Annotated in this window: 44 protein-coding genes (1 of these 44 running past the window's edge); 31 read left to right on the top strand and 13 right to left on the bottom strand. The window is 46.6% G+C overall.

Annotation, left to right across the window (positions count from 1 at the left end):
* Positions 1-399: 399 nt before the first annotated feature.
* A complete protein-coding gene (locus tag ACXAH6_RS12665; RefSeq protein WP_474877342.1) occupies positions 400-828 on the top strand; it encodes a hypothetical protein in 429 nt (142 codons plus the stop codon).
* Between the two features lie 4 nt (positions 829-832).
* Entirely contained in the window at positions 833-1,648 is an 816-nt protein-coding gene (locus ACXAH6_RS12670; RefSeq protein ID WP_474877344.1) for a hypothetical protein, read from the top strand.
* Between the two features lie 57 nt (positions 1,649-1,705).
* Here the strand turns inward: ACXAH6_RS12670 and ACXAH6_RS12675 are convergent, their stop codons facing one another.
* Positions 1,706-1,924 carry a hypothetical protein gene (locus tag ACXAH6_RS12675; RefSeq protein WP_474877345.1) on the bottom strand — a complete coding sequence of 73 codons (219 nt, stop codon included), beginning with the start codon at positions 1,922-1,924 and terminating at the stop codon, positions 1,706-1,708.
* A gap of 264 nt (positions 1,925-2,188) precedes the next feature.
* Between ACXAH6_RS12675 and ACXAH6_RS12680 the strand changes: the two genes are divergently transcribed.
* The 3 genes from ACXAH6_RS12680 (at position 2,189) to ACXAH6_RS12690 (ending at position 5,258) form a co-directional block, all read left to right on the top strand.
* A complete protein-coding gene (locus ACXAH6_RS12680) occupies positions 2,189-4,153 on the top strand; it encodes an alpha/beta hydrolase family protein (protein ID WP_474877347.1) in 1,965 nt (654 codons plus the stop codon).
* Positions 4,154-4,310: 157 nt separating this feature from the next.
* Positions 4,311-4,505, top strand: coding sequence for an Lrp/AsnC ligand binding domain-containing protein (locus ACXAH6_RS12685; RefSeq protein WP_474877504.1), 195 nt, complete (start codon positions 4,311-4,313; stop codon positions 4,503-4,505).
* Between the two features lie 9 nt (positions 4,506-4,514).
* The gene (locus tag ACXAH6_RS12690) at positions 4,515-5,258 is read left to right on the top strand and encodes a substrate-binding periplasmic protein (protein WP_474877349.1); all 744 of its coding nucleotides are present in this window, start codon (positions 4,515-4,517) and stop codon (positions 5,256-5,258) included.
* 21 nt (positions 5,259-5,279) lie between these two features.
* Here ACXAH6_RS12690 and ACXAH6_RS12695 read toward each other — a convergent pair whose 3' ends face one another.
* From ACXAH6_RS12695 to ACXAH6_RS12705, 3 genes are all read right to left on the bottom strand, one after another.
* A complete protein-coding gene (locus tag ACXAH6_RS12695) occupies positions 5,280-6,467 on the bottom strand; it encodes a PepSY-associated TM helix domain-containing protein (protein WP_474877350.1) in 1,188 nt (395 codons plus the stop codon).
* Between the two features lie 59 nt (positions 6,468-6,526).
* On the bottom strand, positions 6,527-8,644 hold the full coding sequence (locus ACXAH6_RS12700) for a TonB-dependent siderophore receptor (RefSeq protein ID WP_474877352.1): 2,118 nt from the start codon (positions 8,642-8,644) through the stop codon (positions 6,527-6,529).
* Between the two features lie 149 nt (positions 8,645-8,793).
* On the bottom strand, positions 8,794-10,857 hold the full coding sequence (locus ACXAH6_RS12705; RefSeq protein WP_474877353.1) for a TonB-dependent receptor: 2,064 nt from the start codon (positions 10,855-10,857) through the stop codon (positions 8,794-8,796).
* 100 nt (positions 10,858-10,957) lie between these two features.
* Here ACXAH6_RS12705 and ACXAH6_RS12710 point away from each other — a divergent pair, with 100 nt between their 5' ends.
* Both ACXAH6_RS12710 and ACXAH6_RS12715 read left to right on the top strand, forming a co-directional pair.
* Positions 10,958-11,386, top strand: a complete 429-nt coding sequence (locus ACXAH6_RS12710) for a BlaI/MecI/CopY family transcriptional regulator (protein WP_474877354.1) — start codon at positions 10,958-10,960, stop codon at positions 11,384-11,386.
* A complete protein-coding gene (locus tag ACXAH6_RS12715; protein WP_474877356.1) occupies positions 11,387-12,313 on the top strand; it encodes a M56 family metallopeptidase in 927 nt (308 codons plus the stop codon). It abuts the gene before it with no gap.
* Positions 12,314-12,423: 110 nt separating this feature from the next.
* Here ACXAH6_RS12715 and ACXAH6_RS12720 read toward each other — a convergent pair whose 3' ends face one another.
* The 4 genes from ACXAH6_RS12720 to ACXAH6_RS12735 form a co-directional block, all read right to left on the bottom strand.
* Positions 12,424-15,738, bottom strand: coding sequence for an ExeM/NucH family extracellular endonuclease (locus ACXAH6_RS12720; RefSeq protein WP_474877357.1), 3,315 nt, complete (start codon positions 15,736-15,738; stop codon positions 12,424-12,426).
* Between the two features lie 273 nt (positions 15,739-16,011).
* Positions 16,012-16,341 (bottom strand): DUF3718 domain-containing protein, encoded by a 330-nt coding sequence (locus tag ACXAH6_RS12725; protein ID WP_474877359.1) that lies wholly within the window; start codon positions 16,339-16,341, stop codon positions 16,012-16,014.
* 209 nt (positions 16,342-16,550) lie between these two features.
* Positions 16,551-16,988, bottom strand: coding sequence for a hypothetical protein (locus tag ACXAH6_RS12730; protein WP_474877361.1), 438 nt, complete (start codon positions 16,986-16,988; stop codon positions 16,551-16,553).
* The gene (locus ACXAH6_RS12735) at positions 16,951-17,763 is read right to left on the bottom strand and encodes an MFS transporter (RefSeq protein ID WP_474877363.1); all 813 of its coding nucleotides are present in this window, start codon (positions 17,761-17,763) and stop codon (positions 16,951-16,953) included. The genes ACXAH6_RS12730 and ACXAH6_RS12735 overlap by 38 nt, the downstream gene beginning before the upstream one ends.
* Positions 17,764-18,235: 472 nt before the next feature.
* Between ACXAH6_RS12735 and ACXAH6_RS12740 the strand changes: the two genes are divergently transcribed.
* Both ACXAH6_RS12740 and eutC read left to right on the top strand, forming a co-directional pair.
* On the top strand, positions 18,236-19,627 hold the full coding sequence (locus ACXAH6_RS12740; RefSeq protein ID WP_474877365.1) for an ethanolamine ammonia-lyase subunit EutB: 1,392 nt from the start codon (positions 18,236-18,238) through the stop codon (positions 19,625-19,627).
* 3 nt (positions 19,628-19,630) lie between these two features.
* On the top strand, positions 19,631-20,467 hold the full coding sequence (eutC, locus tag ACXAH6_RS12745; protein WP_474877366.1) for an ethanolamine ammonia-lyase subunit EutC: 837 nt from the start codon (positions 19,631-19,633) through the stop codon (positions 20,465-20,467).
* Between the two features lie 30 nt (positions 20,468-20,497).
* Here eutC and ACXAH6_RS12750 read toward each other — a convergent pair whose 3' ends face one another.
* On the bottom strand, positions 20,498-20,878 hold the full coding sequence (locus ACXAH6_RS12750) for a hypothetical protein (RefSeq protein ID WP_474877368.1): 381 nt from the start codon (positions 20,876-20,878) through the stop codon (positions 20,498-20,500).
* A 308-nt stretch (positions 20,879-21,186) separates the two neighbouring features.
* On the opposite strand from ACXAH6_RS12750, the gene ACXAH6_RS12755 reads away from it, so the two are divergent.
* Positions 21,187-22,674: a S10 family peptidase gene (locus tag ACXAH6_RS12755; RefSeq protein WP_474877505.1), complete on the top strand. Its 1,488-nt coding sequence runs from the start codon at positions 21,187-21,189 to the stop codon at positions 22,672-22,674.
* A 36-nt stretch (positions 22,675-22,710) separates the two neighbouring features.
* Here the strand turns inward: ACXAH6_RS12755 and ACXAH6_RS12760 are convergent, their stop codons facing one another.
* A complete protein-coding gene (locus ACXAH6_RS12760; protein WP_474877507.1) occupies positions 22,711-23,874 on the bottom strand; it encodes an aminotransferase class I/II-fold pyridoxal phosphate-dependent enzyme in 1,164 nt (387 codons plus the stop codon).
* Positions 23,875-24,346: 472 nt separating this feature from the next.
* Between ACXAH6_RS12760 and ACXAH6_RS12765 the strand changes: the two genes are divergently transcribed.
* The 15 genes from ACXAH6_RS12765 to ACXAH6_RS12835 all read left to right on the top strand — a co-directional run bounded on the left by ACXAH6_RS12765 (position 24,347) and on the right by ACXAH6_RS12835 (position 46,416).
* Positions 24,347-29,785, top strand: a complete 5,439-nt coding sequence (locus tag ACXAH6_RS12765) for a glutamate synthase-related protein (protein ID WP_474877369.1) — start codon at positions 24,347-24,349, stop codon at positions 29,783-29,785.
* 29 nt (positions 29,786-29,814) lie between these two features.
* Positions 29,815-31,605, top strand: a complete 1,791-nt coding sequence (locus tag ACXAH6_RS12770; protein ID WP_474877371.1) for a diflavin oxidoreductase — start codon at positions 29,815-29,817, stop codon at positions 31,603-31,605.
* A gap of 273 nt (positions 31,606-31,878) precedes the next feature.
* Positions 31,879-33,330, top strand: a complete 1,452-nt coding sequence (gene gnd / locus ACXAH6_RS12775; RefSeq protein WP_474877372.1) for a decarboxylating NADP(+)-dependent phosphogluconate dehydrogenase — start codon at positions 31,879-31,881, stop codon at positions 33,328-33,330.
* 243 nt (positions 33,331-33,573) lie between these two features.
* Positions 33,574-34,503, top strand: a complete 930-nt coding sequence (locus ACXAH6_RS12780; protein WP_474877374.1) for a cation diffusion facilitator family transporter — start codon at positions 33,574-33,576, stop codon at positions 34,501-34,503.
* Between the two features lie 241 nt (positions 34,504-34,744).
* Complete coding sequence (locus ACXAH6_RS12785) at positions 34,745-37,552, top strand: bifunctional aconitate hydratase 2/2-methylisocitrate dehydratase (protein ID WP_474877375.1); 2,808 nt, start codon at positions 34,745-34,747, stop codon at positions 37,550-37,552.
* A 247-nt stretch (positions 37,553-37,799) separates the two neighbouring features.
* A complete protein-coding gene (locus tag ACXAH6_RS12790) occupies positions 37,800-39,071 on the top strand; it encodes a ribonucleotide-diphosphate reductase subunit beta (protein ID WP_474877377.1) in 1,272 nt (423 codons plus the stop codon).
* Between the two features lie 13 nt (positions 39,072-39,084).
* Complete coding sequence (locus tag ACXAH6_RS12795; protein WP_474877379.1) at positions 39,085-40,755, top strand: ribonucleoside-diphosphate reductase subunit alpha; 1,671 nt, start codon at positions 39,085-39,087, stop codon at positions 40,753-40,755.
* A gap of 244 nt (positions 40,756-40,999) precedes the next feature.
* On the top strand, positions 41,000-41,473 hold the full coding sequence (locus ACXAH6_RS12800; protein WP_474877381.1) for a DUF2271 domain-containing protein: 474 nt from the start codon (positions 41,000-41,002) through the stop codon (positions 41,471-41,473).
* A 3-nt stretch (positions 41,474-41,476) separates the two neighbouring features.
* Positions 41,477-42,304, top strand: coding sequence for a DUF4198 domain-containing protein (locus tag ACXAH6_RS12805; protein ID WP_474877382.1), 828 nt, complete (start codon positions 41,477-41,479; stop codon positions 42,302-42,304).
* A complete protein-coding gene (locus ACXAH6_RS12810) occupies positions 42,297-42,623 on the top strand; it encodes a hypothetical protein (protein WP_474877384.1) in 327 nt (108 codons plus the stop codon). Before ACXAH6_RS12805 ends, ACXAH6_RS12810 begins: the two co-directional genes overlap by 8 nt.
* A gap of 21 nt (positions 42,624-42,644) precedes the next feature.
* On the top strand, positions 42,645-43,100 hold the full coding sequence (locus ACXAH6_RS12815) for a hypothetical protein (RefSeq protein WP_474877385.1): 456 nt from the start codon (positions 42,645-42,647) through the stop codon (positions 43,098-43,100).
* Positions 43,101-43,112: 12 nt separating this feature from the next.
* On the top strand, positions 43,113-44,012 hold the full coding sequence (locus ACXAH6_RS12820; RefSeq protein WP_474877387.1) for a metal ABC transporter solute-binding protein, Zn/Mn family: 900 nt from the start codon (positions 43,113-43,115) through the stop codon (positions 44,010-44,012).
* On the top strand, positions 44,009-44,734 hold the full coding sequence (locus ACXAH6_RS12825; protein ID WP_474877389.1) for a metal ABC transporter ATP-binding protein: 726 nt from the start codon (positions 44,009-44,011) through the stop codon (positions 44,732-44,734). Before ACXAH6_RS12820 ends, ACXAH6_RS12825 begins: the two co-directional genes overlap by 4 nt.
* Positions 44,735-44,743: 9 nt before the next feature.
* Positions 44,744-45,628, top strand: coding sequence for a metal ABC transporter permease (locus tag ACXAH6_RS12830; protein WP_474877391.1), 885 nt, complete (start codon positions 44,744-44,746; stop codon positions 45,626-45,628).
* 5 nt (positions 45,629-45,633) lie between these two features.
* Positions 45,634-46,416 (top strand): hypothetical protein, encoded by a 783-nt coding sequence (locus ACXAH6_RS12835; RefSeq protein ID WP_474877392.1) that lies wholly within the window; start codon positions 45,634-45,636, stop codon positions 46,414-46,416.
* Positions 46,417-46,434: 18 nt separating this feature from the next.
* On the opposite strand, the gene ACXAH6_RS12840 is transcribed toward ACXAH6_RS12835, so the two are convergent.
* Positions 46,435-46,794, bottom strand: a complete 360-nt coding sequence (locus ACXAH6_RS12840) for a hypothetical protein (protein ID WP_474877394.1) — start codon at positions 46,792-46,794, stop codon at positions 46,435-46,437.
* Between the two features lie 170 nt (positions 46,795-46,964).
* On the opposite strand from ACXAH6_RS12840, the gene sdhC reads away from it, so the two are divergent.
* From sdhC to ACXAH6_RS12860, 4 genes are all read left to right on the top strand, one after another.
* Positions 46,965-47,345, top strand: a complete 381-nt coding sequence (gene sdhC, locus ACXAH6_RS12845; protein WP_474877395.1) for a succinate dehydrogenase, cytochrome b556 subunit — start codon at positions 46,965-46,967, stop codon at positions 47,343-47,345.
* The gene (gene sdhD / locus ACXAH6_RS12850; protein ID WP_474877397.1) at positions 47,336-47,689 is read left to right on the top strand and encodes a succinate dehydrogenase, hydrophobic membrane anchor protein; all 354 of its coding nucleotides are present in this window, start codon (positions 47,336-47,338) and stop codon (positions 47,687-47,689) included. Before sdhC ends, sdhD begins: the two co-directional genes overlap by 10 nt.
* Before the next feature lie 364 nt (positions 47,690-48,053).
* The gene (locus ACXAH6_RS12855) at positions 48,054-49,832 is read left to right on the top strand and encodes a NirA family protein (RefSeq protein ID WP_474877399.1); all 1,779 of its coding nucleotides are present in this window, start codon (positions 48,054-48,056) and stop codon (positions 49,830-49,832) included.
* Positions 49,833-49,854: 22 nt separating this feature from the next.
* On the top strand, positions 49,855-51,612 hold the full coding sequence (locus ACXAH6_RS12860; RefSeq protein ID WP_474877400.1) for a diflavin oxidoreductase: 1,758 nt from the start codon (positions 49,855-49,857) through the stop codon (positions 51,610-51,612).
* Positions 51,613-51,680: 68 nt separating this feature from the next.
* Here the strand turns inward: ACXAH6_RS12860 and ACXAH6_RS12865 are convergent, their stop codons facing one another.
* Positions 51,681-52,094: a hypothetical protein gene (locus tag ACXAH6_RS12865; protein ID WP_474877401.1), complete on the bottom strand. Its 414-nt coding sequence runs from the start codon at positions 52,092-52,094 to the stop codon at positions 51,681-51,683.
* A gap of 193 nt (positions 52,095-52,287) precedes the next feature.
* Here ACXAH6_RS12865 and ACXAH6_RS12870 point away from each other — a divergent pair, with 193 nt between their 5' ends.
* A complete protein-coding gene (locus ACXAH6_RS12870; RefSeq protein WP_474877403.1) occupies positions 52,288-54,393 on the top strand; it encodes a TonB-dependent receptor in 2,106 nt (701 codons plus the stop codon).
* A gap of 73 nt (positions 54,394-54,466) precedes the next feature.
* Here ACXAH6_RS12870 and ACXAH6_RS12875 read toward each other — a convergent pair whose 3' ends face one another.
* Entirely contained in the window at positions 54,467-56,737 is a 2,271-nt protein-coding gene (locus tag ACXAH6_RS12875) for a TonB-dependent receptor (RefSeq protein WP_474877404.1), read from the bottom strand.
* A gap of 387 nt (positions 56,738-57,124) precedes the next feature.
* Between ACXAH6_RS12875 and ACXAH6_RS12880 the strand changes: the two genes are divergently transcribed.
* A protein-coding gene (locus tag ACXAH6_RS12880; protein ID WP_474877406.1) for a LacI family DNA-binding transcriptional regulator crosses the window boundary here: on the top strand, positions 57,125-57,671 show its 5' portion. It continues 470 nt past the right edge of the window; 547 of the gene's 1,017 nt are visible here — the first part of the coding sequence; it begins with the start codon at positions 57,125-57,127; its stop codon lies off the right edge, out of view.

A 57,671-nucleotide genomic window follows, 5' to 3' on the forward strand; every position in this document is an offset into this window, starting at 1 on the left:
AACTCGTATTGTTGTGGGGATTTTGGGGTTAGCATGGTGAACACTCCGAATTTCACTATGCCTATTAGATCAAAGCCCCAGACTTTCGTCTAGGGCTTTTTCAACAGTCTGCCACCTTCTTTAGAAGGTGGATTCTTTACTTTAACAGTCTAACTTCATTTTACTGTGAGTAAGTTTAAAGTTTCGGTAATTGTATATGTGCATAAAATCTTCAGAGAATTCGCACAAAGTAAGTTTGGGGTCTTTGATATTGTTATTAGAAGTTAGCTTTCCTCTTTTGACTACGATATGTCATGCAAACGAATCGCGCTCACTTCAGAAGCAAATGTTGAATAATTAAAGGGTTGTAAATCTCTGCCAAGATAGTTGGGTGACGTCAACATGTTGGAGATATACAAGATGAAAGCTAAGCTGCCTTATATTGGTATTTTTTGGGTCTACAAGTCGACTGTACTTGCTAAAGCAATGCCTTTGAATAGTGCAGAGCCTGATAGCCTTTCACTCTATGACAGTGACTTTAGCCATTTAGTAGAGTGGGAAGAGCATAGAATATACCTTCCGTGTTTTCCTGAGCTCATTGCTGTTGAATATCAAGAAGTCAGCAGGGGTAGAGTAATCTACTCTGGAAACTCAAAGTTCTTTAAAATATATGCAGACAGAAAAGTGGTACAGAGCGTTGAGCTTCAAACCTTGGTATGTGATAAATTTAATCTAATACCGAGTCAATGCACTTGGAAGCTAGACAAGCATTACCGTATATTTAGTTCACAAAAAGCTTACGAAAAAGTTAAAATGTCGCTCAGTAAAGAATACGCAAGCAAATCATAGGGACATGACGTTGAATATATTTGAAGTAATAAACAATAGTATTTCTGACTTTGTAGAAAACCAAGAAAATAAAGCGCTCAAGAGAGGTACAGGCTCTTATTCGATACCGTTTAGAGGCTCTATCTTCGGGGAAATCGAGACAGCAAAAGTATTAAGTAAGCTCAATGCCGAATCAGTTGATGTAATTTGGTTAGGCTCAAATCCTAATGTTCCTGAATCTCTCGACGCTATTTTGTCTCCTTCCTCCCCTTCTCACTACGAGGGTTTTGTGCAACAAGCCATGAACGACAATTTCAGCGAAGCGTACAAAAATAGCGAAGGTGCGAATGTCCCATTGTGGGATCCTATTAACAAGCCAAACAACAAGTGGCAATTCTACTCAGAGATATTCAATAAGCGGTTTGGTGAACACAAAACGCTCATGGCTAACATAGTGCTGTGGGGAAGTAAGGATTTTAAAAGCTTCACTTCTCAGTTGGCTAAATACGATAAAGCGCTTTTAGAGAGAGCTATTCAGTTTTCCTACGAGCTGAACAATCAGATAATCGAGTACTTCAAGCCAAAGGTTGTTCTTGTTCCCAAAAGCTTTAATAGCCCATCATCAAAGAATTGGCTACTACACTCTTCAAACTTAACAGACATACAGCATCACGAAGTGAGAGGTAAAGTAACGTTCAAGTTTTCAGTAGGTAGACTGCAAAAAGACGATTTTAAAACAACTGTAATATCAGCCCCCCACCCGTCATACACACCAAGAATTGGTCGTGAATTTAGAGAATCTGCGCAAAACGCTATCTTCACAGTATTACAAAATTGCTGATACACATTACTCAACACGTCTACAGTACAGTGTTGCTTGCGCCATCTGGCAACACTGTCAACTGTTCAAGAAAATATCTTTGTAGCGCTCAAGCATTTTAATACGTTTAGTCTCTAGAGTGTTAGGAGACAGAATAAGACCGCGAGTGTTGCACTTCTCTACACCAGATAACGTTCGCTTCCCCATTAGTTTGACTCTATCTTCGATGGGCATTTCAACTAACGAATCGGGAGCAATGATATCAAACTGACTCAAGAAACAAGGCACACGCTCCATCCCATTTCCCTAAAGTCTAGTGCGAGAACGGCCTTAATCAGCATGTGTCATTGATAAACAGTTAAGTCACATCGAAACACCTATAATATTCGGTATGTTAAAGGTAGGCGATTCGGCTTTTAGTCGCACTGCCTTACTTGATATTAGCACCATCTCAATTCCCCAATTGATAAGGCCTTGCGATAGAAAAGGGAATCTGGTTATATACCGCTTCTACAAAAATACTCATCGGGTTAATTAACCCGTAATAATGGATTGCCTAATATGAAAAAGGGAATTGCCCTGCTTTGGCAGTGCTTGCTAGCAGGTTGTATCTTGTCATTTTCTGCACTCGCTGCGGATTCTGAATCAGCCCCTTCAGCGGGTGAACTGGTTCCAGTCGAGGCTTTTAGCAGTTTGCCTGAGTATGACTCACCTCATCTATCGCCCAATGGAAAACGCATTGCGTATGAGACTAACTTGGCAAATCAAGGTCTCACGGTATTGATGACGCTAGATTTGGAAACCGGTAATACGTATTTCCTGCTTCGGGGAGACAACGAGAAAGTTAAAATTAACTGGTTTCATTGGGCCAATGATGAAGATTTGGTCATCAGCGCGCGATATGAGTCAAAGTACCGCCACCAACGATTCTATCAAACGCGAAGCTTCGTTATGGCCTATAACGACCAAGGAAAACAGCCCAAAGATTTGATCGATTGGCGAGCGCTTCGTCGATACGGGGACCAGTCACATACGCCGCAGTTCCAAGACGAAGTTATTGATTGGCTACCCGATGACCCGGAACATATTTTGATGGCCATTGATATTTCCAGTCCTAATCAGCCATCGGTGTTTAAAGTTAATGTGAAAACGCGGAAAGTGGAGCGCATTGAACGGGGTAAGCGAGGAATTCGCGATTGGTTAACAGACCAAAACGGAGAAATCCGCATCGGCAGTGCACTGAATTATGATAATGGAGACCGCAAAATATATCACCGCAGTCCTGACGACGAATACGAGCTTATTTTCGAATACAACGCAATGACAGATTCACCGACTTTCGCGGTGGGATTTGGCGCAGACCCAAATCTTCTGTACTACAAAAAATATGTGAATGATCATAAAGCGCTTTTCACGCTGAACCTTAAAACCAAGGAACATAATCTGGTATATGCCGACCCTGATTATGACGTGGATGGGGCGCTTATATACTCTCCAGTCACCCGTGACGCTATTGGTATTAGACACGTTAATGCGCCCGGAGGCCGTTACTATTGGGATGAGCGGTACAAGCGCTTGCAAACGTCACTAGACAAGATTTTTGAAGATAAACACAATATTCTGGTGAGCTTTAGTGCTGATGAGAAGCGCTATATCTTTTATACCGAGAACGATAAAACACCGGGCAAGTTTTATATCGGTGATCGTGATGACGGTTCGCTGATGAAGTTGTTTGATCAGTACTCGGCCATCCCTCCAGATATGTTCAACGGCCATGAGTTGCGAAAATACACGACGCGAGATGGTCTAGAGATTGAAGAGTACATAACCTTGCCAAAATTTGGCAAGGCACCTTACCCCACAATAGTGCATCCTCATGGTGGTCCGGGCGCCAGAAATTATAGTGGTTTTGATTACTGGACTGCGTATTTTGTGTCTCGTGGCTATGCGGTAATTCGTCCTAATTTTCGTGGCTCAAGCGGATATGGCTACAGTTTTAGTCAGGCGCAAATGAAAGGTTGGGGCGAGGCAATGCAGGATGACATCACTGATTCTACCTTATGGGGCATCAAAGAAGGGCTGATAGACCCAGAGCATGTTTGCATTGTTGGTGCTAGCTATGGTGGCTACGCAGCGCTGATGGCTGCGGTTAAAACGCCAGATTTGTTTAAGTGCGCGGTGAGTTTTGCCGGTGTCAGTGATCTAGAACAATTAGTGTCACGCAGTCGTTATTTTTTGAATTCTAAATTTGTTAAAAATCAAATTGGTGATGATGACGATGATCTCGAAAGACGCTCACCTGCGTCTTATGCGAAACAGGTTAAAATTCCCATTTTGCTTGTGCACGGAGACGAAGACCGTATCGTCCATGTTGAGCAAAGCCGCATCATGGCAGAAGAATTAGAAGATGAAGGTAAAAACTACCGTTACGTAGAGCTTGAAGCCGGTGACCACTATCTGTCAATTCAGCGGAATCGCCATCTTTTCTTCAAAGAACTTGATAGCTTCCTAAACGCAAACCTTTAGCATGTTTACCTCACTGGTGTATCGTAATGTGTTGAAACGTAATCACTCATTCTAGCTAGTCCAAGCCGGATAAGTTCTGTTGGCGCGCCAATCCCTATCCGGAAATAGCCCGCTGAAACTTTAGAAGACACGGTATTTTGCGCATAAACATAAGGATATTCAGCAACAAAAATGTATAGTGAGTGCTTATAACGTCACCGGTGAATACGCGTTTGTGATAGAGGTCTCGCTGGGTTCTACTAAAAGTCTCGATGCCTTACTGGAGTCGATGAGTCAATTCAGTCTCACAGACACGGCTGTTATATTATCAGCACTCAACTGTGAGCACTTTGACGTTGACACTGAAGAGTGAGAGTTATTCATGCACAAAATTATGAAATGTCATAGGTTTGCACTTTTATTAAAAATAGCGTTTGTTGTTATCAGCTTGTTGGGGCCTGTTAGTGTGTTTGCTTCTGAAAGCCCGATGTCGTTGACACTTGCGGTAGAAGACAGCTGGCCGCCTTATGCCAAAAAAGATGGTACAGGCATATCCCGAACGATCATCGAACAGGCTTTGGCGCCTTCTGGTATTAAACTTGAGTTTTTTGTTGTGCCCTACGCCAGAGCGTTAAAACTCACGGCAGACGGCGTTGTTGATGGGGCTTTTAATGTTACTCGTCAGCCGAGTACCACCAACACCTTTGTTTTTGGGCAAGAGCCTTTGTTGCAGGCCGCTGCCTCATATTTTTATCCACCTACTGAAACGTTTGATTATATCTCACCTAAAGATATTCCAAACGGCACGGCCATTGCTCTGATTATTGGGTACGAATATGGTGATGAATACGAAGCCCATCGCCATCGTTTTGATGAAGTGAGAGTGTCGAGTCAAAAACAAATTATTCGATTGCTCATAGAGCGGAAGGTCGACATGGCAATCATGTTTGATGATGTGGCCGACTACACATTAGGTGAAATGCGACTAGATGCGTACAAAATTAGAAAAGGGCGGCAGAACCACGTGAGTAATATCTATGTGGCTTTCAGTAAAAAACGGCCTGATATTGACAAAAAAATTGCCCTTCTGGATCGCGCTTTAAAAGCGTATCGTCAGAAAAACTAATGGGCCACGTAGCGCTAAGCGTTACCACAATGCAGCAGTGGTCAGTATTGTACAAATACCAATGAGCACAGCAGAGAGCACTGCACCCACTTTCATTTGCCTGATGCCTACACCCAATACGCGGGTCATTACGGGGTTTTGATCACGTCGCCATTTACTCACACGATGGGCATAAATAATTGTGCCGGTAATCGACAAGCTAGTGAGGATGAGGCCAAATATAAAATAGAGGGCTTTGCTCCAATATCCTCCCCATGTGCCAAAGTGAAGAGGGTCTGCTGCTTCAGAAATACGAACGTGTAGTGAGAGTTCGTCCCCCACGCGCTGAGACAACAATTTGCCGGTAACAGGATCAAAGATCAGATTGTTGGCCCTGTCTCGTACCAGTACTTCATCTTCCTGCCCATCAATACGGATGGGTTGCCCCGGTTTGACCGGAAAATAAATCGACTGAATATTAAGGCGTGGCCGCAGCACGGCTACTTGCTCAATAACCTTGTCAAAGGTATTGGGGTTTACGCGTACTGCTTGTTGTTGTGCAATGGCACTGGCCACTTTTCCATTGGCGGGATAAGACGCGCCTAACCCGTACTTTTCCACAAAGTACCATATGCCTGTGATCGCGATGATAAGTAATAACCAAGTACTCCACAGCCCAGTGATGCGATGTAAATCACCCCAGAATACCCGCGGGTTGTTTCGTCTCGGTAGTCGCCACAGTCCTTGCCACCAATGCGGGTGGAGTATCAATCCTGAAATTAAAGAAAAACAGAGTAGAAACGCGGTCGCGGAAACCAGCGTTAAGCCAATGTTGAGTGGCATCATAAGGTGGCGATGAATGCGCCTGAGTGCCGTTTGCCAGTTAAACCACACACCTTCACCAGTGGGAGAGTAGGTGTTGGGGTTGAAGAATAGTCGTAACCGCTGGTTGTTTTCATCATACACCAGAGTTTCTGCGGCAAAACCGTGATGCAGTGGCACAGACATTTGATAGATAGGTTTGCCGTCGGCTGCAGTGAGGGCAGCTCGATAGTACTTGGGCCATTGCATAGGTTGTTGAGGCGCTGACGCCCGCATTGCAGGGTTCGCAAGCCAGTCAATTTCATGCGACAGAACCGCCAAGGTACCGGTAAGCATAATAAAGCACAACAGCACAGCAACAGGAAAGCCTGCATAGCTATGCCATTGATACCACTGTTGCTTATTCATAGGCTGACCGGACTAAATGAGGGCCGGCCAGCATACCTAAGTGCAACAAAGATGTGAATTTAGAAATCGTAGCTAACCTGAACAACCACTTCGCGCGGCTCGCCTGGGAAGTGGCCATTGCGTTCGCTAAATCCACTTACTGCATATACTTTGTCGAACAAGTTTTTCACGTTCACGCTTAACAACACCTTATCCCATTGGGTTGTCCAGCTGGCATCAAATACCGTGAATGGCTTCACTCGTTGACCGTTCAAACTGATTTGCTCACTTACATAGTCAACGCCCATAGCAAAAGACGAGTCGATAGACGCAATGTTGTAGCGGGCCCAGAACCCTGCCTGATGACGCGGTGAGTTGGCAAAACGGCTACCATTGTAGGTGTTGCTGGTACTGCCGCTCTCAACGATAGTGTCGTTATAGGCGTAGTTCGCTGTAATACTGATATTATCTGTTACATCGCCCACCAAGGTAAACTCAGCACCGTTACTTTCTACTAAACCAAAGTTGATGAGGGCCGGCTCAACGTCGTCGTTTTCACCTTCACTGTAGTCAGGGTTGGCAATCACAAGGTTTTCTTTATCAATTTGATAAAGGGCGAAGGTAGTCATAATGCTGCCGTTCAACCAAGACTGTTTCAGCCCCAACTCCACTTGCTCACCGGTTTCTGGTGATAGCGGGGCAGCGCCGGCGTCTTCATAATCAGAAGGGTCTACCGGATTAAAGCTTTCAGAGTAATTTAAATAAACAGTAGTCTCAGCAGTGGGGGTGTAAATTAGTCCTGCTCTAGGAGTCACATCGCTGTCGGAATACTGGGTGTCGGTGTCCATGCTTTTTTCATCAAAATGGTCAAAGCGTGCGCCAACCATCAACGCCCATTCAGGGGAAAAGGCGATCTTATCTTGTAGATAAAAGCTGGCTCGCTCGCGTTTTAATCCATCGCGATTCATGTTGGTGAGGTTATAGGTACTGGGGTCGGTTTCACCGTAATTCAGCGTGAAAATATTTAAGTTAGCGACACCGTCAGCTTCATAACGAGCGCGGTAGTAGTCGTAGTCGGTAGTCACATGGTGCCAGTCGCCACCAAATAGTAATTGATGACTAAGGCCTGCGGTATCGAAGTCATAAACAAAATCTAACGTAAGGCTTAGCTCTTCATTGGCACGATATTGCTTACGGTACTCACGGCGAATGGTTTGATCGTCAATGTTGGCCACACCATCACCATTCACGTCTACCCAACTGCGAGACTCGTGATAGGCTTGCTTACGCTCATTGTCTAAATAGCGCAATGTGCCGTTAAAATTGAAGCTGTCGCTAAATACGTGTTCGAGGTTGGCTTGTAATACAAGGGCTTCCAAATCTTGATAATCGCCTTTTTCGTTGGCGTTATAGCTACGACCAACAATAAAGTTACCCTTGTCATCTACGGGTACGCCACGCAAACGATTGCCGCCCAAGTTCTGCACAATATAATCATAAGTGGTGGTAAGTTCGGTATTGTCACCCAGAACGAATAGGGCGCCACCAGCGAGTTCGATATTCTCAGAGTCGGCGTTGCGGCGAAAACTGTCTTGGGCTTCATAAAAACCGCCGAATCGATAGGCTATAGTATCAGTGAGACCTCCTGTGAACTCGGCTGATGCCCCCGCAAGAGAGAAGTTGCCGCCGGTAACGGTGACATTTTTGTGCTCAGTGAAACTGGGTTGGCGACTCACATAGTTGATCATGCCACCAGGCTCACCGCCACCGTATAATGCCGCTGCGGGGCCTTTTAGTACCTCAACGCGTTCAACGTTAAAAAGCTGTGGCACGCTAAAACCTGAGAAAGGGTCGCCTCTTACACCATCGTAGAACACGTTGGCGTCGTCGCGGAATCCTCGAAATGTCACACCAGAGTAGCTAAATTCACTCACACCAGCGATGGAGCGGTAAAGGTCGGTAATATCACGCGCCGCTTGGTCAGCAATTAACTGATGCGTGAGAACCTGAACTGACAAGGGGATCTCCATAATGTCAGCGTCTGTTTTGGTGCCAACACGCGTGCTGCTGTCGAGATAAAATTGTTGAGCGCGACCAGTAACCTCGATTTTTTCTATGTCGTCGGTTGTTTGGGCTTGAGCAGAAAATACAGCACTAAAGCTCGCGGCTATCGCTAGTGAAATGACAGAGTGTCGCATGAATGTCCTTGTTGATCGGGAAGTAAAAGCTAAACATTATTTGATAATAATTATCATTTATATTTGTTGCTTGTTCAAGATCAGAATGTCACCCAAGGCACCGATTGGATATAAAACGCAAGGCTGCGACGAGCGCAGCCCCATGCTGATTAGAAGTGGTAAGAAACCGAAGCGCGCAGAGTACGCGGTTCTATTACGTGATAATGCAGGTCATCTTCTCCGTCGCTGCTCGCATCTGTCGCAAGGCGTGAGCCATAGTAATAGTCGATATCATGGGCGTCGCTGTCGGTAAGGTTGAGGATGTCGAGCTGAAATACCCAGTCTTCCATTTGGTAGCCTGCACGTAAATTCATAATAGTGCTGCTGTCGGAGGTCACTGAGTTATCTTCAATCAGAGTGCGCTTGCCGAAATAGCGAAGGCGCACGCTACCAAACAGACCATTGTCAAGATTGGCCGATAGTCCAGCTTGTAACACGTGCTTAATTGCACCGGGTATTTCACTGCCTTCTTCGGCATTGTCGGTAAACTCGGCATCGGTGTACGCATACTCAAAGTCCATCATCCACGATGGTGAGAATTGATAATACATCACCACTTCGGCCCCGCGACGTTGAGAGCGTCGACTGGCTTCTGTGTTGCCCGCGTCGCCCACAAATACGAGTTCGCTGTCTAACTTGAGTTGCCACAACGACAATGAGGTGTTGAGTTTTTCGGTAAGAAAGCCACGAATACCTGCCTCTATGCCTTCTGAGCGAACGAGCGGGTCAACGAGATCAACATCATCGCCACTGATAGGGTCTATGTGTATTGTAGTGCCTCGCGCGTCATTAGAGTGCAAGCCTTGTCCGAACGACACATAGGTTTCCCATTCAGGCGATAGGGCATATACGATACTGGCTTTCAGTGATGTCAGTGTGTCATCGTTGGTGCCGCTGTTGGATGATAGATCAACGCCATTGGCGTTTACGCCAACACGGTCTTGTACATCAAAGTCGAAATAGTCACTGCGAATGCCGACCACAGTACGAAGGGCTTGGGTCAAAAATGTTTCTGTTTGTATGTACGCGCCTATGCTCGACTCTGTCACTTGGTCGCTGCGAATGGCGCCTAACCGGCGTCGTTCTGTCGTGTGGTACAAGCCAACTTCATCGATGTCGTCAACGCGTAACTGCGCGCCCATTGTCGTGACCGAGGGTTTACCTAAAAGGGTATGCTCGAAGTGGTAAGCGAGTTCACCACCATAGATCATGCGGTCATCAACTTGCTCAAATTGGTCGCCGTTAACGGGGTCGTCAAGAAAATAGGTAAAGTTAGACCACAAGTTCATGGCATAGTGAATTACATAGGCGGAGGCCGTGAGCTGTTCTGATTGCCAGCCGAGGCTGATACTGTAGCGCTCAGATTCTCCACCCACGGTGGGGTCGATTGAGCCAAGCTCATCAATAACACCAGCGCTGACTGCGCGGGCGGGGATTTGGTCTGCGCTGTTCCAACTGTTGTCATAGCCCATTAGAGTGACAGAGAGCTTGCCGGTATCAAACTGATGGGCGTATTTTGCCATCACGTTGGTTTTATCTAAATCTTCACTGATGTCTGACCAAGGTCCGTCGTAGGTATTTCTCTCGCCGGCAACAAACAGACTGTCTTTGCCTACCGAAAAGCTGTCTAGCGCAACGACTCGCAGGTAGTTATCTTCACCTAGGGTCAGTGCCAATTGTCCTTCGCTCGTGGTTGTCATGGTTTGAAAGTGAGCGCTACCAGCACCACTGAAATCTCCCACGTTGGCGTAGTACACGCCTTTTTGATAACTCAGGCTCTGTACCGCTTCGGGAATAATAAAGTTAAGGTCGGTATAACCTTGGCCATGACCATGGGTACGCATATTTACTGGCATACCATCAACGAAAGTCGCGAAGTCGGTACCATGGTCTAGGTTAAAGCCGCGCAGGAAGTATTGGTTCGCTTTGCCGGTTCCACTGTGTTGGGTAACCACCATACCAGGCACAAATTCAAGCATTTCGCCTGTTCGCAAAATGGGGCGCAACTCAATATCTTGTTGGCTTACAATCCCTTCAGATGCTGAAGTCGCTTGCCCTAACAGGCTAATATTCCGGCCTGATACTTCGATTTTTTCTATATCAACGTCTTTTATTTCTTCTGCCCAAGAGGGCGTTGATGCCACTATCAACAAGCTAATTAGGGGTCGTTTCACAATAATCTCTCAGTTTATCTACGTTAATTGAGCAATATCTGATATGGTGCATAGCCGTATTATTGAATGACTGTGAAAAACCGATAAGAGGTCGGTATTCGTGAAAAGTGTGTATCGAGGATTAACGCAATGGCTAGGTGGCGGGCGTCGAAAAGATGCGTTGCCTGCCTTGGGTGCACGTGAAATTGAGGTGCTAAAACTTCTCTGGGAACGAGGAGAGATGACCGCACAAGACATCGCTGATCTGTTTTCTACCGATCAATTGTCATTGAGTACCATGCAAAGCACCCTCGAACGTTTGTTTCGTAAGAATTTAGTGACCCGATGCAAACAGGGGCGCAGCTATCATTACGCTGCCGCTGTGTCTCAACGCACTATCATTAGTCGTTTAATGAAGGATATTGCCGAACAGCTCGGGAACGGAGAATCGGCAATTATGATCAGTGGCTTTATGTCTTATATCGAGGCCTTACCTGATGATCATGTACCAGAAGAGCTGCGTGCTGTATTGAATAAAAAGAGCCAATAAATGGGGCTGTCAGGCATATTGGCTGAGGTTTTTAGCTGGTTGATTTTGGTAATGGGTGTGTCTTGGGGTATCGCTCTTACCATGCCATTAGTGCTCGGCCGTATAAGCTCCATTGCGCCAGCTAATCAAATTCGTTTACTCATGGCTTTGGCGTGGTTTCCTGTGGTGTGTGCGAGCTGTGCACTGTGGGCGTATCGCATACCCACAGTCAGTCACTGGCTGGTGGATGATCATTGCCACGCTGGTTATTGTGGCCCCCACGATTTGTATTTACCTGTGTCGAGTGGATTTAGCGTTGCGCTTCTGTTGGTTGCCTTATTGGTAGCTTCAGTTGCTGTGGGCGTCGCGCTGCGCCAGCTTATTACCAATCGCCGGTTTAGTGATGCACTTAATTTAATGTCAGAGTCGGTGAGCAAAGCGCACTATCGCGTGGTAACGAGCGATATTCCCTCAGCTTGGTGTGCAGGGCTGTTACGCCCTCAAGTATTTGTTTCTTCAGGGTTGGTGAATAAGCTCACCGCCCTTGAGCTAAGGTTAGTGTTGTTACACGAATTGAGTCACGTGCAAAACCTCGACAACCTGAGGCGGTTAATTGTGCGTTGGCTAGCGGTTGCCTGGCCTTCCAACGTTCGTCGTTTACTCTTACGTCACCTGCAAAACGCCATGGAATTACGCAGTGATTTGTATGCGTTAAATACGGCAAACGTGAAAGACAACCCTAGTTTATTGCCCTTAACCACGTGCCAGGAGGGTGATCACAATGGAAATACGCAGGCGCGTTTACAAGCCCTCTTAACTCAACTTCATTCGCCCATGTCTACGTCGACTATGGCTTTGATTTGGTTGGGTTTAATGGGTATTTTATTGCTTCTTGGTGGCGCGACGGTAGCAATTGGTCACCCGTTATTAGAACTATTAATGCGGTAAATTAGCGCTTTAACGGTGTTGGCTGCGGGTATAAAAAAGGAGCTCACGAAGAGCTCCTTTTGCGTTTTTGATATCAGCTACTCAATAATGAGTCGGGGTATCTTGTCAGATTACGCTTTACGCTTTCTTCTAATAAATGCTAGGCCTAACCAAGCACTGAATAAGAAAGCTAGCTCAGTGATACCAGAGGCACCACCAGACTTGTGTTCTTCAGCGTCATCATCGCCTTCATCTACTGGCGTCTCTTCTTCAGTTTCTAATGTGAAGCTAACTACCACAGGATCGTGATCAGATGAACGGAATGCGTCTTCTGCGTAGAAGTCGACAAGCTGAGCGTCTGACTTACTCTCGGTGTTGTAATCCAATGCACGAGGCTCATCGGCATTGATATGCCAATGCTCTGCGCCGGTTACTAGTGCTGCAAGCGACTCGCTAGCTAAAGCGTGGTCCATCGAACCAAACTCACCGCCATAGGCATAAGAGTAATTCTCGTCGCCTTGCGCTGCCGCTACTAGGTCAGTAAAGCCCTCAGCAACAATGGCTTGTACAGGATCTTCTTTCGCGTAGGCGTTCAAGTCACCAATTGCCAAAATGTTTTCTTGGGCGCTTAGTGTCTCGTCGGCGGCAATCCATGCCATTGCTGCTTCGGCTTGTTCAACACGTTTTGCATTGTAACAACCTTGGCCATCTTCTTGGTCTAGGTTGCCATCTGTCGCGTTTGAACCACAGCTCTTAGAGCGCAGGTGGTTTACCATTACCGCTAAGGTTTGTGTTTCGTCGTCAGCCATTGCAAAAATTTGTACAAACGGAGGACGATTGAAAATTTCATCATCGTTGTACATAACGTCGCCAACCGTAGTCACTGATGCTGTTTTGTATAGCAAGCCGTTAGTTACAAGGTCAGTACCTACCGTGCCATCAGCGGCAACAAAAGCGTATACACCTTCGCCAGCAACGGCGTTTAGTGCATCAACCAATTGCGCAATAGCACTGTCTGTGTCATAGCCGTCGTTCTCAATTTCCATCAAGCCAACAATGTCGGCATCCATAGCAATAATGGCTTGAACAATTTTAGCTAACTGACGCTCGTACTCTTCAACACTATCTGCACCACGGCTAGTTGGGAACCCTTCGCCCGCGCCGTCGCCGTTGAATAGGTTGAGTACGTTCATGCTCGCAACCGTTAGATTACCACGAGTAATCGTTGGTGCTTCATCACGAGGATTGGCACTAACAAAGGTTGGGTCGATCGTCGGCAGAACGCGGTACTCTGAGTAAGAGTAATCAACTACACCGGTTAGGCCTGTGACTTCATCACCGTGACGTAGTGTATTACTTGCACTCAAGCCGCCAGTTGGGTAAATCACTTCATCAGGGTATGAGCCACCAATCACGTCATCTAGTGTGATTTGGTTTAGTGCATTCTCAGCGGCTTGTGCTTGCTGTTCATCAGAACCTGGTGCGAATAGCTGAGTAGATACATAAGGACGGCCGTTAGATAACGTCACTTCACCGTACTGCGCAAGTGCGTAGTTATCCGTTACGGTCAGTGCATCGTTAAATGTCACTAACATACCTTCAAGCTGTTCTGGTGCGAGTTCAGATGCGAAAGGCAAGCTAGCTTCTGTTGCTGCCACTTCACCAGTACCACAGCTTTTATAGGTTTCGCTGGCTGATACTTGTGTGCGGTTGTAGTATTCAGACACACTGCCACTTAAGCGAACTTGTGTACCTACAGCAGGCATATCACCGTCTGCAGTGTAATACACAAATACGGCTTCAGAGGTTTCGCTGTTGTCATCGCTATCAGCAGCTTCTTCTTGAACGAAGAACCCATTCAATGAATCAAATGTTGCTGTTACGATACCTTCGATAACTACGGTTTCGCCAACCAGTGGTGATTCTTCACCAGAACCCTGAACGGCACTGATTAGGGTGGCTGTTTCGCCACATTCACCTACTGGGTCAACAATCACTTCTTCTTCTGAACACGCTTGGCCATACACTTCTTCAACCCATTCTGGGTGGTCAATGTATGGGTTACGGTTACCTTGGTAGGTGTAAATCGCAGAGTTACGTGCAATTTCAAAGTCGTCTACTGGATCGGCTTTGTCCCACTCAAGTAGCGTACATAGCTTACCGAGCTTAGCGTCGCCATTTGATGTGATTTCATCAACCAACACCAAGTCTGGAGTGACATCGGCACCTTCGTATCGGGTGTCCATGTATAACATCATACGTGCAACGTCACCTTTTACGGCATCGCGAGGTTCAAAAGAATCGCTATCAATGCTGTTTTCAGGTGCTTCGGTGAGTGCGTCGTCCGACTCATCAAAGTCTAGATTGCCACGAGATGCATTCACTGAAATATCTGTTGGGCGTAAGTGGTGAATATCGGTATACGCTTCGTTGCTGCTTGAGCTGAAACCATGGCTTTTTGGCCATGTGTGCTCGCGGTTCCAGTTGTCTTGATCACTGCTTTGATCGCCAGAACCATTGCTGTGCTTAGAAATCGAGCGTCCGCTGTACAACAAAATTACGTTGTCAGCGTTATCAGGATCTTCGTCAGTGTGAGTTAGCGCCGTCCATACTTCACCATAAGTCAGTTGTTTTGCGCCTGTGCTGATGATGCCATTGATAGCACTTTTGATCGTAGCCGCATCGGATTCAGCTTCTACAGCACTGATTGCCGCAGCATAGTAAATGGCGTCATCGTATGTGCTAGCATCGGCAACAGGGTCAATTTCACTACAGTTATAACACGGTGTGGTATCTGTGCTGTCATCTGAGCCAGAGTCACCACTGTCATCACCGCCGTCACCCGAATCACCAGCATCTTCGCTTTCATCGGCATAAGTTTTAAGTGGAAATGGGGTTGAAGCTGTTGCATTGTCGCTGGCACCGTCTAGCGCATCGGTACCGCTAAATGTCCAGTTGCCAATGGTAAACGTTGAACCGTCAGCACTAGAGCTTGATGAGCGATACGCCCAACCGTCAAGGTACTCCCAATCTTGGCCTGAACCATCCACATTGATATCACCAAACACATCGATAACTTCACCATTACAGTATAGTTCGATAGCGTCATCGCCATTAATCCCAGCTACACCATCGGCGTAATCAGGGGCAAATCCAAAAAAAGAGGTAAAACCTTCGGTTTCACTCGCTACATAAATATATGTGCCAGCAACCGCAGAGCCTGTATTAAAAGTGAGTTCTTGCCCGTCCGAACCGCCGCCATTGTTCGCTGATCCAATACCGCATTGGCTCAAGTCAGCAATGTCGTTCAAAGTGTACAGTTCGATTGCCTTGGGGACGCCACCAGAGAGTGGACCATCAATAACCCCCGTGATGACCATATCAGCCGACACCGCATGAGCACTAGAAAGTGCCGCGGCTAGCAAGGCCGGTAGTCTAAAGTTCATACTTCATCCTTAAGAGTGGCTATGGCGAATGCCATGCCTTTTTTTATAGTTAGAAAGAGTCAAGCAGTGGAATTGTGCTGACTAAAAAATAAACATGGACCAAGTGGTCCAATTTAATATTGCACTGCTATGGCTGTTGCTTCAAGTGAATTATTTATGAAACGTTGGATAGTAAGTAGGCTGAATTAGGGGGTTTTTCATAACTTTTGCATAAAAAAGCCCCGGCTAGATGCCGAGGCTAAAAACTCAGGGAGAGTATTGAGGAAGGAAAGCTTAGTGAGCAGAAACCTTCGCTGTCATATTCTCGCTGTACTGACCGCCAGTGATGTAGTCGTTGATGGAAACCACATTTGCACCGTGTTGTTCCACGAAGTCGACTAAGGTTTCACCGTTACACTTAACAAGTTCAACAGCTTCACGTTTTGTTAAACCCGCTTCCTTGATAGCTTGGTTTAATTTTAGCTTGCTGCCCTGGGTGGCTGTGATGCAGATTTCAGTCGTAGCAGCTTTATCTGTTGCTACCAATACTGTGTTTGCATTAGCCATGGTAGCAGTACCAAAAGCGATAGAGATTACAGCAATAGTTTTAGCGAAAGTTTTCATAGTGCGTTCCTTTTTACCAGTTGGGAGAAGTATCGTTTACTTACTTTTAACTAGAGCAATCAGGATGCCAAAATTTATTTTTCTTTATTATCAGTAAGTTATGCTGTTTTTTTACTGTTGGTTGATTTTTGTGCGTAACGAATCACACCACTTGGTTTAATTTTTTGACCAAAAAGTGGTTAAATTAACATCTGTTCGAAAATGCGTGATTAATATCCCGTGGTCGTGCTTGTGTTTTTCTCGGTGAGTAAAAAAGACAGCAACAATGCGGCAAGAGCCATAAAACAAAATGTGTGTAGGGTCGTCAGTAAGTAGTGATTGTTGTCGGCGGACATAATTACCACCATGGCAATACCTGCAATTTGGCCTATCCACAATAACATGCCTTGCGAGGCTGATTCAGGCGCTGGCGCGCAGCGCTCGGCGGCATATTGAAAGCCCACAGGGCCTATTCCCATAATACAAAAACCAATCACAAAGCTACTTATCTGCAAAGCAATAAGCAGAGAGCGACTGGTTTCAAACCAGTTACCGGCGTAAACGAATAAAATGAGAGCAGGCAATAGCATCATTAAAGCCATGACTATTAATGGCTTACGCTTACCGATTTTATCGGAGATAGTGGATATAACGATACTGCCAACCATGCCTCCAACCAGCATTGTGCTGCTGAGTAAGCGTACTTACTATACTATCAATCAGGCTGCTTATAGCATTGATAATACCCAAGCCAATAAAAAACAAGACCAATAAAATCAGCATGTCTCGGCTGTGTACTAACAACTTCAAGCCTTCGGTGAAGCTGAGCGTTGGTGTGTGTGGGACTTCATTGGCGGTATTGCTTGGATACGCAATGATTAGGGCAGCACCACCGATCAAACCCATTGCGCCATATAAATACATCAACCATTGCAAGCCAGCTTCGGCAGAGAAGTAATCGATGAAAAGGGGCCCTAGTGCCATAGCGCCTAGCATTCCCAAGTATTGAGAAAATACAGCCAGTCCCGCAGCAATACCGCGTTCGCTGGGGCTAAACCAGTGCATGGTGAGTGTGGTAATAGCATTGAGCAAGAAAGGTTGTGCTACAGCCAATGTAATTTGCGCCGCTAATACGAGGGTAAAATTCTTCACCCAAATGGCCTTTATCACGCTAGCTACGATTAATATAGCGCTACCTAGTATCAGGCTTTTGCGCAAACCATAGGTATCAATAACGTAAGAAGCGGGAAAGCTCAGTAGCAAAAATACCAGCATATAAACCATGGCTAATAAATCGATATTGAACCAGCCATGCAGTTGTCCCTCGTAGAATTGAGTGGCTTGCGTAGCAATGGGTGCATGAGATAGCCACTGTAGTTGAGTAGCGGTGAGTGCAAACATGAATGCAATAAACAGTACAAAACGAGCTGAAGAATGAGTCATAAATTGGCCGTTAATTATAATTGTTGATCTTCCGTGACAAACCGACTGAAGATGAGGTTTGAAATTTATACGTTATCAGAGCCGGCAAAAATTGCACGGACAAAATTTAAGCAGAAATGAGCGGTTTGGGTATGTCTAATTCAAGACTGATGAAATGGGCTGTCAGTGGTTATAATTGTACTTATCGCTTTAAGTTAGCTTGTTGTAGTGCCTGATCTCCCTTGTCTACATAATGATACGGGTTGCTGCCATTTAATAGAGTGCATTTAATCCAAGTCATAATCACATTCCTTGTGCTTTACTTAACTGTACGCCTTGTTATTAGTCACAGCAACTAGCTTTACAGAAGGTTTTAAACGCCATATAAAGGTATGAATTTTCATTCTTAAGTTATTTATTACAATCTCATTGAGCGATTGATTAATCGAGTATGCGTGACGCATTATTGCACTAACGACAATGGGGACGATAAATGCAGCACTCGATGTTTGCTGGTGGGCAACACTGGCAATTCAAAGATTTAAAAACCGTGATGGCGAAAGCGAGTCCGCTTCGCTCTGGTGATTATCTTGTTCAGCTTGGCGCAAGTAGCGCACAAGAGCGCATTGCTGCGCAAATGATACTGGCTGACTTACCTCTGGTGCATTTTCTAGAAAACCCGTTGATCCCCTATGAAGACGACGAGGTTACACGTTTAATTATCGACACCCATGACAAACAAGCTTTTGCTCCGATTTCGGCGATGACGGTAGGCGATTTTCGCAATTGGCTCCTCGCGACCGACGTAACGGGCCAAGACTTAAAAGCCTTATCAATGGGGCTGACACCTGAAATGGTGGCCGCGGTGAGTAAAATTATGCGTGTGCAAGACCTCATCCTCGTGGCGCGCAAAATTGAAAATGTCACTGCCTTCAACAATACATTAGGGCTAAAAGGTCGAATGTCTACTCGCCTGCAACCCAATCACCCTACCGATAACCCCACAGGTATTGCTGCCAGCATGCTCGATGGTTTGCTTTACGGTAGCGGTGACGCAGTTATTGGGGTAAACCCTGTCAGTGACAGCACGCAATCGGTTGTCACCCTGATGAAAATGCTCGACGAGGTGATTAATAAATATGACATCCCCTCCCAGTCTTGCGTATTGTCGCATGTAACAACCCACATCAGTGCCATAGAGCAAGGAGCGCCTGTCGATTTGGTGTTTCAATCTATTGCGGGCACTGAGCTTGCCAATAAAGGCTTTGGCATTAATCTCGCCGTGTTAAAAGAAGCCCAAGACGCGGCCTTATCTCTGGGGCGAGGTAAGGTGGGGAATAACGTTATGTACTTCGAAACAGGGCAAGGTAGTGCCTTGTCTTCAGACGGTCACCACGGCGTTGACCAACAAACCTGTGAAGTACGTGCTTACGCTGTCGCTCGCGCCTTTGACCCTCTACTGGTTAACACCGTTGTTGGCTTTATCGGGCCAGAATATCTATACAACGGCAAACAGATTATTCGCGCGGGGTTAGAAGATCACTTCTGCGGTAAATTAATGGGGTTACCCATGGGCTGTGATATTTGTTACACCAATCACGCCGACGCAGACCAAGACGACATGGATATGCTACTGACTCAATTGGGGGTTGCGGGTGTGAATTTTATCATGGGTATACCCGGCTCTGATGATGTGATGCTGAATTATCAAACCACGTCGTTTCACGATGCTCTGTATGTGCGCGATGTACTTGGTTTGTCACCTAGCCCTGAATTTGAAGCTTGGCTTGTGAAAATGCAGATATTCGACCAGCACAACGGTTTGATAAGCCGCAAAGGCTTGCCTCCGGCGTTCGCTCATTTAACGGCTAAAGTAGGGGGCTAGTGTATGTCGGATAAAAATCACCGCCCTTGTTATATTGCCGACCCTTGGCAAGCCATTAAAAAGCACACTAGCGCGCGAGTGGGTATTGGGCGAGCGGGTCATAGTTTGCCCACTCATGAATGGCTGCGTTTTCAGATGGATCACGCAAATGCACGTGATGCCGTTCATATTCCATTAGATTTAGAAAAGCTGATCGACGACCTACCGGTTGAGAACTACGTGTTACGACTTTCATCACAGGCAGCAACAAGAGATATGTATTTACAACGGCCAGATTTGGGCCGCCGATTAGGTGAAGTCTCACACCAACGACTGACAGAGTTTTCAAAAGGCCAGCCTTTCCCAGCACGTGCGGCCATTGTGATCGCAGATGGTTTATCGTCTACAGCGGTGCAACAGCACGCACCGGCAATGGTAGAGCAGATAATGGAAGCCTTGGCGGAGCATAAATTTACCTTGGCACCACTGTGTGTCGTGTCACAAGGGCGAGTGGCTATCGGCGACGAAATTGGGCAATTGCTCGACGTAGAATTACTGATTTTACTGGTTGGGGAAAGACCGGGTTTAAGCTCTCCTGACAGTTTAGGTATTTACTATACTTTCAAACCTAAACGGGGCAGACAAGACGCCGAACGCAATTGTATTTCGAATATTCGGCCCGGTGGATTAACGTACGAAGAAGCCACTGATAAACTCATGTGGTTAATTTTGCGCTCAATACAAATGCAAGTGTCTGGAATACAATTAAAAGACCAGTCAGAAGCTTTAGTGTCTCCCGATGATAGCCGCCATTCTGAGCCAGTATTTTTACTCGCACCTGAGAATACGTCCCGCGAATGAGGCGGGACGACTCGTCAAACAGCGTCGTGCTTAATCACAGAGCTGTTCGCCCCACCAATCACCTTTGCCGACTTGTTTGGTCACTTCGTCATCTTTGATCATAATCGCGTCTGTGCGGTAGCCAGAATATACGCCAAACAGATTCTTTGTATTGTAAGTTACACAGACCAAATAACCGTAGTACACACCGTCTAATTCATTACCTAACCAATAACGCTTGGGCTGAGTCATGCCTTTGTAGGTGGTGCTGTCTGGGTCACTTTGTACCTTGCTGAAATAGTCTTTGATAACGGCTTCATAGTTATCGGGAAACTCGCCATAGTCGGCTGCTTTTACTTCGGCTTCGTTGGGCAGCGTGGTGCAACCAGAAAGCGCAGCAATGGCTGCACAGGTGAGCATTAGCTTTTTCATTGCATGTCCTTTTGTGTGGCAGTAATTGAATGACTTCGACGATAGCTTTGAAGGTTTGTTCCCGTCAATCAAAACCCAAGTCGTTGGGTAAACAATCAGGTAAATGGGAAAGATACTGAGATAAGTAACCGCACAAGTTGCCGCTTTCTGTGTTGTTCCTGCTAAGATCGAGTAGGCTAAATCGTAATTGATACGTGTAGTTAGCAGCCGGGGAATAATCCACTGCCTTGTGTAGTGCTCAACAATAAAAACGACATAGAGACAACATGAAACCATTAAAGCAAACACTCCAAGCCCTAACGTTAGGGATGACACTGTGTGTAAGCGCCCAAGTTTTGGCGAATGAGCACAGCCGTGAAATTGATATCGACAGTAGTGTAGTAACTGAACACAAAACCAAAATTAAAGGTGAGCGTGTTAATTATTCTGCGACTGCGGGAACACAACCTGTATGGAATGATGAAGGCGATGCCATTGCCACGCTCCAATATACGTATTATCAACGTACCGACGTGAAGAATGATGGCACACGACCTTTGGTGATCAGTTTTAACGGTGGCCCAGGCTCAGCATCGGTATGGATGCACATTGCTTACACCGGCCCGCGTATTTTGAAAATCGACGACGAAGGCTATCCAGTGCAACCTTACGGGATGGCAACCAATCCATATTCGATCTTAGATGTGGCAGACATTGTTTATGTTAACCCAGTAAATACGGGGTATAGCCGTGTACTAAAAGACAAAGACGGTATAATGCGTAGTCGTCAAGTACAGAAAAGCCTGTTTTTTGGTGTAAAGGCTGATGTGAAGTACCTCGCCGAGTGGATTAATACTTTTGTGACTCGCGCAAATCGCTGGGAATCACCAAAATATCTGATTGGTGAAAGTTATGGAACCACACGTGTTTCAGGCTTGGCGCTAGAGCTACAAAACGCCCAGTGGATGTACCTGAATGGTGTAATTCTCGTTTCTCCTACCGACCTTGGCATTAAGCGTGATGGCCCAGTTGAAGCGGCTAATCGCTTGCCTTACTTTGCCGCAGCAGCATGGCATCACAAAAAGTTAGCGCCAGCTTACCAGCAAATGGAACTTGAAGATTTCTTGCCACAAGTAGAAGACTTCACTCTTAATAAATTGCTACCAGCATTGAGCAAAGGTGGCTTTATCGAAGCGGCTGAAAAGCGCGATGTGATCAAGCAAATGTCTGCCTATGCGGGTATTTCAGAAAAATCGATTGAGCAAAATAACCTAGACGTGAGCACTTGGTATTTTTGGAAAGAGCTACTTCGCGATGAAGGCAAAACTATTGGTCGCCTCGATAGCCGTTACTTAGGGATCGACGAAAAAGAAAGTGGCGCGCGCCCAGACTACAATGCTGAACTGACATCTTGGTTACATTCGTTCACGCCTGCGATGAACTATTATCTTCGCAATGAACTGAATTATGTTACCGATGTGAAGTACAACATGTTTGGCTCTGTTCATCCGTGGGATCGCACAGGTAACGAAACCGGTAAAAACCTGCGTTTGGCAATGGCAGCTAACCCATACTTGAACGTGATGGTGCAATCAGGTTACTACGATGGCGCAACAAATTACTTCGACGCCAAGTATACGTTGTGGCAACTAGACCCAAGTGGAAAAATGAAAGACCGCTTGAGCTTCAAAGGGTATCGCAGTGGCCACATGATGTACTTACGTCGCGAAGATTTGCAAAAATCGAATGAAGACTTACGCGAGTTTATTAAGCAAGCCACACCAAAAGCTGGGCAAGCGGCTAAATACGACCGTTAACGCTTTATTAGCACAGTAAAATCGTGTTGCGGCGCTCTATAGCGTCGCAACAAATTCTCCCAAACGACGAATCCCCTCCGTTAAGTTCTCTTCGGAAGAGGCAAACGATAAGCGCACAAAATCACGCGCTTGGGCCAAACCAAAATCATTACCCGGTGTTAATGCCACTTTGGCTTGTGCTAATGCTTGTTCACAAAAGGTCATGGCATCAAGCCCGGTAGTGCTCACGTCGATATACACATAAAAAGCGCCATCAGGCACCACCGGAACCGACAGGCCAATTTCCTCCAGCCCTTCTATGATAAGTGTTTTACGCGCAATCAGTAATTGTCGGCGCTGTTCGCATTCATCAAGAGAGGCTTGAGTAAAGCACGAAAGCGCTGCGTGTTGCGCAAGGGTAGATGGGCAAATATAGAGATTTTGTGCCAACCGTTCCATCACATCAACCATACCGTCAGGCACTACACACCAACCCAAACGCCAACCAGTCATGCCAAAAAATTTGGAAAAGCTATTGATCACGATGGCGTCATTGTCCAATGCAAGTGCAGTCTCCGGTTGTTGTGTTTGATGATGAAGATTCAAGTAAATTTCATCAATGATTCTGAAAGCCCCTCGACTTTTGGCAAATTCACACAGTGCACTGAGGGCCGGAGTGTCGATGGCTGTGCCAGTGGGGTTTGAAGGCGTGGCTATCATGAGTCCTTTGGTATCAGCTTGCCAGTGGGATTCTACGAGCGGTAAGTTTAATTGAAAGTGGCTGGTTTCATCGGTAGGAACCAACTGTACATCCCCACCAAAGGTGCTAACAAACTGTCGATTACAAGGGTAAGACGGGTCGCCAATCATCACCTTGTCACCAGGATTCACCAAAGCGCTACATACCAACAACAATGCAGCAGAAGCACCTGCCGTAACGATAACCCGCGACGGTGAAACACTCACGCCGTGATGAGATTGATAAAAATCGGCGATGGCTTGTCGCAGTGCGGGTAACCCTAGTGCAGACGTATAGGGTAAGTCTTGCTGTTGCAAAATGGTTTGCATGGCGGCAAGAACGGGGGCGGGAGCGCCAAAATCGGGTTCGCCAATGTTTAACCGAATAACATGATGGCCTTGTGCTTCTAACGCAGCGGCTTTTTCGCCAAATGCCATGGCGTAAAACGACGCCATCGACGCTGCACGTTCAGAGATGTACATGGTTGAAGAACTACTCATATTGGTAAATTGACGGCATTTTTGAACAAAAAGCGTTAACACTTCACGTACAAGCTAAAACCGCATAGAAAACCTAATTTTTGATCAGGCATAAAGTGGATAAATATTATCCTGATTTCGAGTGATACTAAAGAATAACTGCTGTAAGACGGTCATACGTTGTAAAATCTTCACGAATACATATTCATAAAAAGTGAATATGTATATTTTCTGTTTTTTTAATTTGTTAAGTCACGGAATTAGCTTAGCGCCAGCATTAAAGGGATGTGGATAGCTTGTTAATGGCAACCATTATCATTTGCGTTTATTCTGATGCATGTGTATGCTGTCGAGCCGCCAAATTAGATGGCACTGTTAGTCAACCACCAGCGCGTATTAAAAGCCGTAGTCGGCAGTACTAATAATAATAACTTTACGCATATCACATTGGTGAGTGGTTACATTGAGGAAATGTATGACCATGCGTTATTTATTTAATAGAGAACACGAGCATTCAAGTTGTGGTGTGGGTTTTATTACTCATAAACAAAGCACGCAAACACATGAATTATTGCAGCACGCGCATCAAGCACTATGCATGATCCCCCATCGCGGTGGATTCAGTGCAGAAGGCATTGGTGATGGTGCAGGGGTGAATATTGATATCTCCCTGAACTTTTTTCGCTTTCTGACTCAGCGCCCAAATTTGCAATTAGGGGAATTTGGCGTTGCTAACTTTTTTTATCCTTCTGATCCACAGCAGCACGCGCATGCAGAGTCGATACTGAAAAAAGTACTCGCAGAACATGACTTAGCGGTACTGCTTTGGCGTTTGGTTGAAGTCGACCCAAGTGTGTTGAATGAAGAAAGTGCCATGGCGCAACTTTTGATTCACCAAGTGGTATTTAAACGGCCTGACGACATACCAGATCAAGCTGCTTTTGAATTGCGAATTCACGCCGCACTGGAAGAAATTGAAGCCATTGCCTTTACCGAAGAAGCGTTAGAAGGGTTTTATCCACTGTCGATGAGTTCGCGTACTCAAGTATTGAAAGGGCGCTTAAACAGTTGGGAAGTACTACCCTATTTTAATGACCTCAATCATCCCGAACATCATATTCACACCTTGTATTTCCATACCCGGTTTTCAACCAATACAGCGCCGAATACGATGTTTGCTCAACCGTTCCGACGCATGGCGCACAACGGTGAGCTGAACACCGATAGAAAAAATCGCTTGAGTGAACAGGCGATAGGGCGGTTTCATAAGAAAGAAGTGATTTTCCCTAAGGGGCAGTCTGACTCTGCGCGTTTGGATCAAACCTTGGCTCGCCGAGTGATTGAAGACAAACTCAGCATCGATACGGCGGTGTTGGCTATGATGCCTCCAGCTTGGGAGAATGACACCCGTTTACCTGACGATGTACGCGCCATGTTGGAATACTTCAGTTTATATGAAGAAAAGAACGATGGCCCTGCTGCGCTGGTTTTCGGCGATGGAGAAATCGTCGGTGCACGTTTAGACCGTTTGGGTCTTCGCCCGCTGCGCAGTGTTGAAACTAATGACTATTTGGCGGTGATGAGTGAAGCCGGACAAATCGACTTTCCTGCCGACACAGTATTGCGCCGTGGTCGTATTGAAGCTGGTGGTATGGTGGTGTTCAACCACAAAACCAAACAGGTTGAATACACCAATGATGTACTTGCCCGTTTAGCGGCACAAAAAGACTACGCAAGCTTGCTGAAAAAGGCCAGTTTGCCCTTGGCGTCGCTACCACCTGCGTCACAAACGGTAGAAATAGAGCACGCACTCAAACCAGCGGCCCGGCATGTGGCGTATGGGCACAACCAAGAGAGCTTTAAGTTTATGCTCGACCCCATGCTGCAAACCGGCATGGAAAAAATCTCGGCCATGGGATATGGCTTGGCGCCCAATGCCTTAGCGGCAGAAGAAGGCGGCATGTCGCGCTACTTCAGCCAGCGCTTTGCTCAGGTTACCAACCCACCACTCGACAGCATTCGCGAAGCAGACGGTATGACACTGCGAGTTGCATTAGGTGCAAAACCGAGTTTTACCTCGCGCGCCACGCAACAACTGGTGTTGCAGTCACCTATTCTTCAACCAGCGCAATTACAGCAAATCTTGCAGCAGCAAACTTTGGTAGTAAAAACCATTACTACGCTGTTTGAACCAGACTTTGACAATGAAACTAGCAATCAGCAGCGTTTAACCGTTGCGCTAAACGCCGTTTGTGATCAGGTTGAAGCTGCAGCACTCGCTCATGCCGATATTATTGTATTGAGCGATGAAGCCGTGAGTCATCAACACGCGGCTCTGCCTGCCATTTTGGTGATTGCCGCAGTGAACCAACGCTTGATCAGCAAAGGCATGCGTTTTGAAACCAGTGTGGTGTATGCCACGGGCCAAATTGTGAGTACACACGACGTGGCTTGCATATTGGGCTTTGGTGCTTCTGCGGTATGCCCGCTAACGGTAGCCACACGAGCCAAAGAGTTATTCTCTGATGCTGCAGGCGTTCAGCAAGGGCTGAATGCGTTCCAAAAAGCCGTGGAAAAAGCGTTGATGAAAACCATGGGTAAACTCGGCTTGTGTACCGTTGAAAGTTACATTGGCGGAGAGTTTTTTGAAGCCAACTTTATCGACACCCACGATCTGGCATTAAAAGCGATTTTCCCAAACATTCACTCTCCAGTTGGTGGTGCGCAATTTAGCGATATTGCGCAAACAGCGGCGAAATGGCAGCAAAAAGTATTTGAAGTACAAAGCGAGAATGAAATTCCTTTGTTGGGGCTGTTTAAAGAGCGCAGCGATGGTGCGGGGCATAGTTTTGGTGTAACCGCAGTGCGAGAGTTTATCGCGATGACTGAGGAGCCTCTGGCTTATCCTGAGCAGAAGATGCCGGACCATCCGCTGTGGATACCAGACGATGAAGCGTATCGCAAGTTAGGGTACGAAGCGTGTACCGAACAGCAAATTGACAATATGGCAATCACGCCCGCGTACCGAAGTTTCTGTAAAGCCTTATACGAAGAGCGTGCGCAACGCCCCGCAGCATTGCGTGATGTATTGGCCATGCCGTTAAATATCGCCAATTGTGACAGCATAGATGCATTGTCGACCTTACTTGACGGTGTTGATTGGCAGAATAATGTGCATATTGCCTGGCAGGGCATGACAGTCACCACCACTGACCTGCACTTGACCATGGCCTATCCCGGGCAGGCTGAAAAGCTTGGTTGGTTAGCCCAAGCTATTGGGCAACGTTGGCCGGCACTCGAGGGTATTCAGCACAATGGTGAACAGCTAGAAGCTGAATTAGATCATCGTGGGTTGGCCGTAGTAAAAGGCTGGATTGGTGCCCCTGCGCCAGTAGAGCTCGCCGTGGTGCAGCCCGCTCACTCTATCACCCGTTGCTTTGCCTCGGGCGCTATGAGTCATGGTGCTTTGGTGGCAAAGGCACACGAAGCGGTTGCCCAAGGAACTAACATTGCTGGCGCCATGAGTAACTCGGGCGAAGGCGGTGAAAACTCTCGCCGTTACAACAGTATTAAAGCGAGTAAAATTAAACAATTCGCTTCGGGCCGTTTTGGTGTTTGGGTTGGTTATCTCGCTGACCCATCACTTCAGGAAATTGAGATTAAAATCGGTCAGGGGGCAAAACCAGGCGAAGGCGGGCAGTTACCTGCGCCCAAAGTGAACGTGGAAATTGCCGCAGCGCGTGGCGGTACACCCGGCGTTGAATTGGTCTCGCCACCTCCCCATCACGATACCTATTCTATTGAAGACTTGGGCCAGCTTATTCACGACGCCAAAGCAGCACGAGTACGCGTTATTGTTAAGTTGGTGTCGTCTGAAGGTGTGGGCACCATTGCGGTTGGTGTTGCAAAAGCGGGCGCAGACGTGATCAATATTGCTGGCAACACCGGTGGTACTGGCGCGGCGCAAGTGACCAGTTTGAAAAACACCGGCCGTGTCGCCGAGCTTGGTATTGCTGAAGTACACCAAGCGCTGTCGGAAAACGGTCTGCGCGACAATGTGGTATTACGTTGTTCCGGTGCACACCAAACGGGCTTAGATGTAGTGAAATCTGCCATGTTGGGCGGAGATTCGTTTGAGTTTGGTACCACTGCGCTGATGATGCTTAAGTGTGTTATGGCGAAAAACTGTAACCTGAAATGTCCTGCTGGGCTGACCACTAACCCAGAAGTGTATGAGGGCGACCCTCGCGCGCTGGCGCAGTATTTCATTAACGTAGCGCAGGAGGTGCGCGAATGGCTGGCACATTTGGGCTTCCATTCGTTACAAGAAATTCGTGGCCGTTGCGACTTACTGCATTTGATGGACCACAAAAACATATTCGGTCGCTTGGATATGCGTGCCTTATTAACGCCGCCGACAGTAAAACATGTTCCGGATGCGCGTTCATTACAGGCAAATTTTGCGCCTGACGATGAGTATATTGCACAAGCTAAATCGGCATTGGCACAAGGTTTTGACGCGCCATTGGTGATCCAAGGGCCAAAACTCAACAACTGTAACAAAACCACCGGTGGTCAGTTTGCCATTGATATTGAGCGACACCTCAATTACGACCTCAGTGATGAAGCGGTTGAAGCTCACCCCCACATTGACGTATTGCCCAATGGCCGCCGCGTATTGCGCGACGGGACCATCATCGTTAATTCCACCCATTCTGCTGGGCAAAGCTTCGGTGCTTTTAACAATACAGGCATAAATTTACACCATTCAGGTACCTGTAACGACGGTGTAGGTAAAGGCGCAAGCGGCGGTAGAATCATAGTGACCAACCCCGGCGGCGGTGCGTTAAATGAAGCAGAAGGTAACGTGCTAATTGGTAACTTTGCTTTGTTTGGGGCGACCGGTGGCGAGCTGTTTGTAGAAGGTCAGGCGGGGGATCGCTTTGGTGTACGTAATTCCGGCGCCGTTGCGGTTGTTGAAGGCGTAGGTGACTTCTGCTGTGAGTACATGACCAACGGCAGTATTGTCAATTTGGGCGGCTTTGGTAAGGGGTTTGGTAACGGTATGAGTGGCGGTACTGCATATCAGTACGACCCTACCGGTGCGATCACTCAGCGCTGTTCACTCGACTCGGTTAAGGTGTTGTCGTTAGTGAGCAATGACGCCGTGGTTGCTGGTCAGGAACTTGCCCTAAAACTGCATCTACAAGCGCACGCTGACCTGACCGGCTCGGTTGTCGCTACGCGTTTGTTAGACAACTGGGAGCACGAAAAACAGCATTTCTTCGTTCTCATTCCCACCGCGTTATACGGCCACCATTGCAGTGGCGCGATAGCCGAAAAGCTCGACAAAAAACAACTGCTTGAAGAATTAGCACACGCGTGGGGGATATGGCAATTGCGCCGTGTGTCCGAGGCGTATCACAGCAAGCAGTTTATGTTTGGTGGGCGCGTGCCGGGATACGGTGATTGTGACACCCACTTGATTTGCCAGTATGTCAATGCGATGGGCGTGTTACGCCGAGCGCAGGCGCAAGCTGAAAAAAGCGCACTGGTGAAAGACAGCAGTGTTTCAGACAGTGAAATGGCGCATTACTTAATTAAGAGTGAAGACCGCAAACTGGTAGAGCAAGTGCAAAAAGACCTAAAAGCAGCGCTTAAAGACTTTAGCCCTCAAGCGTTGGCAGCTTTGTTGGCAGACAAGCGCGTAAGAGATTACAAAGAAGCGTTTTGTCGCCGTGAAGTCGCCGATACCCGTGCTTTTGGTACTTCAGTGTGGATCCTGCATCGCGATTATGAAAATCAGCAGGAGCTCAAAGACTATCCATCGTTGGAACAAGCGCTTGCAAGTTTTTACACCGGCGAATTAACCGCCGTGATGGGCCAGACTGAAGCCGTTGCCGTGTCGCAATAGTCAGTGCAGTAAAGAGATTGGAGAAACAAATGACGAACCAACAAAAACCGGCACTGGCCGTACCTTATTTACCCACCGACATTCCATTTAGTGGTGAACAAAAGCAATGGATGGGTGGCTTCTTAGCGGGCTTACATACTCGTTTACATGTGAATGGCGGTGCCACGGCAGCAGCAAGCGTTGCAGCGCCAGTGGCCCAGAAACCCGTGATGATATTGTTCGGTTCACAAACCGGCAATGCAGAAGACGTTGCAGAACAAGCGGCCGATTTTGCTCGTGAAGCTGGCCTAGCGCCTCAGGTGTTGGATATGGATGATGTCAGTCCAGAACAACTTGTTGGCGTAGAGCGCTTGTTAATTGTTACCAGTACTTATGGCGAAGGCGAAATGCCCGACAACGCACAAAGCCTATGGGACGCAATGAGTGGTGATGACGCGCCAGCACTGGCTGGAACCTTTTTCTCGGTATTGGCGCTCGGAGACACTAACTACGACGAATTTTGTGTTGCGGGTAAAATGTGGGATGCCCGTTTAGCCGAATTGGGCGCAGAACGTATTTATGATCGCGTTGACTGTGATGTCGATTTTGATACGCCAGCAGCGAATTGGATCCAAGGCGCGGTGCCGATTATCGCGCAAAAGGGCAGTGAAGCGGCGGGGCCAGTAGCGGCAACGGCGTCATCCCCTAAAAAGGCAAAGTCTAAATTTGGCCGCAACAATCCGTTGCCAGCTAAGTTATTACGCAAAGCCGTGTTAACTCAGCAAGCATCGAGCAAAGAAATTGTGCATTATGAGTTTTCATTGGCAGGCAGTGGCGAAACCTACGAAGCCGGCGATGCACTGAACGTGATAGTGAAAAACCGCCCCGACCTGGTTGAAGAGTTGTGCCAGATACTAAACATTGAGGCTGGTGAAACAGTTAACTGGCAAGGCGAGGTCATAGATGCTCATACTCTGCTAAGCGAGCGTTTGGAAATTCGTACACCGAGCAAAGCCTTTATCGCTGAAATAGCTAACCAATGTAATGACCCGTCATTTCGCGATTTGATCAACAGCGGTGACAATGAGGCTATGAGTGATTTCTTGTGGGGCAAAGACTGTGTGGACTTACTGAATGACTATGGCGTGTCATTCAGTGCAGAGGTGTTCTGCAATCTTTGTAAGGCGATGGCACCACGCGCGTATTCCATTTCCTCAAGTATCAATGCTCACCCAGAAGAAGTGCATTTAACTATCGGCAGTGTGCGCTACCATCAGGATGGCCGTGACCATGCCGGTGTGTGCTCTACCTATTTGGCTGATATCGCTGAAGAGGGTGACGAAGTCTTGTGTTACTTTGCACCAAATAAAAACTTCTCGGTGCCAGAAGACAGCAGCTTGCCCATGATTATGGTTGGTCCAGGTACGGGGATAGCGCCATTTCGCGCATTCCTCGAAGAACGTGAGGCAACCGGTGCCTCGGGAGACAACTGGCTGTTCTTTGGTGATCGCAATCGCGCCAGCGATTTCATTTACGAAGACGAAATTACCGCCATGCAAAATAGCGGTGTGTTAACTCGTTTAGACCTCGCGTTTTCTCGTGACCAAGCTGAAAAACTCTATGTGCAAGATCGCATGAAGCAACAAGGTGCTGAGCTGTTTGCTTGGTTCGAGCGCGGTGCCTATTTCTTTATTTGTGGTGATGCTTATCGTATGGCTAAAGACGTGGATAAAGCCCTGCACGAGATTATTGCAGAACACGGCAATATGAGTGCGGAGCAAGCAGCCGATTACGTGGAGCAGCTTAAGAAGCAAAAACGCTACGTACGAGACGTGTACTAACCTTTTGTTATCTCACTCTGGCCCTGCCATATTTGAGCAGGGCTTATGAGTACTTCAATATTTAACTTTCAATTGATATTAATTCTCATTATCATTTGTGTCGCTAGTCATTTATCATATATTTGATAACCGTAATCAATTGGACTTGGCACTGCGGAAATTTTAGTCTTTCTTTGCCTTGCATAATCTAAATTAGCAACATCAAGAGAGCCTGTTGTTAGGAATGCACACCAGCAACTGAATTGACACACTCACATAGGACATCATACGAGCATGAAAGAATTATCGGATATCGCTGTAGTAGGTTTGGCTGTAATGGGAGAAAACCTGATCCTCAATATGGCCAGTAAAGGCTTCACCGTAACGGCGTACAATCGCTCTACAGACAAGGTGACTAAGTTTATTGAAGGCCGGGCCAAAGGAAAGCATATCCGTGGTGCGCATAGTGTTGAAGAGCTTGTTAGTTCACTAGCCACACCTCGCAAAATCATGCTGATGGTTAAAGCTGGCCCAGCGGTAGACAAAATGATTGAGCAATTGGTGCCACACCTTGAACAGGGCGACATTATCATTGACGGCGGAAACACCCATTTCCCCGATTCTAATCGTCGTGCTGCAGCGCTACATGAGAAAGGTATTCACTTTATTGGTGCGGGTGTGTCAGGTGGTGAAGAAGGTGCGCTTACAGGCCCTTCTATTATGCCCGGTGGTGCTCACGACGCTTGGCCTGCGGTACAGGGTATTTTCCAGTCTATTGCGGCAAAGGTTGACGATGGTGCGCCCTGTTGTGATTGGGTTGGCGAAGACGGCGCAGGCCATTTTGTTAAAATGGTACACAATGGTATTGAATACGGCGATATGCAGTTAATTTGCGAAGCGTATCAAATCATGAAAGAGCTACTTGGTATGAGCGCTGACGAAATGCATGCGGTGTTTGCAGAATGGAACCAAGGTGAACTCGACAGTTACTTGATAGAAATTACCCGCGACATCTTGGGTTACAAGGAAGATGGCGAGCCATTGGTAGAGAAAATCCTTGATACAGCAGGCCAGAAAGGTACCGGAAAATGGACTGCGGTATCAGCCCTTGAACACGGTGTGCCATTAACTCTGATTGGTGAAGCAGTATTCTCACGTTGTTTGTCGGCGCAAAAAGAAGAACGCGTTGCGGCGTCTTCAATTCTTTCTGGGCCTAAGGCGACGTTCGAAGGCGACAAGGCTGCATTTATTGAAGATATTCGCAAAGCCTTGTTGGCGTCTAAAATTGTGTCCTATGCCCAAGGTTATGTATTAATGCGCGAGGCCGCGAAAGAGTTTGGCTGGGATCTGAACTACGGTGGCATTGCCCTTATGTGGCGTGGTGGCTGTATCATTCGCTCTACCTTCTTGTCTCACATCAAAGAGGCATTTGATGCTAACCCTGAGTTAGTGAATTTAATGGTAGCGCCTTATTTCGTAGACAAACTGTTGGGCGCGCAACAAGGCTGGCGTAATGTGATTGCCGTTGCGGCCCAAAATGGTATCCCTACTCCCACGTTTAGCGCTGCACTGAATTACTTTGACGGGTACCGCTGTGGCCGCTTGCCGGCTAATTTATTGCAGGCTCAGCGCGATTATTTCGGCGCGCATACTTATGAACGCGTTGATAAACCGCGCGGCGAGTTTTTCCATACCAATTGGACAGGACGAGGCGGCGATACTGCGTCTTCTACCTATAACGTTTAGTCGCTGTATTATCTACATTCTTTTCTGGGGGCGCGTCTGGCGCTCCCATGCCTTACTATTTTTGTGTTTTTTTTACCGCGGAGTTAGTGGTAACCTCTCTCCAAATTCGACACCTCTCGCCCACATCAACGTTTGTTGAAAGTTAAGGACATTGGCAAGTGTAACTATAGGTGCCACGATATCGGTCAATGATCATGCCACGAAGGCGTTCATTGATTGGCTTTTGTTCGAAATGGTAAGACATTGACTATTAGTAAAAAATCAAAAAACAGCTGGGTTAAAGCTGCAACTACTTGTGCCATTATTGTGGCCTCTTCACTGGTATTGATGAAGTTGATAGGCTGGTTTATTACGGGCTCAACGGCAGTATTAGGCTCACTTGCCGACAGCGGTATCGACTTGTTCGGCAGTATTGCAGCCGCTGGCGCAGCACGGTTCGCCGCAATGGACCCTGACGATAATCACAAGTTTGGGCACCATAAAGCCGAAGCATTATTCGCTTTGATTCAGGTGGCTTTGATCAGTGTGTCGGCAACACTGGTGATTTCTGAATCTATTCGGCATCTGTTAAATCCTGAGCCATTACAACAACCCCACGTCGCCGTTTGGGTACTCGCGATCGCCTTGATTGCCACCTTGATGTTGGTGTCGTTCCAAACCTTGGCAATCAAAAAAGTCGACTCGTTAATTGTGCGGGCTGATCGCGCGCATTATTTAGGGGATGTATTAGCCTTGAGTGGTGCGCTCGCGGCGGTAACGATAGGTGAGTACTTCAATATTCCGCGCTTAGACGCAATAGCGGGCCTTGTGATGGGCGGTTTTTTAGTGATTGCGGCATGGCAGGTAATGAACATCGCGATACCTCAGTTAATGGATGAGGAATTACCTGAACACGATAAATTAAAAATCAAAACTATTTTAGAAAAAGACAAAAACGTCATCGGCTATCACGCATTGAGAACTAGAAAAGCTGGTGGAAAGCGTTTTATTCAGCTCGATATACAGCTTGATGCTGAATTGTCGTTTCGCGAAGCTCACGACATCACAGATGCGGTAGAGTTGGCCCTTGAATCGGCGTTTAGTGACACCGATGTGATTATTCATGCCGACCCCATAGGCGAAGCAAGATTAGAGCGACGCGTAATTGAAGATGTTGAAAGTTACGACATCTAGCCGTGTTATAGGTGTTGAAGGGTAGGCTTGCTCAGGTTTGGGGTGATAGCCTTATTCACAAGTTGGTGAGTGTTGCGACATTGACTTGAGTGACTTGTTATATATTTGTTGAATATTTGCTTGTTGGACCATTTCTTTTAGTGATGATGAGTATTGGGGTTTCGTAATTAAATTACATTGAGGTCTGGACGACTTTCTAATATCTTGTAAGTTGATCATCATACCAAAAGACCGAGACGCTATGAGTTACTATTCCGAATACCTGCAAGAAATTGAAGAGCGCAAGCAGCAGGGCTTGCATCCTAAACCTATTGACGGGAGCGAATTGCTTTCTGAAATCATAGCGCAAATCAAAGATACTGGGCACGAACATCGCAAAGATTCGTTGCACTATCTGATTTACAATACGTTGCCAGGCACAACCAGTGCTGCTTCTGTAAAAGCAGATTTCTTGAAAGCGATTATTTTAGGCGAAGAAGTTGTTGAAGAAATTCCGACTGAGTTTGCCTTTGAGCTCCTATCACACATGAAAGGCGGCCCATCAGTAAAAGTATTGCTAGACATTGCTTTGGGTGACGACGCCGAACTGGCAAAGCAAGCTGCCGAAGTATTAAAAACTCAGGTGTTTTTGTACGAAGCAGACACTGACCGCATTGCGGCCGCCTACAAAGCAAATAACCCCATTGCTGTAGATTTATTACAAAGCTATGTAAAAGCAGAGTTCTTTACCAAGCTTCCTGATATCGATGAAAAAATCGATGTGGTTACCTTTATTGCCGCTGAAGGTGATATTTCAACTGACTTGTTGTCACCAGGTAATCAGGCTCACTCGCGTTCTGACCGTGAGCTTCACGGCAAGTGCATGTGTTCTCCTGCTGACCAAGAAAAAATTGTTGAGTTGCAAAAGCAATTCCCTGGCAAAAAAGTCATGTTGATTGCTGAAAAAGGCACCATGGGCGTAGGCTCTTCACGTATGTCAGGTGTTAACAACGTGGCGTTGTGGGCAGGTAAACAAGCTAGTCCGTACGTGCCTTTCGTTAACATTGCCCCTGTTGTAGCGGGTACTAATGGTATTTCTCCAATCTTCCTTACTACTGTGGGTGTAACCGGCGGTATTGGTTTAGATTTGAAAAACTGGGTTAAGAAGTTAGACGACAATGGCGAGCCAGTACTAGACGCTAATGGCGATCCAATTCTGGAACAAGCCTACTCAGTAGAGACGGGTACAGTGTTAACTATCAACACTAAAACGAAAAAGCTCTACAAAGGCGACGAAGAATTAGCGGATGTGTCATCTGCCTTTACGCCGCAGAAAGTAGAATTTATGCGTGCTGGTGGTTCATACGCCATTGTATTTGGTAAAAAGCTACAGAATTTTGCGGCCGAGACCTTAGGTGTTGAAGCAGAAGATGTATTTGCACCATCTAAAGAAGTTTCTCACGAAGGGCAAGGCTTAACAGCGGTTGAGAAAATCTTCAACAATAACGCAGTAGGTGTACCTGAAGGCGTGGCGCTGCACGCTGGTTCTGATGTCCGTGTAAAAGTGAATATTGTGGGTTCGCAAGACACCACAGGCTTGATGACATCACAAGAACTAGAGTCAATGGCGGCAACGGTCATTTCTCCGGTATTGGATGGTGCATATCAGTCTGGCTGTCACACCGCATCGGTATGGGACAAAAAAGCACAGGCGAATATTCCAAAGCTGATGAGCTTTATGAACCGCTTTGGCTTGATCACAGCACGTGACCCTAAAGGCGTTTACCACTCAATGACTGACGTTATTCACAAGGTGCTTAACGATATTACTGTTGATGAGTGGGCTATTATTATCGGCGGTGACTCGCATACCCGTATGTCTAAGGGCGTAGCTTTTGGTGCCGACTCAGGTACCGTAGCGTTGGCATTGGCAACAGGTGAAGCGACTATGCCTATCCCTGAGTCAGTAAAAGTAACCTTTAAAGGCGACATGAAGGATCACATGGATTTCCGAGACATCGTGCATGCTACTCAGGCACAGATGTTGAAGAAATTCGGTGACAACGTGTTCCAAGGCCGCATTATTGAAGTGCATATTGGCACATTAGCCGCAGACCAAGCGTTTACCTTTACCGACTGGACAGCGGAAATGAAGGCTAAGGCTTCGATTTGTATTTCTCAGCCTGAGACCTTGATCGAATCTTTGGAAATAGCCAAGAGCCGTATCCAAATCATGATCAACAAAGGTATGGAAAACGAAGCCGGTACACTTCAAGGTTTGATTGATAAAGCCAATCAACGTATCGAAGATATCCGTTCTGGTACTGGTCGTCCTGTATTGATGCCAGACGACAACTGTGAGTATTTTGCAGAGTTGGTGGTTGATTTGGACGTGATTGACGAACCAATGATTGCCGACCCAGATGTAAATAACGAAGATGTGTCTAAGCGTTATACCCATGATGCAATTCGCTCGCTTAACTATTACGGTGGAACGAAAACCGTTGATTTAGGCTTTGTGGGTTCTTGTATGGTACACAAAGGCGACGTGAAAATTGTGGTACAAATTTTACGTAACCTAGAAGCAAAACTCGGCAAAGTAGAGTTTAAAGCGCCGCTGGTACTTGCTGCGCCTACTTACAACATCATTGATGAACTCAAGCAAGAAGGTGATTGGGAAATACTGCAAAAGTATTCGGGCTTCGAATTTAGCGATGACAATCCTAAGAGTGAAGCGCGTAAGCAGTACGAGAACATCCTCTATCTTGAACGCCCAGGGTGTAACCTTTGTATGGGTAACCAGGAAAAAGCAGAAAAAGGTGATACCGTATTTGCAACCTCAACGCGCTTGTTCCAAGGCCGTGTTGTAGAAGACAGAGACGGCAAAAAAGGTGAATCTCTGTTGGCTTCAACTCCTGTGGTAGTACTGGCAGCAATTCTAGGCCGTACACCAACGCTAGAAGAGTACAAAGAAGCAGTAGTCGGTATCAAGCTTACCCAGTTTGCACCGCCTCGCACTGAGTTAAATACTGCGCCTTCTAATATGATTCCGGTTAAGTCTGTCGGTTAATCAGATAGACGGTAATTTGAACTACCGACTTCATCGTGAAGTGACAAAAATCAATCCCTGCTAACTTGGTTAGCGGGGATTTTTTTTACTTGTGGCTTGTGTTTCTAATCTCATTAATCTAAATGATAATGATTTTTGTTTAAATGTCTTTGCTTTTCATAGAGTTAAGAGTTTTCCATATATAGTGTATTGATCTGGTAATTATCACTACATATAGTGTTTGTGGAATTCAGCTACAGGAAAGGCAATGATTTCATACATACAGAAACGTGATGAACAAATAGAAAATTTTAACCCATCCAAAATTACTCATGCCATTGAAAAAGCCATGCTGGCCACGCAAAGTGGTACCAGAGAACAGGCACAGATAATTTCAGATCAGGTGGTTGAGCAACTCGAACAAATCAAAGCAATAGACAGACGCTACGTTCCTTCTATTGAAGGCGTGCAGAATATTGTTGAAGAAACACTAATGAAAAGCGAGTTCACACAAGCGGCCAAAGCCTATATTTTGTATCGTGAAGAACACGCTAAAATGCGCAAGCGCGATATTTTCACCAAGCGCATTAATCTTAAGCCGTACGAATATCCGGAACTCCTCGAATATTCAGATGCTATTCGTCACTCCTATTGGCTGCATACCGAATTCAACTACACCTCTGATATACAAGATTTCAAGGTGGGTATTTCTATCAGTGAACGCAATGCAGTGAAAAATACAATGCTGGCGATTTCACAAATTGAAGTAGCAGTAAAAACGTTTTGGGGCAATTTACACGGCAAATTACCTAAGCCAGAAATTGGTTCGGTAGGTGCAACCTTTGCCGAAAGTGAAGTAAGGCACCACGATGCTTATTCTCACTTACTTGAAATACTGGGCCTGAACGAAGAGTTTGAACGTTTACAAGAAAACCCGGTAATTAACGAGCGCGTGCAATATCTGGAGTCGGCGGTGCGCCACGCGAAAAGTGACGACAACAAAGATTACGCCGAAGCCGTGTTGTTGTTCTCTTTGTTTATCGAGCATGTGTCGCTGTTTTCTCAGTTTCTGATCATTATGGCGTTCAACAAATTTCGCGCTCAGTTCAAAGGTATTTCCAATGTTGTCGAGGCGACGTCCAAAGAAGAGCAGATCCACGGCAATTTTGGTATCGAGATCATTAAGATTATCAAGCGTGAAAACCCGACTTGGTTCGACAGCCGCCACGCCGCCATGGTGCAGGAGCAGTGTCGTATGGCATATCGCTCAGAAAAGAAAATTGTTGATTGGATTTTCGAACAAGGAGAATTGGCGTTTCTACCCAAAGCCGTAGTGCTTAACTTCATTCAAGACCGTTTTAACCGCTCGCTTAAAAGCATTGATATCGCGCCTGTATTTTCGGTTGATGAGGCACTGCTCAGTGAGTCTGAATGGTTTGATGACGAAATTATTGGCACTAAGCATGGCGACTTCTTTAACAAGCGTTCGATCAATTACAACAAACGCAGCAAGAGCGTAACCAGTGACGACTTATTCTAGGGAGCAGATAACAATGAAATGGTTAACCGAAAATAGCAGAAAGTACTTACAAGCAGGGTACCTGACAGAGGATACCACGCCGGAAAAGCGCATTCGTGAAATTGCCGATAACGCTGAAAAAATTAACGGAATTAGCGGGTTTGCAGACGAATTTTACCGTTATATGCAGCGTGGGTATTTCTCATTAGCATCACCTGTATGGTCGAACTTCGGTAAAGATCGCGGCTTGCCTATTAGTTGTTTTGGTTCTTATCTTGCTGACGATATGGGTGAAATTCTTTATACCCAGTCGGAAGTAGGCATGATGTCTAAAATGGGGGGCGGCACGTCAGGGTATTTTGGCGCACTTCGCCCCCGTGGTGCGGCAATAAAAAATAATGGCGTGTCGTCAGGGGCCGTGCATTTTATGCAGTTGTTCGACACCATCGTTGATGTTGTGAGTCAGGGAGCAACGCGCCGTGGAAACTTTTCGCCTTACTTGCCTATTAGTCACCCCGATATTGCCGAGTTTCTTGAAATTGGCTTAGAAGGCAACCCGATCCAAAAACTCACTCATGGCGTTACTGTGAGCGATGCATGGCTACAGGCCATGATAGACGGAGACCAAGACAAACGTGCAATTTGGGCTAAATTGATACAAGTGAGAGGCGAGATAGGTTATCCGTACATCTTGTTTGAAGATAACGCGAACAACCAGACGGTCGACGTATACAAACAGCAGCACCGCCGCATTTACGCCAGTAACCTGTGTACTGAAATTATGCTGCCCAGCACTGAGGATGAGTCTTTTGTGTGCTGTTTGTCATCGTTAAATTTATTGCACTATGACGAGTGGAAAAACACCGACGCGGTAGAAACACTGACCTATTTCCTCGACGCCGTGATGACAGAATTTATTACCAAGCTCGAACAGTATAAACATTCGTCTAGTCGCGACGATGTAAAAACCTTTATGTTTATGGAGCGCGCGTACAACTTTGCCAAGCGTCACCGTGCAATCGGCTTAGGTGTGTTGGGCTGGCATTCATTACTGCAATCAAAAATGCTGAGCTTCGAAAGTCGCGAAGCCGCCAAATTGAACGTAGAAATATTCAAGCTTATTCAGCAGCGTTCTTATGCAGCGTCTGAGCAACTAGCCCAGGCATTTGGTGAGCCTGACGTGCTGAAGGGCTATGGCCGGCGTAACACAACTACCATGGCCATCGCACCAACCACATCGTCGGCCTTTATTCTTGGCCAGGTGTCTCAGGGTATCGAACCCATATGGTCAAACTGTTACGTAAAAGACATACAGAAAATCAAGACCACGATTAAAAATCCTTTCTTGCTCGCTTTGCTTGAGGAAAAAGGTCAAAACAACGTGGAAACATGGCGCAGCATCCGCGATAGAGATGGCTCGGTTCAACACTTGCCGTTTCTTTCTGATGCAGAAAAAGAGGTGTTTAAGACGTATCCCGAAATTAACCAAATGACCATTGTTCATCAGGCCACAGCCAGACAGACTTACATTGATCAAGGCCAGTCACTGAACATCATCATTCACCCCGACACACCAGTAAAAGAAATTAATGCCTTGTACATTGATGCGTGGAAGCTAGGGATTAAATCACTGTACTACCAGCACAGTATGAATGCCGCTCAATTGCTTAATCAAAAACAGCTTTGCGCTGCTTGTGAGGCCTAGTTCATCTCAGGCTGCTAGTAAGTTCACGTTCTTGTCTGGCAGCCTCTTCTTAAAATATACGCCCTAAATCCCATTTCATCACCCACCTGAATAAAAATGATTCTCATTAGTATTGTTTGTTGGTAATGATTACTGCTATCATCAGGCCGCAAAATACAAAACCGTTTTCGATGTGAGTGACGTAAATTCGCTCTCTTTTTCAAGTGTTCGATAAGCACTTAGTTTCAATACGATAGGCATAAAAATGACGAAGTTTTTGAGTGTTGTGATCGCATTAGCGATGTTCAGCTTTGGGGCCAGCGGCAGTGAACTTGAGGTCAGTTTTGAGCTTCCTACTTTTTCTACCGCGAATTATCAAAAGCCTTACGTTGCGATTTGGGTGGAAAGCAGCGAGAAAAATCAAACCCTGTCTTTATGGCATATGAAGAAGTCGCATAACGACAAATGGCTTAAAGATATTCGTCGTTGGTGGCGCAAGCTTGGCCGTTATGATGAAACACCCGATGGGGTAACCGGTGCCACTCAAGGGGCGGGTGAGTATGTTGTTAAAAGTCACATTGAAGGGTTAACCACATTTACTTTGTACATTGAAGTTGTGCGAGAAGATGGCGGCCGGTCTTTGCTAAAGCAAAAAATAGACCTCGCGAACGCACAGACGGAATACCAACTGCCTGATGATGATGAGATTAGCGCAGTAAGCATTAAAATAGGACAATAAACCATGAAATTTACCAAACTATCTGCTTTGTTTACTGGCGCAGCAATCGCGCTAGCGACGTCTCAAGCGAGCGCCCATGACATCTATATTTGGCCTAGCTATTTCTCTCTAAATAGCGATAAAGCTACCACAGTTCCAGTTGATATTACGGCGTCGCATACCACATTTCGCCCTGACTTTGCGATGTCGAGTGACGGCGCAAAAGTGTTCGGTGTCGACGGTAAGCAAGTACGTCGTTTAGGCGCTTATTTTGAAGGCGCACGTCGAGCAACCTTCGACCTAAATGTGGATGGTGAAGGTACTTATGCGTTGGTTTACGAAAGCGGCCCGACGTATTTTTCGTCTTACACCATTGGTAAGCGCGATACGAAAAAGTTTATGCGTGGTAAAAACAAGGTTGAAGCACAAGCGGAGATGCCTGAAGAAGGCAAAAACCTCGAAACATCAAAGTACTTTACCGTTGCCATGTCATACGTGACCAATAAAGCGCCGACTGATGCTGTGATGCAGCCGAAAAACCACGGTTTTGAAGTGATCCCCGTTACGCATCCGGCAGATTACGTAACTGGCGAAGAGATTGAAGTGAAATTCTTGTTTGACGGAAAGCCCGCTGCAGACACTGAATTCACTATTGAAAAAGAAGGCCCTCAGTATCAAGAGAAACCTACTGTACTTGAACTGAAAACCGACGCAGAGGGTAAATCGGCGTTTACCTTCGAGGAAGGCGGACGTTATATGCTTAAAGTGTATGACAAGCGCGATAGCCTTGATGACACCGCCGATTTTGATATCACACGTGTTTATTATGCATTTGAAGTTATCTATGAATAATTGTGCCGCTGTTAAACGTACCCTTGTGATGTTGTGTGCCTTGCTGTTATGCGGCAAGGCATATGCGCATTTCCCGACCTTACAGTGCGAAACCGACACTAACGACGATAGCAAATTGTATTGTGTTGCCGGTTATAGCGACGCGAGTTTAGCGGGTGAGGTAACACTTAGCGTGTATTCCTATGACGAGGAATTAATTAAACAGGTGACCACTGCGTCTGACGGCTCTGTGCTGGTAGACAAGCCAGAGGGTGAATACTACATCGTTTTCGATCCCGGGCATGAAAGTCCTGCCGAATTTGATTACTCAGAACTGTAAAATACGAGGGAAGTAGGATTGATGCGAGAGATTGTTCCCGTTCACGATGGACGACAGGAAAACCAGCTTTTCATATTGAGCTTTGTCGTGGTATTGCTGATGGCTGCCAGTTTACTTTGGTTAACCCATGATGATCACGCGCAACAGGTTAGGTTGCCCAATCCATTGAGTAATGTGGCGATGCAACTCAGCATCGCCAGTGATGAAATTGTGATGTTGCAAGAAGTGGGTTTGTTGAGTGCCTCGCCAACGTTAGCTGAGTTGCAAGAAAACGCACTGGCGCCATTTACCACGCATCACTTTACTACCCCACAACAAAACTGTTTCGTGACAAGCAACGAGCATGGTGTGGTTAGGCTGTTGAAGCACAACCAAACGTGGCAAGTGCAGTGGCGCATTGCTGATGCCCATGACGAACATCAAAGTGAACAGTGCGAGTTAAACGACCACTGGTTCGCCGTTACCTCTCCCCAATAAAGGGTGTTAACATTGAAAATAAAGCATTTTTTGATAACAGCATGCTTGCTGTTTTTTTGTGCCGGCCAAGCCAGCGCACAACAGGCTGACGACAAGTTTGTCGTAGGCATTACATTGCACCCTTATTATTCCTACGTGGCAAATGTGTTGGGAACAAAAGGAGAGGTGCTACCGCTGATCGACGCTGGATTTAACCCGCATAACTACGCACTGAACCCTGCGGATATTGCACGTTTAAATGAGCTCGACGCGCTAGTCGTGAATGGCATTGGTCATGACGAATTTGCCATTCATGCTGTTTCGCGCATTAATCCGAAAAATCTCGTGATGATTTACGCCAATAAAGATGTTCCTTTGCTGGGCGACGGTGAAAAAGCGAATCCCCACACCTTTGTATCAATAGACGCCGCCATACGCCAAGTGTATAGCATTGCAAAAGCGTTGGGACAATTGCGCCCTGACGACGCGAAATACTTCACTAAAAACGCCTTTCTTTACGCTAAAAAATTACGTGGCATGAAAAAAGGGGTGCAAGCATTACTGATAAACAAAGACGTGAGCCAGATAAAAATTGCCAGCACGCATAACGCGTATGGCTATTTATTGCAGGAGTTCGGGTTAACGGTATCGGCTGTGGTAGAGCCTGCCCATGGCGTTAAGCCCAGCGCGTCTCAATTGCAACAGACTATCGACGAAATTAAACAGGCCGATATTGATGTGCTGTTTACTGAATTGAATATGGCCAATAGCTATGTTGATGTTATTGAGAAAGAAACGGGTATTAAGATTTATCATTTCTCACATATGACACACGGTGAGTACTCTGCCGATTTGGTGGAAAGAGAAATGCAGCACAACGTTAATACCTTGGTTGAGGCACTCACTTACGCGGCCGACAAGGTGGCGATATGAGTAAGGATTCGAGCAATACCTTGTCGGTCTCTCCCACTGTTTGTTTCACCAATACGGGTGTAACACTCGGTACAAATACACTGCTTAATGCGTTTGACTTTACTGTAGAACCTGGCTGTTGGTTAGGCATTGTCGGGCCAAACGGCGGTGGTAAGTCTACGTTGATGAAAGCGCTATTGGGCTTGGTTCCTCACCAAGGTCAGATTTACTTAGATTGGCCAGCCGAGGCTGGAAAAATTGGTTACGTACCTCAGCTCGCGCCTTTTGATGCAACTCTACCCATTACCGTACTGGACTACCTCAGAATGGTATCTGAAGATGCTCCGGTGTGGTTGAGCTATAAACGCAATAAGAAAATTAGCGAATATATGGCGCGCTTTAATATTGTCGACTTTGCAGATAAACGCATCGGCACTTTGTCGACGGGTGAACGTCAGCGGGTTTTATTGTGTGGCGCACTGGTTAACGAGCCGGATATTTTGTTGCTAGATGAACCGTTAGCTGGGGTGGATAAACAAGGCCATCAACTCATCCTCGATATACTTCACGACTACCATCAGCAAGGAAAGTCGATATTAATGGTTGAACACCACTGGCATGTTATAGAAGCCTATTGTGACCGAGTGGCGTTAATTGATGGCAAGCTCGTAGATAGCGGCAGTGCCGAACATATTTTGTCAGTGCTGCAACAACGCGCGCTCGACTTAACCAACATAGCGTAAGGCGATGCCATGCTAACTAGTATTCACTCTTTTTTCTCGAGTTTGGTTGAGCATGGGTGGTTACCCGAAATGTTCAATTATGGCTTTTTGGTTAACGCCTTTTTGGCTAGCTTAATGATAGGCCCATTACTGGGTGCTTTAGGTACCTTAGTTGTGGTGAAACGGCTGGCATTTTTGTCTGAAGCCGTTGGGCATTCGGCGCTTACGGGGGTGTCGATTGGCATTCTGCTCGGTGAGCCAATCGAAGCGCCTTGGATTAGTTTGTTTGCGTTTTCTATTCTATTTGCGTTGTCACTACAATGGGTGAGAGGGCGCACAACAGTACCTTACGACGCCTTAATCGGCGTATTCCTCGCATTTGCTTTAGCGTTGGGTGCGGCCCTGATCATGCTCGTTGCCAAGCAAGTCAACGCGCACCTTGTAGAGCAGGTGTTATTCGGTTCGGTATTAACTGCCGATGGCCAAGACATTGTTATTTTATTTGTTATGTTTGTGGTCATCGTTACCTTGGCTTTCAAGTACGCCAATAAAGCGTTTTTAACCGCCTTGTCTCCAGAAATCGCCAAAAGTTTACGCGTAAAAACCAAATTACACGACTACGGCTTTGTGCTATTGATTGCGTTAATGACAGTGGCTGCGGTGAAAATCATAGGGGCGATTTTGGTCGGTGCATTATTGCTTATTCCCGCAGCAAGTGCGCGATTGCTAGCGGGTAACATCAAATCGATGTTGCTTTGGTCAATGCTAATTGCCACCACCAGTGCATTAGCAGGGGTGTTACTGCCAATGTATCTTCAGATGGCCGTTCCTACAGGCCCTGCGATCATCCTTGTGGCGTGTATGTGGTTTGTATTTGCTATTGGTAAGCACACGTTTTCACATTCTAAAAGGTAATGTTTATGTTTCGGTTATTGATCAGTTTAGTCGCCGTTTACCTGTTCTACGCGCACAGCGCCTATGCGGCAAAAATTGCCACGGTCAGCCCAATAAGTCACAGCATTACGCAAGCGCTGGTAAAGGGCACAGATATCAGTGTTGATTATCTGCCTCCTAAGCGCTTACCGGTAAACCGCATCGGCAGTTGGCTGAATAAAAACAGTCACGCGGCTTTTGCCGCCTACGACGCCCTTGTGGGTATCAGTTCGGTAGCGCCAGAATTAACGTTTTATCCAACGCTGCGCCAAAGCAATATTCGTATTGTGAACATTGATATTGCCCATGCCATTATGCCAAGCGGAGAAAAGGTGGTACTGGCGGAAGCAGGGGAACATTTTTGGCTGAATAGTAATAACTTGCTGATCATGCTGGGGGTGTTAAAGCGCGATTTAAGTGCCTTATGGCCAGCGCAAGCTGAGGTGTTAAACAGCAACTACCAGCGCATATCTTCGCTAATAAGACGCGTGAATTTACAACTCGACGAAAAGCTCATGGCAGCTGACATTGCTTTTGTTGTGCCATTGGACAGTAAGCTTCTACCGTTAACCAGCAGTTTGGCTAGTGATGTGAGCAGTGAGCAGGACGCGATAGCATTTGGCTTGGGGTATATCAAACTGGATAGCGGCAAAGCCAAACAAGCGGATGTATGGTATATCGATGATTTTACTCGTATAGCGCAAGATTCATTGGAAAATCGTTTGCTCAATCAGGTCGACGCACTAGAGGCAGTATTGAGTAGTCGATAACCTGTCATCACCTTCATCCTAACTCAACAACGGATAAACGTTGTGAGGGCATGCGCGACAAATCTGTGTTTTCAACTGCGCTAGTTGCTTGTCGCATGCACTGCTAAATGACCAGGAGTGGCAGCAACGCTGCTTCTCATGTTCACATTGCTTATAACACCACATCAGCACGTCTAGGGTGTGATGTTCCGCTTCGGGCGCTTGGCATAAGGTCGCCAGTGATACCGCCGCGTCAAGAAAGTGCTCCAAATGCTGTGGCTTAGCATTAGGGTGCTGTATTCGCTGTCTGGTCAAATACAAATGGGTATTGGCTTTTTCAAACTCTGCGTTAAATCTGTCTTTGCGCAATAGCGCGCTGGCTCTATCTTGTCCCGACATATAATTTCTTCAAATGAAAATGATTATCAATTGTATATGCGTGCCGTGGGTTTTCAAGTTTCTTTGCAAATAAAAATGATTAGCATTAAGATTGATTGGAAGTTCGGATAGCTGAATGAGATGACTGCCACAGTCATTATTTCTGTATTGTGGATTCAAGGAACCGTTGCATGAAGAAAAAGCGCCCAGTCAATTTAGAATTAAACACGATCACCCTACCGATTATGGGTGTGGCTTCTATTTTACACCGTATAAGCGCGGTTATTATTTGGGTCGCGGCGGTGTTTTGCTTACCTGCGCTCTACATCAGCCTTGAATCTCCTGAGGGCTTTTACCGTATTAAAGGCATGATCACCGAAGTCTTTGTGATTCAGTTTCTGGTTTGGGGCTTTTTAACGGCAATGGGCTACTACGCAGTAGGCGGGTTAAAACACATTATTCAGGAGTGCGGTTACTTCGAAGAATTAGAAGGCGGGCGACTTATCTCGCGTGTTGCAATTGGCTTAGGTGTTGCGCTAAGCGTGCTATTCGGAGTATGGGTATGGGCTTGAGTTTACGCTTAGAAAAACGCAATGGTGTGCACGAGTGGATATTTCAGCGCATCAGCAATATCGCCATTATTGTGTGGGCGACGGTTTACCTCTTACGCATTTTTTTGCAAGACGATATAACCTATGACGTGTGGTTAGCATTGCATACACCTATTTGGTTCAAGTGTTATTCAGCACTAACGCTCACGGTAGCCATGTTGAATGCTATCTTAGCGGGGTGGCAAATTGGCACTGACTATACCCAGAAAGTGCCCATTCCCGGTTTTGCAGGGTTTTATTACGCATTTTATATAACGCTAACCAGCGTTTGCTGGCTCGCTGGCATGTACATTATTAGCATGTAACTCGGCCCAATTTGGTGCAATGTAAAGCGGGTTTGCTTCTGGGTGGTTCAATGGGGAGCCAGTGGCCCGGAAATAAACCCTCTCTGGCACCGTGCTAATCTATATCAGAACGAGTACGGCGCGAGTTTTCGACAGATTCTACACCGTGGAAAAAGTGAAATTATTTATTTAAATCATGGTGTTTCAACTATTTTGCTGTAGCGCTTAGTGCAGCCAACCGGTTTGTGAACCGCGTTGGCTAGTAGTAGGCATATATCTTGCGTTATCACAATAGTGACGAGAGTCATTCGTAACGCCACTTCCAATTTAATTTTCCATCAATGACGATATTTTCGACTCATGAATATGAGTTGAGGGGTTTGCTATGTCTGAAATTCGTGTTCTGACTGACGACAACCTAATTGCGACAACAGCCAATGGCGGCAAAGGGTTTACTCAGGAACAAAAAACTTACCTTGCTGAAATGCTGGTAAAAATGAATCTTCACGAGCTGTTAGGAGCGGGGGATCGTAGCGAAAAAGAAGACGCGTTGCCGACTTTCTGGGGAACGCCACTTGACGATTTGTGCAAAGAAGAAAAAGCCAAATACGAAACTCATGTACTGGATATATGGGATTGGATAGTCAGACACGATAACGACAACCGCATGCCTGAAGGGATCGTCGGATTTATGTTCCGCCATTTTGGGCTATTTAACGTCGCACCTGCCATGGACGGTTATATGTGCCGTATGCGTATTCCTGCGTGTAAGTTGCGCGGCGATCAATTGGTGGGGTTGGGTGACATTGCTCAGCACATTGCTGGTGGTTACGCCCATGTGACGACCCGAGGTAATTTCCAATTGCGGGAAATTCCAGCGAATAAAGCATTGGAACTCCTAGCGGCCTTTTATGACCTAGGCTTGAGCTGTAAAGGCTCAGGCGCAGACAGTGCGCGTAATATTACCGCAAGTCCCACAGACGGCTTTGACGAGAATGAGTTAATAGCGATGCAAAAATACGCTATCGACTTTAGCCATGTGATCCTCAATACCCGTGATTTCCACGGTCTTCCACGCAAGTTTAACTTTGCCTTTGACAATGCAGGCAGTATTTCGTGTGTATCTGACACAAACGACGTGGGTTTTGTTGCGACCAAGGTACTGGAAAACAATCAAGGCGTCGCGCCGGGTATTTATTGTCGTTTGGTATTGGGAGGCATTTCTGGGCATAAAGATTTTGCCAGAGACACGGGCTTTGTTTGTTTGCCTCATCAAACACCCAAGGTCGCAGAAGCAATACTTCAAGTATATTTGGAACACGGCGACAGAACAAATCGCAAAAAAGCGCGTTTTAAATATGTATTAGACGCGCATGGTTTTGATTGGGTATGCGAACGCATTCAAGAAAAGTTAGACGAAATGGATTGTGGTGTTGTGTTGCAGGCCCTAGACAGCACTTTTCAAGCACCGCGTCCAGCTATTCAACGTCAAGCCCATATTGGCGTACATAAACAAAAGCAGGCGGGGCTGAACTATATTGGTGTGGCACTGAAGTTGGGGCGAATGAGTCCGGACCAAATGCGCGCAATTGGCCGTATTGCCATGCGCTACGGTGCGAACGACATACGTTTAACTGTGTGGCAAAACCTATTGATCCCCCATATTCCAGATGCAGATGTTGACGCGGTGGTGAAAGAAATAGAAGCGCTGGGCTTGAGCGTTAATGCCAATGCTTTTGCGGCTGGTGCCATTGCTTGTACGGGCCGTTGGGCTTGTAAATTGGCTAATGCTTACACCAAACAAGATGCTGAGCGGATCGTCGACCATCTACAAAGTCGTTTCACCTTAGACAACCCTATCAATATTCACTTAACCGGTTGCCCCAATTCTTGTGCCCAGCACTACATTGGCGACATTGGGCTTATTGGCACTACTGCGTCAGATGGCAGCGAGGGCTACAACATATTTGTTGGTGGTGGTACCGATGACGACCAAGGCTTGGCTCGCTTTTTATGTGGCCCAGTAGCCGCAAGAGATGTGTGCGATATCGCGGAGAAAATAGTGGGGAATTACCTGCAAAAACGCCAAGACGACGTGTCGTTTTTGAGTTTCACAAGGCAGTTGGAAGACAGCCAGCTTGAACCCGTCCTGCTCGCTAACTAATTCAAATTTAGAGAACAACCTTATGAACAATGCACTGATTACACAACTAAGCGCCGCGGTAGATTTGCAAAGCGAAAAAGGCACTGTTGTTGATATTCCAGAAACAGCGCCTTTCGACAATGAGCAGCGACAATGGCTGAATGGACTACTCACTGGCATTAGTACGATTGCCGCAGCAGCAAAAGCTGGCCCACAGCCGGAAGAAGCGGGTGCGCCCATGGCGGTGTTTTACGGTTCGCAATCAGGGAACTGTGAAGTGTTAGCCAAAGCGCTGAAGAAACACGCTGCGACACAGGGCTTCGAGGCCACGATTGCAGAGCTAGATACCATTGAACCTGCTGACCTCGCCGCGCACACGCACGTCGTTATTGTGTGCTCTACCTTTGGTGAGGGGGAGCCGCCAGACAATGCAAAAAAATTCTATACTGCGCTAATGGATGAGCAGGCGAGCCAGTTACCGGCAAGTCTCAACTTTAGTGTGTGCGGTTTGGGGGATTCAAGTTATGCCTATTTCAATAAATGTGCTGCAGATATTAATGCGCGTCTGATTGAATTGGGCGCGACTCAGTGCGCCGAATACACTGCGTGTGATGTTGCTTTTGAAGACGAATTTGCCGAATGGCAAAACGGTGTTTTTCAGTCTTCAGCATTTACGCAAGCAGCGGGAAGCAGCACAGCGTCCGTAGCATCCAACGACGATGCGGCTCCAACGTACACTAAAACCCACCCGTTTATTGCCAATCTTATTGAGGTTGAAAAACTGAGTGCACCCGCTTCAGCGAAGTGTGTAAATCACATTGAAATTAGCTTAGCGGGCGGTGGCGATGACATGCATTACGATGTGGGGGATGCACTGGGAGTTTGGCCGCTAAACTGCCCAGATGAAGTGAGAGCATTGCTGCAGTTAACGGGTTTTTCGGGGCGAGAAGTGGTAACGCAGAAATCGGGTGCTGCGTCGTTAAAAGTGTTACTGCAAAGCAAATTGGATATTGCCACAGTGAACGCGAAAACACTGGAGGCGTGGGGGATTGAGCAAGAAGTGCCGAACGATTACCAAGTTTACGATGTGTTGGCACAGCTAAAACCCACATTAACACCGCAATGTTTTGTCGATGGTTTACGCCCCTTACAGCCCCGTTTGTATTCTATTGCTTCAAGCCCCAAAGCTCACCCCGGCGAAGTGCATTTAACCGTGGGAGAAGTGCATTATGACTTGTATGAAAAGCCTCGTAAGGGCGTGGCGTCGACTTGGTTGGGTAAGCGATTGTCTGAAGGCGGTAATTTAGGCGTATATGTGCAGAAATCGGCGCATTTTCATATTCCGGCAAACGATGAAGCGCCATTGATTATGATTGGACCGGGCACGGGAATCGCACCGTTTCGGGCATTTTTGGAAGAGCGGGAAATGCGTGCCGCAACAGGGAAAAACTGGTTGTTTTTCGGCGATCAACACGAACAACAGGATTTCCTTTATCGTGACCAAATAACCGCATGGCAATCTTCGGGTTTACTCACTGAGTTGAGCTTGGCATGGTCACGAGATACGACTGAAAAAATCTATGTGCAAACCTTGATCGCTAAACACGGAGAAACCTTTTTCCAATGGCTACAAGAAGGGGGCTACATCTATATTTGTGGTGACGCATCGCGCATGGCTGCCGACGTAGACAAGGCCATTAGGGCGGTTATCGGGCAGTATGGTGGATTTGATGACGCCGGTGTCGATGCCTACATGGACATCCTCGTTAGTGAGCTCAGGTATCAACGAGACGTGTACTAAGAAGGAAGCACTGAGGGGGAATTGAACCCTCAGTGCTCTGCCAAGACGTTATTTTTCACTGCCTTGGTTTAGCGAAACCAAGCATGCTGTCGGGCTTTTAGTGCAACCGTGATTAACAATACAGAGAATACCGTGACTGCCAAAGGCATTATCACGGCTGAAGGCCCCATAATCGCGATGGCATCTTGCACAAAAAACGCATGAGCGTGTTGAACCATTAAGCCTAAAAACGACAGAATTAAAACAGGCAACGCCAGTTTGTTTCGCAAGCCAAGTAACAGGCTACCGAGCAAGCCACATACTACAGCAACACCAAAAGCGGCCATCGCCCAAGCTGGAAAGTTCTCGTACAACGGGCGTTGATTATCGGGCAAAGCAGCTAAATCTTCAGGTGTTAGCGATAATTGCAAGGCAAACGCCAAGACACCAATGACATTCCATACCACCATGACCCAAGCGAATATCGCAATCTTCTTTGGCATACGCTTTCCCCAAATTCACTATTAAAGACAATGCAGAGTGGCACGAGCATAGAGAGAAAGCAACATTTACAACTTAGGTATAGATTTCTCTAAATTTAATTGAAGTGCTGACCGCAACGACTATTATTACGCTAATGTAAATTCTTATCATTTACATAATACAATATTAACATAGTTAAAGAGCACACTTGGAATGAAAATAAAAAGTACCACAATCGCTGTGTTATCGGCACTGGCGTGGCAAGCCTATGGTAGCGAGAACAATAAAGTAGACGATGATAGTATTGAACGCATTTCGGTACGAGGCGCTTTTTTCGGTCAGCAAGTGGCCAGCGCGGTTAAAACGCCAACCTTGTTGGTGAATGTTCCTCAGTCGGTTTCAATTATGAGCGCCGAGCAAATGGCTCAGCAAGCCATGTTCAGTATTGCAGACGTGATGCAGTACACACCTGGGGTCAGTATAGGGCTAGGTGAAGATCATCGAGACCAAATCACGATTCGTGGGCAAAACACAACCGCCGACTTTTTTGTTGATGGGCTACGTGATGACGTACAGTATTTTCGCCCTTTGTATAACGTAGAGCGCGTGGAAATTATGCGCGGTGCTAATGCATTGCTGTTTGGTCGTGGTGGCGGCGGCGGTGTGATCAACCGCGTGATAAAAAAAGCCAAAGTGGGTACTAATTTCACAGCTTTGAACGCGGGTATAGACAGCTTCTCAGCTTCGTCTGTGGGTGTCGATAACAATACAACCTTGTCTGCCAATGCTGCCATTCGTTTCAATGGGGTATTTGACACAATTGATAATCACCGTGACTTTAAAGACGGAGAGCGCTTCGCGCTGAATCCCACCTTAACCTGGTTGGCGGACAAACACACTACCATCCATGCTTCTTATGAGTATGTGAACGATGACCGTTTAGTTGACCGGGGTGTTCCATCTTTAGATGGCGAGCCGTTACGTGGTGAGCGAGATACGTATTTTGGCGACCCCACGTTTAACAATACAACGCTAGAAGCTCATATCGCGCGTATTAGTGTTGATCACGTATTAAATGAAAGCTGGACTATCAACGGCACGGCGCAATACGCCGACTACGACAAGGTTTATCAAAACCTCTATCCAGTTAATTTTAATGCAGCAGATAACACAGTGACTTTAGACGGTTATCGCGATACCACGGGGCGTCAAAATGCCTTATTGCAAATGAATGTTATAGGGCAAATTGACACAGGCACGTTATCTCATACCCTTTTGCTTGGGGCGGAATACGGTAATCAAGACACTGATAACGCTCGTAGCGATGCGTATTTTTACGATTCTCAAGATGACCAAGTAACGTTTGCCTTTACGCGTCCTTTAGCTATTCCTGACATGACCCTCACTGACCCGGTGCGCGACCGCGCGTCAGAGGTAACGTTTACGTCCGCGTTCTTCCAAGACGAAATTGCCCTAACCGAACATTGGCGTGCAGTCGTTGGTGTGCGTTTCGATAAGTTTGAAATCGATGTTGTCGACCATATCGAAGTGGCAGACGGTAGTGATGATGGCAATTCAGGGTATTTAGGTAGCAGTGATTCTGAAGTGTCGCCGCGTGTAGGTTTGATTTATAAACCCAACGATGCCATGTCATTTTATGCCAGTTTGAGTGAATCCTTCTTGCCTCGCTCGGGCGATCAGTTCTTAACGTTATCTCTTACTTCTCAGGCCTTGGATGCCGAAACTTTTGAAAACAAAGAAGTGGGGATGAAGTGGAATATTAATGATGGGTTGAGCTTTACGGCAGCTTACTTTGAGGTAGAGCGGGAAAATGGCACGGCTACCGACCCAAATAATCCAGAGCGGAGTATTTTAACGGGTACTCGAACAACGGGATATGAGTTCCAATTGGCGGGTCAAGTGACTGATGCTTGGCACATCAACGCGGGTTACAGCCATTTGAATGGCAAAGAGCAAAGCCGTGTTGTGAGTGGTCAGTTAGCGAATCGAGAATTAGCGCAAGTACCTGAGCATATGTTGACAATATGGAACTTGTATTCGCTTTCGTCGGCGTGGCAAGTTGGGCTAGGTTTGTTGTATCAATCTGAGCAATATGCCACGTTGAATAATGCGGTTACTCTGCCCGACTTCCTGCGACTCGATGCTGCTGTCTATTATCAATACAGCGAAGCCTTGCAGGTTCAACTCAATATTAATAACGTGTTGGATGAAACTTACTATCCGTCGGCACATAACGCGAATAACATCGCTACTGGCGCGCCGCTAAACGCCAAATTGAGTTTGCAATATCGTTTCTAATTCAACCGACAAACGAAAAAGAGCCAGCAATTAGCTGGCTCAAACTTAGGACAAGGGACGTTTCTTGTTATTATTAAAACAGCATGTAAGACACACTGAGTTTTGCACTTCGTGGCATGATGTAGCGGCCATTTGGCGCGTCAGGGTTACGCGGGTCACCTTCAGTGATCCCTTGTTCGTCAGTTAAGTTATCCACTGACAACAAGATACGTAACGAGTCGGTTGGCTCAAAAGTTAAGCCCACATCAATTTTCTCATATCCTTCAAGCACTACGGTGTTTTCGTTGTTACCAAAGCGGTCATCAACAGCTGAGAGGGTTGCGTAAACTGACATAAACATATCGTCGCCTACTTCAAACTCGTAGCTCGGTGTAACACGGAACTGCCAGCCAGGCTGACGCTGCGCTTCGTTGCCTTGGTTTGTCGCGCTTGCAGTGATTTCTGTTTCTTGCACTGTGGCATTTAAGTTAACGCCAAAACCTGAATCGTGGGTGTAGTTACCGTCAATTTCGATACCGTATGCTTCGTTAGTCAGTATTTCTGCTGGCTCACCCGGACGACGCACAAAGGTGTCACCTTTTACTTCGTTAGCAAACAAGGTTGCAAAAACTTGCAGGTCGTCATTCATAAACTTGTAACCCGCTTCAGCTTGGGTTACCTCTTTGATGAGGTTTTCACCGCCTGTATAGGCGTCCCAGTTATCGCGGAAGTCGTCAAAATACGGCATTTTGTAACCGCGGTTTACACGGAAGAATGCGCCTGAGAAATCAGTGAGTGCGTAGTTCACACCAGCTGTCCAAGACGTGCGGCTTTGTTCAAAATCTAACGCTTTGTCTACGCTACCGTCTAAGCCTTCATCAACAGAGTAAGCCACTTCATGGGTTTCTCGGCGTACACCCAGGTCTAATTGGATATCGTCAGAAGCGTAATAGCTCGCGGTCGCATAGAAGGCGCGTGTGCTGGCATCGCCCACTGCGTCAATGTCGTAGCTCCAGCCACAACCAGCCGGGTCGTCGTTACACGCGATGCCGTCTAGCATTTCGCCGCCTGGCTGCAATACGTAATATGCCTGGTTACCGATACTCCACCAGTCTTCTGCTTTTGTTGTGGCAGAGTAAATACCAAATGACGTGGAAAGATCATCAAATTGCTTTGATACTGCGAGGTCATTGGTGAAAGCGCTGATATCTTTCAATACTACCCAGCGACCGATTTGCTGAATTGCAGTATTGGCATCGTATTCTGTGCCTGTTACTGAGCCGGTTGCTGACATACCATTGTCTGCCACTTGACCCACTGTGGTAGCCGAACCGTCAGGTACGAGACCATAGGTATTCGCCTGTCCTGCGGTATAGTTAAAGCGGTCAACAAGTTGCCAGCCATGGCCCAAATCCAGCTTCAAGCTACCGCCGCTAACGTGTCCGTCCCAACCACGGCCGTTACCGAAATCAAAGCTTTCTTCTGTGTTATCTGGGCCATAGTGGATCGTGGCTTGGCGGCTGTTCACACCAATTTGCGTATATGACGCGTCTACACCGTCGACATTTAATGGCGTAGGTAAATACCAAGTGCCGTGGTCGTCAGTTTGGCGGGTGTAGAGGTTCAACTCACCTTTATCAAACTCTTTGGTGATATTAAGGGTGATTTGATGACCTTCTTCAGAGTTAAAACCGGCATCGCGAATACCGGGAGAGCTTTTAATATAGCCGCCCACCATGTAGTAAAGGTCGTCATCTAACTCGCCGCTTAACACTAAATCTACGCGATTCAAACCGTAGTCAGACGTGGTGTATTTTGCTAGTGCTTCTGTATCGCTGCTACCGCGCTTGAGTCTGAAGTTAGTGGTTAAACCCGGTTGTCCGTTACTCACTACTGGGTTAGGACCACCGCGTAGGCCTTCCATCATAGAGATTGTCTCGTCAATGCGGAATAACTGCGAGTTTTCTAAGAACGACAGTGTGGGCGCAGGATAAATGGGTGAACCTTCAAGGCTGATAGTTAAGAACGGTGCATCACCACCACCTGGGAATCCACGCACAAAAACGTTGGCACCTGACTCACCGCCTGAGCTTTCAGCCCATACACCGGGGATCGCTTTGAACAAGTCTGCGGTGCTTTTTGGCGCCAGGCGCTCAATATCAGAAGCATCGATATTAGTGACAGCAAAACTGGCATCGATTTTACGAATACCTGCACCACCGGGTGTACCACTTACAACAATAACTTCAGCTTGTTGACTGGCTTTTGATGCTTTTGTGTCGGCTTCTTGGGCGAGTGCAAGGGGGGCGCCTAGTGCTAGGCATACGGCACTACTGAGTAATGTGTGGCGGAATGGACGGTTCATGATGTGCTCCTGATTCATTAATTTGTTTTGGAAGCTGTGTTAAATAATGGGGGTTGTTGTTAATAATATGTTTCCCCATCGTTCAGGTTGCATAACATAAGCGTGCTTGCAAACGATTGCAAGATAAAAATGCAATCGTTTGCAAAATTAATTAACGGTTTGTTATTTCGGTGTACAGATTAATTAACACTGTGGATTTAGGCCTCAATGTCTTGTCAATCACAGGCCTGTGTTTACTTGAAGGAGTGATCAGCACTGTGAGTGTGGCGAATATTGATACGAGTTACGTCAATCATATGGCGTAAAGATCTATGTCGCTGCTTGAATAGGGGGGGGATATCGACCACTATATGAATAATACAATGCTAATAAATTGATGTTGCTAGTTTGAAATCCGAGAACAAATTGACCCTGGCTAAACTTGCTCAATTAGCTGGCGTGTCAACGTCCACTGCATCTAGGGCGTTAAAAAACAATCCACTGATAAAGCAAGATACCCGCGACCGAATACAAGCGTTGGCGTTAGAACACAATTTTAGTGTGAATGCCGCAGCGAGCCGGTTGCGCACACAAAAAACCAATGTGATTGCTGTTATTTTGAATCTTGTCGACCACACAGAGCAAAGTATTTCTGACCCGTTTCTTCTAAAGGTTGTAGCAGACCTAAATCAGGCATTGAACGCGGAAGGGTATGAGATGCTGTTGTCGAATTCTTTTATGGCCACCGATGATTGGGCAAACTACTTCATCAATAGCCAACGCGCCGACGGCCTGATCGTAGTCGGACAGGGAAAAAGCACCGAGAAAATCGACCACGCTGCAGCCGCTGGCGTGCCTTTAGTGGTATGGGGCGACCCCAATACTCAAGCGGCATACCCTATTGTTGGTGGGAACAACTACATGGGGGGAGTCACTGCTACCCAACACCTCATTG

This window comes from Alteromonas sp. ABE4_545 (genome assembly GCF_056161325.1).

Coding starts and splice junctions, on each gene's coding strand:
- ACXAH6_RS12665 (WP_474877342.1), top strand. CDS start 400: ATGAAAGCTAAGCTGCCTTATATTGGTATTTTTTGGGTCTACAAGTCG.
- ACXAH6_RS12670 (WP_474877344.1), top strand. CDS start 833: ATGACGTTGAATATATTTGAAGTAATAAACAATAGTATTTCTGACTTT.
- ACXAH6_RS12675 (WP_474877345.1), bottom strand. CDS start 1,924: ATGGAGCGTGTGCCTTGTTTCTTGAGTCAGTTTGATATCATTGCTCCC.
- ACXAH6_RS12680 (WP_474877347.1), top strand. CDS start 2,189: ATGAAAAAGGGAATTGCCCTGCTTTGGCAGTGCTTGCTAGCAGGTTGT.
- ACXAH6_RS12690 (WP_474877349.1), top strand. CDS start 4,515: ATGCACAAAATTATGAAATGTCATAGGTTTGCACTTTTATTAAAAATA.
- ACXAH6_RS12695 (WP_474877350.1), bottom strand. CDS start 6,467: ATGAATAAGCAACAGTGGTATCAATGGCATAGCTATGCAGGCTTTCCT.
- ACXAH6_RS12700 (WP_474877352.1), bottom strand. CDS start 8,644: ATGCGACACTCTGTCATTTCACTAGCGATAGCCGCGAGCTTTAGTGCT.
- ACXAH6_RS12715 (WP_474877356.1), top strand. CDS start 11,387: ATGGGGCTGTCAGGCATATTGGCTGAGGTTTTTAGCTGGTTGATTTTG.
- ACXAH6_RS12720 (WP_474877357.1), bottom strand. CDS start 15,738: ATGAACTTTAGACTACCGGCCTTGCTAGCCGCGGCACTTTCTAGTGCT.
- ACXAH6_RS12725 (WP_474877359.1), bottom strand. CDS start 16,341: ATGAAAACTTTCGCTAAAACTATTGCTGTAATCTCTATCGCTTTTGGT.
- ACXAH6_RS12730 (WP_474877361.1), bottom strand. CDS start 16,988: ATGGTTGGCAGTATCGTTATATCCACTATCTCCGATAAAATCGGTAAG.
- ACXAH6_RS12735 (WP_474877363.1), bottom strand. CDS start 17,763: ATGACTCATTCTTCAGCTCGTTTTGTACTGTTTATTGCATTCATGTTT.
- ACXAH6_RS12740 (WP_474877365.1), top strand. CDS start 18,236: ATGCAGCACTCGATGTTTGCTGGTGGGCAACACTGGCAATTCAAAGAT.
- eutC (WP_474877366.1), top strand. CDS start 19,631: ATGTCGGATAAAAATCACCGCCCTTGTTATATTGCCGACCCTTGGCAA.
- ACXAH6_RS12750 (WP_474877368.1), bottom strand. CDS start 20,878: ATGAAAAAGCTAATGCTCACCTGTGCAGCCATTGCTGCGCTTTCTGGT.
- ACXAH6_RS12755 (WP_474877505.1), top strand. CDS start 21,187: ATGACACTGTGTGTAAGCGCCCAAGTTTTGGCGAATGAGCACAGCCGT.
- ACXAH6_RS12760 (WP_474877507.1), bottom strand. CDS start 23,874: ATGTACATCTCTGAACGTGCAGCGTCGATGGCGTCGTTTTACGCCATG.
- ACXAH6_RS12765 (WP_474877369.1), top strand. CDS start 24,347: ATGACCATGCGTTATTTATTTAATAGAGAACACGAGCATTCAAGTTGT.
- ACXAH6_RS12770 (WP_474877371.1), top strand. CDS start 29,815: ATGACGAACCAACAAAAACCGGCACTGGCCGTACCTTATTTACCCACC.
- gnd (WP_474877372.1), top strand. CDS start 31,879: ATGAAAGAATTATCGGATATCGCTGTAGTAGGTTTGGCTGTAATGGGA.
- ACXAH6_RS12785 (WP_474877375.1), top strand. CDS start 34,745: ATGAGTTACTATTCCGAATACCTGCAAGAAATTGAAGAGCGCAAGCAG.
- ACXAH6_RS12790 (WP_474877377.1), top strand. CDS start 37,800: ATGATTTCATACATACAGAAACGTGATGAACAAATAGAAAATTTTAAC.
- ACXAH6_RS12795 (WP_474877379.1), top strand. CDS start 39,085: ATGAAATGGTTAACCGAAAATAGCAGAAAGTACTTACAAGCAGGGTAC.
- ACXAH6_RS12800 (WP_474877381.1), top strand. CDS start 41,000: ATGACGAAGTTTTTGAGTGTTGTGATCGCATTAGCGATGTTCAGCTTT.
- ACXAH6_RS12805 (WP_474877382.1), top strand. CDS start 41,477: ATGAAATTTACCAAACTATCTGCTTTGTTTACTGGCGCAGCAATCGCG.
- ACXAH6_RS12810 (WP_474877384.1), top strand. CDS start 42,297: ATGAATAATTGTGCCGCTGTTAAACGTACCCTTGTGATGTTGTGTGCC.
- ACXAH6_RS12815 (WP_474877385.1), top strand. CDS start 42,645: ATGCGAGAGATTGTTCCCGTTCACGATGGACGACAGGAAAACCAGCTT.
- ACXAH6_RS12825 (WP_474877389.1), top strand. CDS start 44,009: ATGAGTAAGGATTCGAGCAATACCTTGTCGGTCTCTCCCACTGTTTGT.
- ACXAH6_RS12830 (WP_474877391.1), top strand. CDS start 44,744: ATGCTAACTAGTATTCACTCTTTTTTCTCGAGTTTGGTTGAGCATGGG.
- ACXAH6_RS12835 (WP_474877392.1), top strand. CDS start 45,634: ATGTTTCGGTTATTGATCAGTTTAGTCGCCGTTTACCTGTTCTACGCG.
- ACXAH6_RS12840 (WP_474877394.1), bottom strand. CDS start 46,794: ATGTCGGGACAAGATAGAGCCAGCGCGCTATTGCGCAAAGACAGATTT.
- sdhC (WP_474877395.1), top strand. CDS start 46,965: ATGAAGAAAAAGCGCCCAGTCAATTTAGAATTAAACACGATCACCCTA.
- sdhD (WP_474877397.1), top strand. CDS start 47,336: ATGGGCTTGAGTTTACGCTTAGAAAAACGCAATGGTGTGCACGAGTGG.
- ACXAH6_RS12855 (WP_474877399.1), top strand. CDS start 48,054: ATGTCTGAAATTCGTGTTCTGACTGACGACAACCTAATTGCGACAACA.
- ACXAH6_RS12860 (WP_474877400.1), top strand. CDS start 49,855: ATGAACAATGCACTGATTACACAACTAAGCGCCGCGGTAGATTTGCAA.
- ACXAH6_RS12865 (WP_474877401.1), bottom strand. CDS start 52,094: ATGCCAAAGAAGATTGCGATATTCGCTTGGGTCATGGTGGTATGGAAT.
- ACXAH6_RS12870 (WP_474877403.1), top strand. CDS start 52,288: ATGAAAATAAAAAGTACCACAATCGCTGTGTTATCGGCACTGGCGTGG.
- ACXAH6_RS12875 (WP_474877404.1), bottom strand. CDS start 56,737: ATGAACCGTCCATTCCGCCACACATTACTCAGTAGTGCCGTATGCCTA.